Below are 57,671 nucleotides of genomic sequence, written 5' to 3'. Positions count from 1 at the left end.
TTTTGGAATAGCTAATAAGAGTGTTGATAATAAATAAGATGATTTTAATAAATTGAGTGTCTGGTATATATAGCATACACTTAATTTTTCTTTTGTCTAATTATGTTTTTAATTCGTTTTAAATAATAAAATCGCTCAATACTGGATCTATTTTATAAGAGTGGTATGGTGTTAAATAATTACTGAAAATTATAAATTTAAAATATTTATAATTAATTTAAAGAGGTTGAAAATTTAATTTAAATAAGGAAAATTGAAGTGGATAATAATCATAAATTTTTTTCTGACGATGTGTGCCCTAAAACTGCATTATATGGCCAATTTTATGGTGATAATCACTATGCTGGTCGAGATTATGAGCGGAAAATATATTTTGGGAATAAATTCCCAAAAACAAAGAAAGGTTTTTATTTTAAAAAATTAATGAATTTTAAATAATAAAAATAACAAGCAAATCTAATAGAGTCATTTTAAATAGAGATATCAATGTGACTTAAACTGATATATAAATTTAAAAATAAATTGATGATTGCGTAACTAATATAATTTACTACGCTGAAAAATAACAGCACAGTAAAATTTATTATTAAATCTTTTCAATACCAATAGGTTGATAACCTTGCCATAAAGGTTTGAAATGTTTATCTGAATTATTTGGTATTAGATGAATGTAAAAATCACCGATTTTGCTCAATAAAACGCAATCATCAACATCTTTCAGATTGTCTTTATGTGTTGTTGCTGACTATCTACTAAAAATGTTGCAATAGCTCTCTCTCTTTAGCTTCATTCGCTGATTTAGCAACAAATAAATCAAACTCATGTAATTGAGCTAGATTTGATGGGGGATAGCCGATAGCCTTCCACATTAACAAAATATAAGTTACAGCAACTATCGCTAGGTTTATCATTAAGAGTAATATTAAATCCATCAACCCAAGTGATTTCTGCATAACCATCAAGATGTATTTTGCCTTTATCTCCAAACCATGCTTCTCTTAATGCAGGTCAAGCATCTGTGGGTTTTTTCTGTTGTTATCGATATATTATTCATTATACAACCGTATTGAGAACAAGTATAAAAATGAAGATGATTAATTTTATGAACTAAATTATTTATTTTTACTCTAAATATATGTTATTAATTTAAAATATTATTTGGAGTAGATATGAGATTACTTATGCTTTTGAGTGTTTTTTTTATTTCTGCTTGCTCATCAACTGGAGTAATAGAATCTCAAGAAAGTAGAAGTCATAAAGAAGATCCATATTCTGATAGCACATTAAATAGTATTAAGGCTAATCAGAATATTTATATTGAGCAGCAACGTAGTAAAGGAAAGTTTTAATCTGTTAAAATAAATGATTACTTTTTGGGCCACCTAAGTGGCCTTTTTATATGCAGAAATATAAAATATGGCAATGTTAATCAGAATTTTTTCAATTTCCTGTGTAAGAATAAGGTACGTATTCTTATTGTAATTGAGGGTATTGAATAATAACTCTATAAAAAATAGTAAAAATAAAAAAGAGAAAACAAAAAATTAATAGAATCTTAAGGTATATGGAGCTATATTTATATTCAGATAATTTATGAGATGAGGCTGTAATGAATAGAAAAGAATTAATTAATTATATTAAAGAAAACTATAATGTAGAGCCGGAGTGTTTATGGACTAAATATCCAAATTATATAGTTTTTAGGCATAATGGTAATTCGAAGTGGTTCGCAGCTATAATGGATGTTCTAGAAAGTAAATTATCTGATATTGGTAGTAGCGATATAGTCGATATTATAAATTTAAAAGTTATGCCAAATCTAACGGGATCATTACGATTGAAAAAAGGAGTATACCCAGCTTACCATATGAATAAAGAGCATTGGGTTTCTATTAGCTTCTCATCTGAATTTGATGATAGCGAATTAAAATCTTTGATTGCTGAAAGCTATAATTTGACACAATAAATTAATAATTTTATTAATATAGTTTACTCAATTTTTAAACAGTTTCTAACTATATGAGTTAAGCTATTACCATAGCTTCTTTCATATATGTCTTTATTGATTTTTATCTGATATTAGTCATTTTAAATGTACTTACATTCTTTTTGAGTAAGCCTCTGAGAATGTAAAAATCGGTGAGTATATAAATTAGCTTGTTAAAAAACGACTTAATTATAATTAGAAAAAGCCTTTCTAATCATAATAATAGTTACTGCCCCCAAGAATATAATAAAGAAAATAAGTGAACTAAATATTAAAAAATTAATATCGTTTTTTTTAAATATCAACATTATCAATAATAAGAACAGAGAAAGTAAAAAGAATTTTTTATTACTATTAATCATGCAATATACGTAAGAAACTAAAATAGATACTAAGAGAAAAGTAAAATAGGCAATAAGTAAAGCAACGAATTCTAGGCTGTTAAAAAAATTAGAAGGTATTTCTTCTTCGTGGAATATTATTGTTAGCACGATAGCGGTTGCTATAAAACTCATTAAATTAAAGATTAAAATAACAAATTTATTAGTATATAAAAATGACAGTTGCTTAAAATAAATAACTTTTATAAAAATCTCTAAAGAAGATATCAATACGATAATACTGATAAAAAAAATAGCAGAAGAAGTTGCTAACCAAATAATATCATCATAGCCAAATGTAGATATACTGAGATAGAGCGATATCACCAAAGATAATACTGGGGATATAAATGTTAACAACTTCTTCTTTTCTTGTTTGTCATTCATATTCCTATCCATCATAAAAACAACCAGATATCAATTAGGCATTAGAGTTTGATAACCGAGTAATTGTACAAGTAGCTCGGTTCCATTGGATATCGACACTACTCTGTTTTCAAATACTGAGTGTAATTTGAGGCTGATACTTACTTTAAATTGATATTATTATTTTTTGCCCACTTTCTTAATCTTCCATTAGCGTTAGCATAAGGGGAAGATGTATTAAATGATATCATCCGACCCATTGTCCATTTTTTGTACCATGGTTTACCATACAAAATATCATCTGTTCGTTCATTAATAAGCTTCACAATTTTATTTTTTACAGTCTGAAGTTCTCAGTTACTAGCGAGTCATAATTTAGCTCTCTGTAATCTGAGTAAAATTTTTGAGCGAGAAGACCAAGTTGATTCCACTTATAACCCGTATCTGGAAAATCGATAGGTAGACCTTTGGCATCCGATGTGATCCATTTTACAACAAGAGCATTCCACCCGAGCAAATACGAAACAAGATCACGAACACTCATCTCTGTTCCTTTGGCGTGCCCATCCATTGAGTGTTCTGAAGTGATTTCTGCTGGGATTATATTAAGGTAACTAATTAATTTATTGAAATTTTTATCAATAGCCAAGAGTAATTCAACTTTTGTTTGTGGTACGCTCATAAGGAATTCCATCTCATTAAAATAGAGAAACCATAAGGGATGTATAGTGTTTGAAAACAAATTAATTATGTACTATCTACCACAATATGGGAAAGACTCTTTTATAAACAGTGTAACCGTTGATTTTTTAATAAAATTAGATCTCTATTTTTAAATAGTGGGTAAATAATAATCGGTATATAGCCGAAGAATGGATAAAGACTGTAATTAAAAGAGCAGAAATAAAAGAAAATTTTATAAATTCTCTATATTTAACTTATGTTGTGCGTAATTACTAAAATACACTCTAAATAGATAATTGTAGAAAATAAAAGGATTTGTAATGGAAAAAGTGAGTTGTACCAAGTTTTCCAAAAAATAGAAAATGACATTGATAACAATGCTGATTCAGGAAACGCTTTAAAGTTATTTGAAGTGTATAATGAAACGGCATTTTGGGTAGAAGTCGAAGCAAATGAATCCATAACATCAAAAATTAAGTTATCAATTTATGAGACTGAAGGTGAGAATAGACCATTTCTCAATGCCTATATAGCAGATCCTGATTCAGAATTTCCTCCTGAGGACATAAAAAATTTAAGAATAATGAATTAACCACGTTTCGTAAGCTCACTGGCTTTGACATTATGTTCTTTAGGGCATCATCTGTTCCATTTGATTTAATGGTAATAGAAAATGAAGATGAAATGTTTCCAATTACTGGGGAGATGTTTGATGCTTATGCAACTTACATTATGAATGCCAACTCTTCGGAACATAATGATAAGGTTAAAGCTATTTCTGCTAAGTCTAAATTAATTGAGAAAGGTGGGCCATCCATTCTTATTTGGCTTCTACTAGCTGTCATATTTCTATTGATAGTATTTTCTTTATTTGTTTTATAAACTTAGCTAATGATTTAAACAAATTTCTAGTATAGAAACAGGGCGAGAATTGAGCTTTAACTAGGGTAAATCTGATGGGGGTTTTACCAGAGTTTTACCCCAGTTTTACCCCTCGTAAATTTCAGACATAAAAAAAACCAACCGTAAGTGGTTGGTTTTTCTAAAGAATTTTGGTCGGCATGATAGGATTTGAACCTACGACCCCCGACACCCCATGACGGTGCGCTACCAGGCTGCGCTACATGCCGTTTGTGCCCTGTATATTACTGTTTTTGAGTGCTAAAGCAACCCTTAGCTGATTAAGTGACGTAATTTTGTGCGTCACTTAATAGCGTTAGCGTTCAATAAAACGCTTCTGTTCAGCCAGAACTTGCAGTAATAATTTTAAATCAGGTTTTGCAGAACTGATCTCTTGTCCTGATTTATCAAATAAAGCGTATCGACCATGCTTATCTATCAACAAAGTATTATCTTGTAAAAAGACTACGAATGCCTCTTCATCACCTGTGAAAATCCATGGATGATTACGAGTGCTTGCAAATAAATCTTCACCTTGTGAATAGTTGTCTGCTGGACTAATGACATGTAAAACATGCTGCATCAAGGTTGTCATAACATCTTGATGGCTTGTCATTCGATCAATAACCTGCGGCGTCATATTTGGCCAGTGTATCATTAATGGCACCTGTGACTGGCTTAAATTAAAGGTGGTCTTATCTGACAGCCATTGATTAATTTGCTTCTTATTATTGTCTTGATGATAGTTAGAAGTGACAACCACAACAGTATTATCTAGCACTTTGGTTTCTTGTAATGTCTTAAATATTGTCTCTAATTGATCATTTAATGTGGCACGTTGAGACGCATTATTGGTATGACCATTAATTTGTAAGAAGGAGAACCAAGGTGTTGTTTGGTTGTTTTTGACTAACCAATTACTCCAACTATCAATAGTGGCATTATTATTACCACTGCGTGACGTTGGGAGGGAGAAATCTGATAGCACAGCTTGTTTAAACAGTGGTGTTTGGAAACCATTCGTTGAAAACATGGCTAATTGATAGTTTCGATAACTTAACGCATCGAAAAGTGCAGAGTTCTTTCTGCTACTTAATACACTGTCTAAATAAGAAGGTGAAATACCATAAAATAGCCCAAATAATGCAGTATCATTATTAATACCTGATGAATAATGACGCGAAAAATAAAGGTTATTTTGTGCAAATTGTTGCAAGCTTGGCAATTCAGGCACTTCTTCAGTCCCTAAACCATCAACCACCACCACCAGCAAGTTATAAGAATAGGTATCCTTGGCATAGATTAACGGAGCAAGAGGATAGGTGATACCTTGTGCTGCTGGATTACCTTCACTGATAACACGTTGCTCATATTCTGATTGATTAATAAAACCGTGGCGCTCAAGGAATTTACGCGCTGTCATTGGATAGGATAACGGCAAATTAGCACGTTGCATGGTGATTGGGCGATAAAAGTTAGCGTCAGCCCAAATTGACATAGAGTGGGATACTATAAAGCAAGTAATAAAGACACCTGCTAATGGTTTACCCCAGCGTTGGCGGTTTAAACTGCGTAATTTTTGCCAACTCCATGTTGCAAAAAGCATTTCAATCAGAAAAATGATGGGGATGCCAATGAAAATAAGTTGCCATTCGCGCGCCATTTCACCTTCATCTGGGTTAATCACGAGATCCCAAACAAGTTGAGTCAAATGGAGTTGAAATTGCTGGTAAACGGCGATATCAAAAATAAGGATAGTTAATCCTGCACTGGCAAGGGCACAGGAAATAACTCTAAGTAGCCGTTGAGAAACAGCGACAAAGGTGAGAGGGAAAAGGATGAGTATATAGATAGCAAAGACAATAAAACTAAAATGTCCCATCCAACTCACAATAGCGTAAAAACGACCAGCAAAAGTTGCAGGCCAATCAGAAATAAACAGGTAACGGCTTCCAAGCAGTAAGCTTAGAATAATATTAAATAGCGCAAACCAGTGACCCCAACTGATCATTTGGGATACTTTTTCACGATAGGACTGAGGTCTCGTTACCATGTCTATAAATAATTTTTCTATGTTTATTAGTGAATATTGCCTTCATCAATTGAAGCACGCAATGCGTGAACAAAAGAGTCAGCAATCAGCATTCGTTGAGCAGGGGCAATACTTGTATTAATTAAGTTTGTCACCATGTTCCCCAACACCATCAAAGAAAGATCTGTAGGAGTATGATGTTTTTCAAGAACGCTGACAAGTTCTGCAAGTAATTGCTCAACTTGTTCATCACTATAACGGGATTTTTGTGGCATAAAATCTGAATTCCTACTAAATGAATAAAACGCTATATATTACCGTATTACTAGGGCTTTTTCCGCTATTAAATTAATTAATTTTCCCTTGATACTGAAAGTAGGGAGTGTTTGAATACGCGCACGAGAAAGAGACGCAATAGAAGAGGACGACCATGAGTCTAGATATTAACCAATTAGTTTTGCATCAACTTATTAAGCGAGATGAGCAGACATTAGAAGTTGTGCTACGTGATTCACTCTTAGAAATTGAACCTGTTGTTCAGGAAATGATTGAAGAGTTACATCGTGTATACAGTGCAAAAAGTAAAGCTTATGGTCTGTTTAATGAAGAAAGTGAATTAGCAGAAGCGCTGCGTTTACAACGTAAAGGTGAAGAGAACTTTTTAGGTTTTTCACGAGCAGCAACGGTGAGACTAAAAGATGAATTAGCAAAATACCCTTTTGCAGAAGGTGGTACCGTTCTATTTTGTCATTATCGCTATTTAGCGGTGGATTACCTTTTAATTGCTGTACTGAGTAGTTGTAACAGTATGTGGGTAAACGACAGTCTAGATGTGTCATCAACACGTTATTTAGATATTCCTCATGCAGATATTATTGCTCGTATCGATTTAACTGAGTGGGAAACCGCTCCCGACTCTTTACGTTATTTAACGTTTTTAAAAGGTCGAGTTGGACGTAAAGTCTCTGATTTCTTTATGGACTTTTTAGGTGCGCAAGAAGGTTTAAACGCCAAAGTTCAGAATAAAGGCTTATTACAAGCAGTTGATGATTTCTGCGAAGCTTCAGAAATGGGCAAACAAGAGCGTCAAACTTGTCGTGAGCAAGTATATAGCTACTGTAATGAGCAATTACAATCTGGCGAAGAAATTGCCTTAACGGAGCTTGCTGAAGAATTACCGTCTCTAGGCGACCAAAACTTCGCTCAATTTACTGAAGAAAAAGGCTATGAATTAGCTGAAACATTTCCAGCAGATCGCAGTACATTACGTCAACTGATGAAGTATTCAGGAAGTGGTGGTGGATTAACTGTGAATTTTGATGCGAAATTATTAGGGGAGAGAATATTCTGGGATCCAGCAACAGATACGCTCACCATTAAAGGAACACCACCTAATTTACGTGATCAGCTACAACGCAGAGCATCAGAAAAATAATTAAGTAGTAGAAACAAATAACGCCACATTAAGTGGCGTTATATGCTCGGCGTCCCGAAAAATAAAGCTCGAAGGGTGGCTTATTAAGCGCGCAGGAAGTCGATATGAGTAATTTTTGGCTTATACTCGTGACGTTGCACTGCTTTAACTTTAACTTTAGTTTCTTTGCCATCGATAACCAGGTTTACGAAATCTGAATAGAATTCTGATTTGTGTTCTTGGTTGATAACTTCGTTGTGATCTAAATCGATAGCGATTGGCTCTTCATTTCCGCCATAAACGATAGCAGGAAAACGGTTAGCCACACGCAGGCGGCGGCTCGCACCCTTACCCTGCTCTTTACGTACAGTTGCATTAATAGTTAACATCTTTTTTCTCTTATGAAAAAGAAAGAAAATACATACTTGTTACAGGCGACCCAGCAACAAGCTCGAGATTTGGTTTATCTAAAAATAGATAAAGCGGGGCGCATTTTAACGAAAAAGTCCTCTAACAGCAAATATAAATCCAGATTAATACAAGGTGTCTGCTTTTCGATAGCGGCCAGTATAGTCAAAAATCTTATTTCTTATCTTCCAGAAGCTCTCTTTTTTACCTTTATGAGCCACAATAAAGTCAGGGTGACGCAACAAATCAAATTGCTTAATAATATCGTTGGCATTATGCCAAACAAAAGGAACGCCTGGTGCGCGTTGATGTTCACGTAAAAATTTTAATTCAAATACTTTTCGTTGAGCGGGGGTTGTTAGTCGAAAACGTTCAGAGACGGAGGTGCCTTCTTCATCGTAATAATTAATTTCTAACCATTCACCTTTAACATCATTTCCCGATTTAAATTGCATTCCACCACAACGTAAGACTAATGCTCCTTTGAGTTTTAATGCTGCTTTGAGCATATCATCAGGATCAACTAAGATCTCATCACAATGAACACAGCGACGTGCTGCAATATCATTTTCCTCATTGCAATGAGGGCACAATTTAAAGCGAAAACGAAATTCACACTGTTGTTTTTGCCCTTGTTCATTGAGTTCCCAACCTTGGCAACGGCGACCATAATGTTCAATGATATCGCCATCAGCATCTACAATGCCCCAAAATGTGTTGGCAAATTGGCAAATAGGACAGAAAACTTGTACCGGCTTACTATTCGGATTGGGTTTTTTAGTACCGACTTCGGGTAGATAGAGATCGTGAGGGTTACCTGCATAATCTAAAATCAGGCATTCTGTTTTTCCTGCAAATAATCTTAATCCTCGTCCTACAATTTGCTGGTATAAACTAACAGACTCAGTGGGGCGTAAGATAGCGATTAAATCAACATGAGGTGCATCGAAACCTGTTGTTAGCACGGCAACATTAACCATATAACGTAATTGTTGCTGTTTAAAACGGGAAATAAGATAGTCACGTTCAGAAGAGGGGGTATCAGCACTGACTAATGCTGCTTCATCTTGTGGTAAAAGAGAAAGGATCTCTTTTGCATGTTCAACCGTTGCCGCAAATATCATTACACCTCGGCAACTTTGTGCATATTCAATAATTTGAGCAACAATATGAGGTGTGATGCGTTTTTGTCTCTTTATTTCTCGGTTTAGATCTTCTTCATTAAATATCCCATTTTGACTTGTTCTTACTTGGCTAAAGTCATATTGCAAAATAGGCATATCTAGGCGAGTTGGCGGAACTAAAAAATGATTGTTTATCATATAGCGTAAAGGCAATTCATAAATGCAATCACGAAAAAAGCAATCTTCATCACCTCTGATCATACCGTGATAATGATATTGATAAATCCAGCCTGTAGGTAAACGATAAGGTGTTGCAGTTAATCCTAAGATCCGTAATTGTGGATTAATGGATTGTAATTGTTTAATGACTTGCTGATATTGGCTATCTTCAGACAAACTAATGCGATGGCATTCATCAATAATAAGAAGAGAAAAAGTATCACTAAATTGCGATAAATTACGGGCAACAGATTGAACACTGCCGAAAACTACTTTTCCGCTACTCTCTTTTTGTTGTAAGCCCGCAGCAAAAATATCCGCAGATAGACCATAAGCCTCATATTTGCTATGGTTCTGCTCTACTAATTCTTTTACGTGTGCTAAAACCAAGACACGTCCGCGCGCTCTTTTAGCTAGTTCAGCAATCACTAAACTTTTTCCTGCGCCAGTAGGTAATACAATCACCGCAGGTGTATTGTGTTGGCGAAAATAAGAGATTGTCGCGTTAACAGCGTCAAGTTGATAAGGTCTGAGTGTAAAAGCCATAACTCTACATAAGAAATCAAACGGGGCGTCAGCGTAACATTTTTTTATAAGTAGCGCGAATAAGGGAGGAGTAAAGGGCGTGATAGTTTATTTATAAATTAATTAGTTGTTTTATTGTTAATATTCATTTTTAATAGATACCATCATATCAGATGGTATTCTTCCATTTTTCAGAGAAATTCATGCGATTAGATAAATTTTTGTCCCAGCAATTGGGTATTAGCCGTAGCTTGATCCTTCGTGAATTAAGAGCAGGGCTTGTAACAATTGATGGCGAAATGGTGAAAAGCGGTTCAACCAAAATTGCGCCAGAGCAAGAAGTAGCTTACGACGGTAATGTCTTAACTCAAATTTTAGGGCCTCGTTACTTTATGTTGAATAAGCCAATCGGCTATGTGTGTTCAACAGACGATCCTGTTAATCCAACTATTCTTTATTTTATTGATGAACCGTTGGCTCATAAGTTACATGCAGCTGGGCGTTTAGATATTGATACAACCGGGCTTGTTTTATTAACAGATAATGGTCAATGGTCACACCGTATTACAGCGCCAAAACATCACTGTGAGAAAACTTATTTGGTTACGCTAGAAGAGCCAATTGCAGAAGGTGTCGCTGAACAATTCCAAAAAGGTGTTCAACTTAACGGTGAAAAAGATCTAACAAAACCAGCCACGTTAGAAATTATTACACCAACAGAAGTCAAACTTACTATTAGTGAAGGTAAATACCACCAAGTAAAACGTATGTTTGCAGCAGTGGGTAATCATGTAAGTGCTTTACATCGTGAGCGTATTGGGGATATCTCATTAGATGAGACTTTAGCTGAGGGCGAATATCGTCCATTAACAGAAGAAGAGATCAACAGCATTCACCTACCTCAATAATTATTATTTATCCTGTCGTTTTTGGGAGTTTATCTGCGTGCAACAGCAACGTTCGTCGTACCTTAGTCTCATTTTAATACTGGGACTTATTTCCATGCTTATGCCATTGGCTATAGATATGTATTTGCCAAGTTTACCCACTATCGCGCAAGATTTTGGTGTGCCCAGTGGCAAAGTGCAAATGACATTAAGTATCTATATTTTTGGTTTTGCTATTGGGCAATTAGTCTATGGTCCTATGGCTGATAGTTTGGGACGTAAGCCTGTCATTTTGGGCGGCGTGATTGTTTTTGCTTTTGCCTCTAGTGCATGTGCATTATCTGAATCAATAGATATGCTAATTGGTATGCGTTTTTTACATGGTTTTGCAGCAGCTGCGGCAAGTGTTGTGATTAACGCATTGATGAGAGACATGTTCTCTAGAGATGATTTCTCTAGAAGTATGTCTTTTGTTGCACTTGTTATGACCATCGCACCTTTATTAGCGCCACTATTAGGTGCTTGGGTGATGAACTGGTTTTCATGGCATGCTATTTTTTGGAGTATTGCGATAGCTGCTGTGATTGCATCTGCATTAATTGCTTTTTATATTCCAGAAACCTTGCCAAAAGAGCGTCGTCAACGCTTTAGCTTAAGAGTGACATTTAGCCAATTTATTAGTCTGTTTAGAACACGTCGTGTCCTTTGTTATATTTTGGCTTCAGGATTTTCTTTTGCTGGCATGTTTTCATTCCTTAGTGCTGGCCCTTTTGTCTATATCGAATTACATGGCATTCCATTTGATCAGTTTGGATTATATTTTGGCTTTAATATCATCTTCTTAATTGTAATGACAAGCATCAATGGGCGATATGTTCGCCGATTTGGTGCATTGAAGATGTTGCGCCTAGGCTTAACGATTCAATGTGTTATGGGGATCTTTTTATTGCTGGTGGTCGCTCTTAATTTACATTTCTATTTCCTTGTTGTGGGTGTAGCAATGTATGTGGGTGGGATTGCGATGATAACATCGAATGCGATGGCTGTTATTCTTGATGACTATCCTCATATGGCGGGGACGGTTTCTTCTCTTGCTGGAACAGTTCGTTTTGGTGTAGGTGCTTTAGTAGGAACAGCTATTGCTATGTTACCAGCAAAATCAGAATGGCCAATGGTAAGCTCTATGGCATTTTGTGTATTGTTTGCTATGGGTTTCATCTTACTTGCACGTCGTTATAAATAAGAATATCACGCTATAAATAACAGAAATTTATAGCGTGCTCCTCTTTTTCTGCCTCTGTTTCCTCTAAAAACACCACATTTTCCTCTGCTGTATTTCATGAATCGTTTCAAATTAGTGTGATTTTTTGATTTGAATCAATACTTGATGTTGTTATTTTGTTAAATTGAGTAAAATTTATTTTAATAATCATCTATTATTGTTTTGTTGATATGAAGTATCGTGATAAAAATTGATGGATTGTTTTACTTGAATGCGTAATATTTTATACAATTATTTTATATGGTTGATAAAATGTTAAATAAATGAAAGAATAATTGAAGAGATTAAGCATCACAGGTATGAATACCTGTAAATACTAAACTAAATGAATGGTTTGATACGTCTCTTCGCTTTCTTGTAAAATAATTGTAACAATTGTATTCTATAGTTAACAAAGTTCTAATATGCGTGTGAGCAAGTCAGTTCAAACTCGTATTGATGATGTATTAAATTAACGTGTTGATGAAACAGGATTGATTTGTGGATAATGTACAACTTTCGGTAGTTCATAAGCTGCCGCTGAGTTATCGGTGGCTAGCAGGCTTTACGGGCACAAGAGTAGAAATACTGCCTGAAAATGATGCTGGAAAGCAAAATACGCTGATTGGCTTAAAGTTGTTAAGTCATGATGGTATGACACTGGGTGAAGCAATACAGAATTTGCGTCAGTATCTGAGTAATCTTCATATTGAGAGCGTTGTGATTGAATGGGATGGCGCTCCTTGCCTTTTCCTTCATAGTGACGATGAATGTGCTGCTTTATGTTGCTTAAAAAATGCTGGTGTCGCTATTGCTGAGCCATTTCCAACGGCATATTCTTATTTATAACACTTACTTAATGTTATAAAACCAACGAAGCCATTGTGTGGTTTAAGTATGATAAAGAATATAAAAAAAAGCCTCATTAATTAATGAGGCTTTTTTATTGCATTAAGATATAAGGGAATTAATTATCTTAATACATTTTGCGAAAGGTTGTTTTCAACAAGTGCGGCATCATTATTTTCTATAACACGTCTTGCTGCATAAAAACGTTTATTCCAGTAGGTATTAGACATTTCAGACACTGTTACACCATTGCTGGTGGATGCATGTACAAATTTATCATTACCGATGTAAATTCCAACATGGCGCATAGTACGGCCTGTTTTGAATAGAACGAGATCGCCTGCTTGTAATTTTGATTTATTAACCTGAGTACCAGAGAATTGTTGGTCTGAGGTTGAGCGAGGGAGTTCTACACCGAATTGGTCAATAAAGGTTCTTTGAACAAAGGCAGAACAATCGATGCCTTTTTTAGTGTCTCCACCTAAACGATAAGCGACGCCTTTCCAGTCTGCATATTGGTCAAGTATCTTAGATTTTATATCGAGATTCTTCACCAATGATTCAAATTCATCTTGTGATGCTTGGGAAATAGATGTGCTTGATGATGTATTAAGTGGGGTGGTGCTTGAATTCGCTAAGCGTGAATTTGCGTTCTGTGAGCTACATGCCGATAGCGTAGCTACAACAATGAACGCCGGTATGAGCTTAAGCATTCTCATATACGGTTTTGTTCTCATTGTGACAGATTTCCCTTACATCCTTACGTGCAGAAGTGCACCTGAATTATTCACCAAATAACCAGAGAATATAGTGTAATTTAACTCTGGCAACCTTATTTCGCGAAAAACGTGCTCTAAAGCACGTAAATATCCACATTAAACAATAAATAATGAGGAAACCACAAAAGTGTACAGAAATAGGGACTAAATGGCGAGAGAAAAGAAGCTTAATTTACAAAACATTAGATAATAAAGTGCTAATACTTAAAATAGATCTCATTTTGTCATAATAATATCATTTAACTGTCAAAAAATGACCAAAAGAATAAGTGCAAATATCACACTTATTCTCTTTTAATTAATTAGGTGAGTTTTCTTTTTTATTTTTAAAAGGAAGGGTCTTTTCCAGTTTCCTAATAATAGCATCAGATAATGGTGTTATTAATAACCAACTTGTGGCGATCAACGTTAAAGAAACAGAGCCCACTAAGATATCAGAAGCCCAGTGTGCCCCCGCCATAACACGCGGTAGTGAGAATACAACGGTAATAAGAAGTGCGCATAAAAAAGAGCGAAATGATAGATAACGTAATATAAAACTACAAAAGACAAGTAGCATTAAGCCGTGATCACCAGGAAAGCTGTCACCTGAGGCATCTTTTGTCGGAATACCGGTCACAATACCTACCCTATGTACATTTTCAAAATGAAGTGTCGGACTGGGTCTTTCAATTGGAATATTTTGTCCAATTTGATTGATGAGTACGGCACTAATTACCATCACTAATCCTACAATTATAAGATGGCGTTTGCCCCTATAATCTTTCTTACGAAATGTATGGTAATAAAGTGCACCCATTGCCAATAAAATAACTAAATCAAACTTTCTGTTATTGATATAAGCAACAAAAGTCGCAAAAAAACTATCAGGTAACAGGTGCTGATTAAAAAAATAAAAAATCTGAGTATCAATTGATAGCCAGATTCCATGCTGTGCAGGAAGATACCAAGAGAGAAAAATAATTAATCCTGTGAGATTAAGTAAAAAAATAACAAGTGCTTTTTGGCGAAAATTAGAAAGTTTCATAGTAATAAAATGGCAAGTTTTAAGTTTTTTTGTGATGCTTGTCACAAAAATTCAAAGTTTAATGATAGGACTATAGTCAAAATAAAAAAATATATCTTTGCAATTTATCGCTTAAGTGGATGTTATTTTTTTGTTTCTTTTTTGTTGTACCTAGTTAATCTCTACTTAACCTAAATTTTAGGTGTTTTTTTTCAATAGTCGTAATTTGAGTAATTTATAATTGTTTTCTATTCTTTAATTAAAGATAAAAGTTAAATAAAAAAAGTTACAGGCCGATATTAGTTATGTCTTTCATAACATATTGGCTTGTGACTCCTTACACTCCAATAACAAAGGAGATTCAAAATGAAAAAGATATATATTACAGCTATATGCTTATCTTTATTATTTAGCATTCCATCTTTTAGTAAAGAAAATAAAGTTATCGGCTCTGGAACTATCACTTTTGTTGGTGCAATTGTTGAGGGCAATTGTTTAATGGATACAGATAAAAACACTTTTAAAACAAGTTGTTGGAACGGTAGTGAAATGCAAGAATCTCAATATCAGTTAGAAAGGAATAAGCACTTTAGCTCTAAATTGATTAACAATAAAGGTTCTATGAATATTAAATGGATAAATGATCATTTAGCTATAATGAATGTTGTTTATAACTAAATTTTCATTTTTAAATAATAAAAATTATAGAGTTAATTAAATATTTTTTAATGCTTCTCTATAGTGTTATTTATTATTTTAAATATTTTGCTTAAGTTTAATCAACGTTGATTTCTTATTTATAAATATCGAGCGTTTATATTTGATAGACATCAAATATTCTTCTTATGTCTATATGAATGTCATATTTTATTGCTATGATGAAAATATGTCGGGTAGGTGTGATCCCCATACCTGCTAGCGCAAACAAGAAGTGAGGTCGTTATGAGAAAATATCTGACCGTAGTATGCAGTCTTCTCGTTTCCAGTTCGATATCATTGGCTTGGGCGTCTGATCCCATGCAAACAACAGGGCAGATTTATCTGCGGGGTGCGATTGTGGATCCTGCATGTGAAATGAATTTTACATTTGATAAAGCTGAATACCAATGTTACAAACACAACAAAGTGTTTACATCTACTCAACCCATCATTCCAGCGTCTTTTGATAAATCCCAACAAACTATTATTTTGCCTCAAGATATGGGTAAGGCTGAGATCCGTTGGATGGATGATACCCAAAAGAATGGTGTTATTGACGTTCAGTATTTTTAAGGCGTCTGTGGGGAAATAGAAGTAGGTAGTAAAGATAAACAAGTCAAATAATCGTTTGTCACATTGGGTTTCTTTACGATTATCTGACCTATTTAAAGCAACATTAGCTATGCGCTAATGAGTAGAGTTTTTGACTGTTGATTAGTCAGCACGGCTCATATAGCGACGTTCAGCAATATGAATGCGAATTTTATCGCCAGTAGAAAGATATTCAGGAACCTGAATAACTAACCCTGTTGGTAATGTCGCAGGTTTAGTACGAGCACTTGCAGATGCGCCTTTAATACCTGGAACAGTTTCAACAATTTCCATATCAACAGTTTGTGGCAGTTCTAATGCTAAAACTTGACCATCCATTGTTAATACTTGCATTCCCGCTAAGCCTTCCTCAGGAATAAACAGTAATTCATCTTCGATTTGATCTTTTTTGAAGGTATATGGTGTGTAATCTTCATTATCCATAAAGATATACTCATCACCATCGATGTAAGAAAAGCTAACAGCACGACGTGTTAAGCTGATGGTATCAATCATATCATCGCCTTTAAAACGCTCTTCTACTTTCTGGCCTGTACGGATATCCGTAAAACGCATTTTGTACAGCGTACTTGCGCCACGAGCACTTGGTGCTTGGATGTCGATATCTTTTACCAGTAATAATTTGTTGTTATAACTAACAGCCATACCACGTTTAATTTCATTGGCTTTTGCCATATAAAACCTTCCATTAAATAACATTGACGATAATGGCGACAAAATTACTCGCAGTGCAGAAACTTGGCAAGTTATTCGCTCATTTTTTTATAAGATTTGATGAAAAAATAAAGCCAGCTCAAGTATGGGCTGGCTTTAGATATTAACTTTTAGAAAAGAAATTAACGGTAGATAGGAAGAAGATTAAAGTTCGCTAAAATATGTGCACTGGCATTGATAACACCAAATAAAATAACAAAACCAATCATAAACATACCACCAGGAGCTTTAAAACTTTGACTTTGATTACGTTCACGACTTGCTTTTGCCATTAATGCAGGGATAATCGCAGCCCAAATCGTTGCTGCAAGTCCTGCAAAACCAATGGCATATAAGAAACCATCAGGAAAAATGATTGCTAAAATAGTCGGTGGTATAAATGTGACTAATGCAGATTTAAATCGACCGCTTCTTGTATTTGAAAACTTAAAGAAGTCCGCTAAGTAATCGAATAATCCTAATGACACGCCTAAGAATGAACTTGCTAATGCCATATAAGAGAACAAGTCTAATAACATTGATACAGTGGCATTGGCGGTTGTTGAACGCATTTGTGCTAATAAGTTACCAATATTTCCACCATCAGCAATTACCTGCTTGAAACCTTCGCGAGGAATATTACCTTGTACAACAAACTGCCATAAAATATAAATCGCCAGTGAAATCAATGTGCCAATAAGCAAGCTTTTCATGACGGCTTTGCCATCTTTACGATAGTACGTTACTAAACCTGGAATATTGCCGTGATAACCAAACGAGGTTAGTAAATAAGGTAACGCAGCTAAAGCATAAGGTAAGTAACTCGCATTGCTTTCATTGGTATTAAATAACACAGGCATTTTTACTTCCGTAAATAAGCCACCAATGGCTAACACAAAGGCGATTACCATACCGCCAATTAAAATAGTGCTTAGTCTATCTACTGAACGTGTTGATAACCAAACAAAGAAAGCAACAATTAAGGCAAAGACTAAGCCGGCAATGGCTTGTGGTACGCTGATCATACCTGCAAAGTTTTGCACGATAATGGAACTGCCAGCAGAAATATAAGCGTAAGTTAAAATATAAAGAACAAACGCAATCGATAGTCCATTAATCGTACTCCAGCCTTTTCCTAATAAGTCTTTGGTAATGGTATGAAAGCTTGATCCCAAAGGATAATGAAGGTTCACTTCTAAGATCATTAACCCAGACATAAATAAACAAAACCAGGTGTAGATCAGAAGAAAAATAGAACCGGTAAACCAGACACCGGAAGTCACAATAGGAATGGAAAACATGCCTGCACCCACAGCGGTACCTGCAATGATCATTGCGCCACCAAGTACGGATGGACGCTTTGTTATTGACGTGACTTCTGACATAAGATGTCCTTATAAAATTGACTCAATGTACTAGCTTGATGGTGTAAAGAATACACGTTTGCTATAAAGGTGTAAATAGAGGTTATTGTGCTTTATAAAAGAAAAAAGTGAGTAAAAATAATACAGTAGAAAAAGGGGGTTATATAAATCAATGGATTAGTGTGAGGATTATTAGAAATGATAAAGAAACACAGCGATAAATAAGTGAAAATTTGCGCAGAAATAGATAATTCGAACATTATTCTGAACAAAAAAGATCCAGAATAATGAACGTGATAGGGTGTTTTTAATTAACCTTGATAAAACTGCTTACTTTTCCATAATGCAATAGAATTGCGACTAGCTTCGAAGTGTGGCTCAGGTAAATCATCTGGAGAACACCAGCGGATTTCAGAGCATTTATCTGGTTCCATCAATTTAGGCTCATCACCTTGGTGTTGTGCGATCATACAAATAGAGACAGTGTGTTTACCTTCTAACTGGTAAGTTTCTAGATTATTGCTAATACCAATCACTTGTGGTGCAGTGATCACAATCCCAATTTCTTCTTCTATTTCGCGAATAGCACATTGCTCAAAAGTTTCCCCTTCATCAACATGTCCACCAAAAATTGACCAATAAGGGGCATGTTTTCCACAACGTTTTCCTAATAATACTTCACCATTTTCATTAGTGATAATTACGCCAACGCCAACTACGACAGACATTTAAGACTCCTTTTTTTCTTTTTTATATAGTTATAGTTAATGTATGAAATAAGTCGCTTTTTACGGTCAATATTCTCCTTTGCGGGGGGATCGAGTGCAAGGATAAAAAAACCAAATTCACTGAATAAAAGGTTAATTGATGCTATATATAGCACCCTAAATATTCATAATAAAAATGATTGGGGAGTGAAGGCATGAGTCGCCGTGTCGCTACGATCACCTTAAACCCTGCTTATGATCTTGTTGGCGCTTGTCCAGCTATTGATGTAGGTGGTGTTAATTTAGTCCAAACTGCTGGGCTTAATCCTGCGGGTAAAGGCAATAATGTCGCGAAAGTCTTACGTGATTTGGGCATTGATATTACTGTTAGCGGGTTTATGGGACGTGAAAATCAAGAAGAATTTCAGCACTTCTTTAGTGAAAATGGGATGGCTAACCGTTTTTATCTTGTGTCAGGACGAACACGTATTAATGTGAAGTTAACCGAAGGAAAAGGGCAAGTTACTGACTTTAATTTTTCAGGATTCACCGTATCAGAGCAAGATTGGCAGCGTTTTGCAACGGATTCACTTAATTGGCTTGGCCATTTCGATATGGTCGTTGTCAGTGGTAGTTTACCGAATGGCGTTGATCCTGAAGCCTTTACTCAATGGATGATTAAGCTAAGAAGATTATGTCCGTGCATTATTTTTGACAGCAGTCGTGATGCTTTAGTCGCAGGGCTAAAAGCAGCACCTTGGCTAATAAAACCTAACCATCGTGAATTAGAAGCGTGGGTAGGGCATTCATTAACTGAAATGGCAGATATTATTAAAGCCGCTCATCAACTACGCGATAAAGGTATAGCACATGTCGTTATTTCACTGGGTGAAAGAGGGGCTTTATGGGTAAATGCATCTGGCGCATGGCTGGCAAATCCACCACATTGTGATGTGATAAGTACCGTTGGTGCTGGGGATTCGATGGTTGCTGGATTAGTGTATGGTTTATTAATGAGTCAAACGAGTGAGCATACTTTGCGTCTTGCAACTGCGGTTTCTGCGTTATCAGTCAGTCAGCCTGATGTAGGAATAAAAGACAGGAGTCAACTTGCTGAAATGATGACTAAGATAGAGCTAACACCGATTAAATAAGATAATTTGCGGTTTATTACTATAATAAAAAAACAATATAAAACGAAAACTGTAAAAAATGAAAATTGTATAAACCGCAAATCTTATTAATGTTGCTACTGTTTCTAGTGTTGTTGTGACTTTAGCCAAGCAATTTCGTCAGGCCAAATATCTGGGTTGATGGTTTCTAAAATCAGCGGAATACCATCAAAACGCTTATCTTGCATTATATAGCTAAAAGGGACTTTACCAATATTCCCTTCACCTAAACTGTGGTGACGGTCTACTCGACTGGCTAATTCGCTTTTTGCATCATTAAGGTGCATCGCTTTTAGGTATTGAAAACCGACAATCTTTTCAAATTCAGCAAATGTTTTTTCGCAATCTTCAATTGTTCTTAGATCATAACCGGCGGCGAAAGTGTGGCAAGTATCAATACAAACGCCTACACGAGATTTATCTTCTACCCCATCAATAATGGTGGCTAGATGTTCGAAACGATAACCTAAATTTGTACCTTGGCCTGCGGTATTTTCAATCACGGCAGTGACATTTTTAGTTTTTTCTAAAGTGATGTTAATTGATTGTGCTATTTTTTGTAGGCACTTATCAACATCAATTTTATTTAAATGGCTTCCCGGATGGAAATTAAGTAACTCAATACCCAGTTGTTCACAACGCTGCATTTCATCTAGAAATGCGTCTCTTGATTTTTCAAGAGCATCTTCTTCAGGGTGACCTAAATTAATGAGATAACTGTCATGGGGTAAAATTTGGGAGGGGCCATAACCATAAAGTTCACAGTTCTTTTTGAATTTATCAATGACTTCTGCCGATAATGGTGCTGCTTTCCACTGGCGCTGATTCTTAGTAAAAAGGGCAAACGCAGTGGCTTTTATTTCATGTGCGCGTAATACCGCCTGATCGACGCCACCAGCAGCACTGACATGTGCGCCAACAAATTTCATTCTTTCTCTCCTTAGATTTATTTCACACCATGATAACAAACATACAGCGTATAACATCATATTGAGGTGATAAAAGCAAAAAAGCGCAACTAAAAATAGTTGCGCAATAATGAAAAGTACTTCTCAAGGCGAAATTTTAAGGGGGATTATTTATATCGATGTTCCTATTAAGACATCAACACAGTCTGAATAAAGATATTAATTATCGCACCACCAAGGGTTAACCAGAAAAATAAGAATAACGCTAATAATAATGGTTTGACGCCTGCTTGTCGGATAGCGCTAATATGTGTTGTTAAACCTAATGCCACCATTGCCATTGCTAAGAGAATGGTATCAATAGTCACAATGTAACTAACAATAGACGCTGGAATTAAATTTAAAGAGTTAAAACCCGCCATTAAAATAAAGAATACGGCAAACCAAGGAATAGTAATTGGGCTTTTCTCAGTCGCTTGTGCACCATTGTTTGCCTTACTTTTCTTCTTACTTAAATAAGTTGAAAGAATAATTAAGAATGGTGCTAGCATCATTACGCGGATCATTTTACTAATAACCGCAGCATTTTCAGCATCAGGGCTAATTGAGTGTCCTACAGCGACGACTTGAGCGACTTCGTGAATAGTTGAGCCGGAGAAAATACCAAAGGTTTCTTCTGTAAAGGGTAACCAGCCTGCAAATATATTTAAATGATAGAACCAAGGGTAAAGGAAAATACCGATAGTACCGAAAATCACAACAGTAGAAACCGCAACGGCAACTTGGCTTGCTTGTGCTTTAACAACAGGCTCTGTCGCCATAACAGCCGCAGCACCACAAATACTACTACCCGCACCAATCAAGATGACAGTTTGTTCATCTAAGCCGAAATATTTGCGTCCAATCCACATAGCGATAAGAAAAGTCGATGTCAGCATAATGGCATCTATAATTAAACCTGTTGCACCTACATCTGCAATTTGCTGAAAAGTCAGTCTAAAACCGTACAAAATAATACCTGTACGTAATAAATAGTGTTTAGCGAATTTGACTCCTTCATCACTATAAGGCTTTGCAACAGGATAAAAGGTATTACCTACAATAATACCGAATAGGATCGCCAGCGTTAATGCGCCTAAACCCATGCTCGAAAACCAAGGAATATCACCAATATAAATAGCAAGCGCAGTTAATACGCCTGTTAGTAATAAACCAGGAAGCCAGCGATAGACTGGAGTGAAATATTTTTTCGCCAATGTAATAGGTTGACTTTGCTCTGACATAGAAAAACCTTGCTTATATGAATTTTGCATAAGCATATAACAAGCAATCTTATTTATTAAACTCATTATTTTTATAATAATAACCAGTAAAATCAATATAGGTGTATTTTCTTAAATGTACTTGGTATGTTACTGGTTTGTGGATAGTATGTTATTACAATGACAGTTCAAAGGTGGAATGGATATGCGAATTACGTTGCGGCAACTGGAAGTCTTTACTGAAGTTCTCAAGAGTGGTTCTACAACGCAAGCATCACAACAGCTTGCTTTATCTCAATCTGCTGTCAGTGCTTCTTTAACTGATCTAGAAAGCCAACTCGGTGTGCAGCTTTTTGATAGAGTGGGAAAACGGCTTGTCACAAATGAGCATGGACGATTACTTTATCCCAGAGCATTATCTTTACTCGAACGAGCAACTGAAGTTGAGCAATTATTCCAAGCTGGGAATGGTGCTTTGCGCATCGCTGCAAGTACAACAATAGGTAATTATATTCTTCCTCAAATGCTGGGGAATTTTCATCGTAATTATCCTGATATTCCGCTAGAAATGAGTATTGGAAATACCGAAGAAGTCGTTAAGTTAGTGAGCGAATTCCGTGTTGATTTAGGGCTAATTGAAGGTGCTTGTCAAAGTTCCGAACTGATTAGCCAGAAATGGCTTTTAGATGAAATGGTTATTTTTTGTTCACCCGATCATCCGTTAGCTAAAGCATCAAAAGTGACTTTAACTGATTTGCAGTCAGCCCCTTGGATTTTACGAGAAAATGGTTCAGGAACTCGAGATGTGCTTAACCATCTTCTATTTGCTTCTTTACCAGGTTATCGCATTGAAATGGAATTAGGTAATTCAGAAGCAATAAAACATGCCGTTATGTATGAAATGGGGATCAGCTGTTTATCTCGCCGAGTGATTGAAGAGCAGATTAATAATGGCTCATTAAAAGAGATAAAAGTAGAAGGGTTGGCATTACAACGTACCCTATATCTGGTTTATCATCGCCAAAAACATGTCTCTGATGCACTGAAAAAACTCCTGACATATTGTAATGCTGAACACTTAATCGGCAATTTTTCATAAATTGCTAATAATTGGCGCCCGATCATGAAGGTATCTTATAATCCTAGATCCTTGCTATTCACGAACGACAGATTTGCTACAATCCTCGTTAGAAAAGTGAATATAAAAGTGGAATGTTATGTCAGAACAACAAAATAGTACTGCTGATTCGGGCGCAGTACGCACTTTGCGCCGAGAGTTAAAAGCGCGACATTTAGCGATGATCGCTATTGGTGGTTCAATTGGTACAGGACTTTTTGTCGCATCTGGTGCAACTGTTGCTCAAGCAGGGCCGGGTGGGGCATTACTCTCTTATGCATTAATTGGACTAATGGTCTATTTTCTAATGACAAGTCTTGGGGAATTAGCCGCATTTATGCCTGTTTCCGGCTCATTCTCAACATACGGCTCTAAGTATGTAGAAGAAGGTTTTGGCTTCGCATTAGGCTGGAACTATTGGTATAACTGGGCAGTTACAATTGCTGTTGACCTTGTTGCTGCACAATTAGTGATGCTCTATTGGTTCCCTGATGTTGATGGTTGGATCTGGAGTGCTTTATTCCTTGGTGTTATTTTCTTACTCAACTATATCTCTGTAAAAGGGTTTGGTGAGGCAGAATATTGGTTCTCTTTGATCAAAGTTTCCACAGTAATTATCTTTATTATTGTGGGTATTGCGATGATCACTGGCATTATGAAAGGTGCCGAAAACGCAGGTTGGCATAATTGGGAAATTGGTGATGCACCTTTTGCGGGTGGATTTGCTGCCATGATTGGTGTTGCCATGATTGTTGGTTTCTCATTCCAAGGTACAGAATTAATTGGTATTGCAGCGGGTGAATCTAAAGATCCAGCTAAAAATATTCCCAAAGCTGTACGTAAAGTGTTCTGGCGTATCTTACTGTTTTATATCTTCGCGATTTTAATTATTAGCTTAATTATCCCTTACACTGATCCTAATTTACTGCGTAATGATGTAGGTGATATTAGCGTTAGTCCATTTACACTAGTCTTTAAAAATGCGGGATTATTATCTGCAGCAGCTATCATGAATGCAGTTATCTTAACGGCAGTACTTTCTGCTGGTAACTCAGGCATGTATGCATCAACGCGTATGCTGTTTACATTAGCAAGAGAAGGCAAAGCACCAAAATGCTTTGGTAAATTGTCTAAAAATGGTGTGCCACGCAATGCGCTTTATGCGACAACGGTTGTTGCTGGCCTATGTTTCCTAAGTTCAATGTACGGAAACCAAACTGTTTACTTGTGGTTATTGAATACCTCAGGAATGACTGGTTTTATTGCATGGTTAGGTATTGCGATTAGCCACTATCGTTTCCGTAAAGGTTATGTTGCACAAGGTCATGATTTAAATGACTTACCTTATCGCTCCGGCTTCTTCCCAATTGGTCCTATTTTTGCCTTTATATTGTGTTTAATTATTACATTAGGTCAAAATTACCAAGCTTTCTTAGAAGATACGATTGATTGGTATGGTGCAATTGCAACCTATATTGGTATCCCATTATTCTTATTAATTTGGTTTACTTATAAGATTGTGAAGAAAACCCGCTTTATTCGTTATAACGAAATGGAATTTCCAACACATATTGCGAATAAAAAATAACCTATAAATCAAGCTATTAAAACGTCCGTTTTTGTGATTGAGATCACTGTAAAATGGGCGTTTTTTTATATTTTGACCTTTCAATTATAAAAAACATGCAAAAACTTTAATTATATCAGTAATCGCATTGATAATTATTATTATTTGCTTTATTGTTAGCACACGATTTATTTGCTGAAAAATAAAATAATGGCGCTATTAGTTGTAAATAATATGCTTAATGTAATGAGTCTGATAATAATTAGCCCTTCTAGTGCTCAATATAGCCAACCAACAGTTTATCGCAATATAATAAATTACACAGCGAATATGATTCACCGTATAATAATTTGGCGACTCACTTCTTTGTTGAATAATTTGTCTCAAATTAATTATTGGTTTTTTGTACATAAAAAACAGTTGATGGGTTGTACGGTATGTTTTTGCTTACTTAATGGGTTGGTAAGAACAGAACAACGCAGAAAAAAAACTAGGTACAACAATTGATATGAGCATTATGTCAGAGAGACTCGCCACACAAGAGCATGAAAAGAATGCATCAGATAATGTGAAAGCCCATTATCGAAGAATGATGAATAAACGCATGCTATGGTTAGGAGTTATCGTTTTAATTATTTGTGGTTCAGTGGTGTTAGATTTCACCATGGGGCCTTCTGGTTTATCGCTTGATAAACTATTAACAACCCTTTTTCAGCCTGAACTTGTTGATGCGGGTTCTCGAGTGATTGTATGGGATATCCGCTTACCTTATGCCTTAATGGCGGTTGTGGTAGGGATGTCGCTAGGATTAGCGGGTGCAGAAATGCAAACGATCTTAAACAACCCGTTAGCAAGTCCATTCACATTGGGGTTATCAAATGCCGCTTCATTTGGTGCTGCATTGGCGATTGTTTTAGGTATTGGTATTCCCGGCATTCCTGACCAATGGTTTATTTCGGCGAATGCGTTTCTCTTTGCATTATTATCAGCCTTATTATTAGACGGAATAACTCGCTGGACACGTGTTCCAACATCTGGCGTTGTACTGTTTGGTATAGCTATGGTATTTACCTTTAATGCATTAGTCTCAATGATGCAATTTATTGCGACAGAAGACACGCTCCAAGGTCTAGTTTTCTGGACTATGGGAAGTTTAGCGCGTGCAACATGGGTAAAACTCGGTGTTATGGCGGGTGCTTTTGTGGTCATTATGGTGATTTCATGGATGAGCTCATGGAAATTAACTGCATTGCGATTAGGTGAAGATAGAGCGATTAGCTTTGGTATTGATGTAAAGCGTTTAAGATTAGGTTCATTACTGCGTATTAGTATTTTAACAGCGCTTGCAGTTGCCTTTGTTGGGCCCATTGCCTTTATTGGTTTGGTTGCACCTCACATTGCTCGCATGATGTTTGGTGAAGATCATCGATTCTATTTACCAGCAAGTGCATTAATTGGCGCTTTAATTTTATCATTGGCATCAATTGCTTCTAAAAATTTAATACCGGGTGTCATTATTCCTGTAGGTATTGTGACATCGCTGGTGGGCGTGCCATTTTTCCTCAGTATGATTTTACGTCATAGGGGGAATATCTAATGATGGAAGGATTAAAGATCCAAGATTTTAGTGCTGGATATGCTAAACATCTTATCATTAAGGCACTGGATGTAGAGCCATTACCAAAAGGAAAGGTCACTGTATTATTGGGACCAAATGGTAGCGGAAAATCAACATTATTAAGGGCGCTGGCGGGATTAAATAAATCATCAGGTGTTGTCAGTTTAGATGGCAACGATCTTGCGTCGATGAATTTTGCACAACGTGCCCAAAATGTGGTCTATTTGCCACAAACATTACCGGCAGGTGTTCATTTACATGTTTTAGAATCCATTATTGTGGCGCAGCGAGCTTCAGGTGGATTACATAATGAACATAGTGAAGCTCAGGTAATGCACTTATTACGCCAATTAGGTATCGAGCATTTAGCATTACGATATTTAGATGAATTATCGGGTGGTCAAAAACAATTAGTTGGGCTTGCTCAATCATTAATTAGACAACCCTCTCTATTATTATTGGATGAGCCATTAAGTGCGCTGGATCTTAATTACCAATACCATGTAATGGATTTAGTCGCTAAAGAAACGCACCGTAGAAATATTATTACTGTTGTTGTTGTTCACGATATTAATATCGCCTTACGGCATGGCGAACATGTATTAATGTTAAAGCAAGGACAATTAATTGCACAGGGCGTGCCAGGTAAGGTTATCACGGCACAAAGCCTTGCTGATGTTTATGGTGTTCAAGGCAGATTGGAATATTGTTCACAAGGAATACCTCAAATTATTATTGATGGTTTAGTGGATAAAATATAGAGAAGTAAAATAGAAAGAGAAAAGAAATAAATATAGGGATGCAGTAAATAGGGATATTAAAATAACTAAGGGTAATTAAATTTATTTATTACCCTAATTTCTGAGCAATTGTCGATACATCCATCTATATAAAACTTAAAGAATATATGTTCTTGGAGAATCGGGAATGGTAGTGTTAAATAAAAATAAAATCGCACTTGGCGTTGTTGCTGCTATTGCATCAAGTTTTGTTATGACTGCATCAGCAGAAAATGTAGAAAAACTGCTTGTAACAACCGCTTCAGGGTTTAAACAAACCGTTGAAGATGCACCTGCATCGGTTTCTGTTCTCACTCGTGAACAATTAGAAACCAAATCTTACCGTGATGTGACTGACGCATTAAAAGATGTACCCGGCGTATTAGTAACAGGCGGTGGAAGTAGTTCTGATATCAGTATTCGTGGTATGGATCCAAAATATACCATGATCTTGGTTGATGGTAAGCGTGTTGCATCGCGTGAAACGCGTCCTAATAGTGATAACTCTGGTATTGAACAAGGTTGGTTACCGCCTTTACCTGCTATCGAACGTATTGAAGTTGTACGTGGACCAATGTCTTCTTTATATGGTTCAGATGCAATGGGGGGGGTTATCAATATTATTACTCGTAAAGCGCAAAAAGAGTGGAACTTTAGCTTACGTGGAGATAGTACTATCACAGAGCGTAAAGACTCAGGTAATACTAATCAAGGTAGTTTTTACGCCGCAGGTCCATTAATTGATAATGTCTTAGGCTTGAAAATTCAAGGTCAATATTCACATCGTAGTGAAGATAAAATTGTGAATGGTTATAACCGTCAAATTACGGCATCAGGCGGTGGTACATTAAGTTGGACACCTGATGAGCAAAATACGATTGATTTTGAATTTAAAAAAGATAACCAACATCGTGACTCACGAGTTTGGCATTCAAAATCAGGGTTACCTAGCCGAGGTAAAACACCTGAAAGCAGCTTTACTGATTATGAGCTAACCCATTATGCGTTAACTCATGATGGTGTTTATGATTTTGGTACGATGAATACGTATGTTCAGCGTGATGAAAGCCGTAACCCATCTCGTAAAATGGATTATGACGACACAACAGTGCGTAATCAAACCGTCTTTATGTTAGGTGACCATACATTAAGTGTGGGAGCGCAATATCGTTATGAAGAGCTAAAAGACGAAGGTAATAAGATTAAAGGTGGTAATAAGCTAGATCGTTATAGTTGGGCATTATTTGCTGAAGATGAATGGGCAATGACTAACGATTTTGCCTTAACGGGTGGCTTACGTATGGATAAAGATGAGAACTTTGGTACTCACTGGACACCTAGAGTATACGGTGTATGGCATCTTGCTGATGAGTGGACATTAAAAGGTGGAGTATCTACCGGTTATCGTTCACCAGATCTACGTCAAGCAACGGCATCATGGGGTCAAGGTACGGGTGGCGGTAATTATGATGCTGTTATTTATGGTAACCCAAGTTTGAAACCTGAAAAATCAGTCACTGAAGAAATTTCAATTATCTGGGATAACCGTGAAAATCTGACGGCAAGTTTAGGTCTTTTTAATACCGACTTTAAAGATAAGATTATGGAAGATCGCCGTTGTGACAGCCGTACAAATAAAGACGGTTCTAAAATGACGGATCTTCGTGACTGTACATTAGCAGACGGTGTTGGCAATAATGGGAAACCTTATGACTTTGTTAGTGATAGAACTAACGTAGATAAAGCGAATATGCGTGGTATTGAGGCGACCTTTAACTGGACAATATCACCAGAGTGGAATTTAGCGGCTAACTACACCTTTACGGACACTGAACAAAAAAGCGGTGATTTCAAAGGTAAGCCATTAAATAAACAACCACGTCATATGGCTAACGCGACCTTAAATTGGGAAACAATGCCAGAAATGGAAACGTGGGCACGTATTAACTTCCGTGGTAAAACCTCTGATTACTTATCACGTACTTCTATGTCACATGGCACGCCTTCTTATGCGTTTGTTGATATTGGTACCAGCTACAGTTTAACCAAGCAACTAAATGTTATTGGTGGTGTTTATAACGTGTTAGATCGCCGTATTGACCAAGAACATTTTAATACTACTTTAGAAGGCCGTCGTTACAACATTGGTTTGAACTATAACTTCTAATTTATTACCCTCAGTTTGTGTCATTAAGACTCCACTTGTGGAGTCTTTTTTTATCTCTAATTTTTTTGATTTGTTCAAAATTAGTACTGGAAAATTTAAATATTGAGATCTATATTTAGCTCAATAATTCATCTTATTCATCGTTTTATTCTGAGTATTAGATTGTTATTTCTACTTAGTATCTGCCGTTTTTTTCTTAATTTATTCTCTTACTTTTTATTTATATAGAACAGGCTGTTAAAAAATAGACATTTTTTATTAAAAGTCTACTTTTTAGAGTAAAAAAAAGTATGAGTTAACAATTTCTTAGCATTAATCTTATTAATATATTTTAAATGCTTTATTTTGATATTCTATTGATGATATAAATTTTGCTATAAGATTTAATTCTTATTTATCAATATATTATGCCTTTCTCCCTTTCAGTGTAGTAAAGGTTTTTGAAATGTTTAAAGCTTAAGAATTGTGATAAAAGCACAATTCTTGTTAATAAAATGTAGCGCTGAATGTTGACTTAGTTTACGAATTGAAAAGATCGTAAAAAAAGGGGGCTTTTTGATGAAAATGTATTGCTATTTAAGTCTGAGACGTGCAAAATGCGCCCACTAAAAATATGACTGATGCGTTTAAAGTGCATCGGTTTTTTTTTGCATTTTTACTTATTACTACACCAAGAGGTCAGATTCATTTGAGTCTGAATAGATAACATAATTTGATTAGCAGCCAGCCCCTTAGAGAAAGGGTTGTCATGATAGAGGAATGCTAATATGGTACATTTATTCTCTTTCGCAGTTGGGCCTAACGGCACTGCGGGCAATGATGACTACGGAGCACGGCGTCTCCTAAACACATACACATCCTTAAAAACTTCATTCTATTCTGTTTATAGGCAGATGCGAAGTCTTCCCAGTAACTGTCGGTTGAGTTTATCTAATACTCAAGCCGAGGTTATGGGAGGGTTCGCTAATGTCAGATAACGTCATCTCCTCTATCGGCACTAACCAAACTGGTGCTAACAATCGAGTTCAACTACGTAAAACCTTGACGCTAATGCAGGTAGTCATGATGGGGCTTGCTTTTTTACAGCCTATGACTATTTTCGATACATTTGGTATCGTTTCTGGCATTACCAATGGCCACGTAGCAACATCGTATGCGATTGCATTGATTGCAATTTTATTTACAGCTGTAAGCTATGGAAAATTAGTTAAGCGTTTTCCTTCAGCTGGCTCTGCGTATACTTATGCTCAAAAATCCATGAGCCCTCATGTTGGCTTTATGGTAGGTTGGTCATCTTTACTCGACTATTTATTTATGCCAATGATCAATATTTTATTGGCGAAAATCTATTTACAAGCAATATTCCCGGGCGTTGAACCGTGGATCTTTGTATTTGGCTTAGTGGCTTTAATGACGTTCTTTAACCTACGTGGTATTAACGTTGTTGCTAACTTAAATACAGCAATTGTTATTGTACAAGTTGCAGTAATGGTTGTGTTTGTTGGATTACTTATTCACGGTGTATATAACGGAGAAGGCGCAGGGGAGTTATGGACCTTTAGACCGTTTGTTTCTGTTGATGCTGAAGTTATACCGATGATAACTGGAGCGACAATACTCTGTTTCTCATTCTTAGGTTTTGACGGTATCAGTACATTATCAGAAGAGACACCAAATGCAGGTAAAGTTATCCCTAAAGCGATTTTCTTAACTGCGCTGATTGGTGGGATTATCTTTATTGCTGTTTCTTACTTTTTACAATTGTATTTCCCAGATATTTCACGATTCAAGAACCCAGAAGAGTCACAACCTGAAATAATGCTGTATGTTGCTGGTGCTTTATTCCAGTCGATTATTTTAGTGTTCTCATGTGTGACTGTATTAGCATCTGGTATGGCGGCTCACGCAGGTGTTGCGCGTTTACTTTATGTTATGGGTCGTGATGGCGTATTCCCAGAGAAGACATTTGGTTACGTACATCCTAAATGGCGTACACCAGCTTTTAACGTGCTATTGGTGGGTTTTTTAGCGTTAGGTGCCGTGTTCTTTGACTTAGTGACTGCAACTGCATTAATTAACTTTGGTGCGTTAGTTGCGTTTACTTTCGTGAATCTGTCTGTTATTTCACAGTTCTATATTCGCGAGCGCCGCAATAAAGGATTAATGGATCATATTAATTACCTGATATTACCTATCATTGGTGCTGCGACAATGGGTGTCTTGTGGATAAACCTTGAACCAGGTTCTATGGAATTAGGCCTTGTCTGGGGGGCAATTGGTATACTTTATATGGTGTGGATCACACGTCGATTCCGTCGTCCAATGCCACAGATGCCAGAGAAGTAATACCCTAAAAATTGTCATAATGATAAATAAAATGGCCTCAGCAATGAGGCCATTTTTTTACATTGAATAAACAGTATTAGAATCAAGCTGGATAATAAATAACCAACCAATTAATTGCACACAATAAAACTAAGGATATTTACTTGTTTAAATAAAAAATTAAAAATAATTTTATGTGGGATTTAGGTTTATACTTAAGTACTAACACTTAAGTTAATTTACCTACTTAAGTTAAATTAAATACTTTTTTATCTTGGTTTTAATTCATATATATATATGAAAAACAAAATTTATATATCAAAAATATATTTTTTTATTTTTTAAGTATTATATTGATGCTCAATTAAAGATTAGCAAAATATCCTAAAAATAAAGAAAACACTTTATAAATAAAGTGTTTTAAATAATTATCATTATGCAATTTAAACTTACTTTATGAGTAAATTTTTGATTGTTGTGCTACTCTTTAATTAGGATTAGAAAATATATTTTCTTAATTAACATCTAATTAAGATGATTAAGAGAATAATACTAATTCCAATAGGCGATTTATTTAAAAACGAAAGGTAACAATATGTCTTTAATTAAGAAAGTTGCTCCGTTTATCGTGTTATCTGGATTTATGGTTGCAGGTAATGCTTTTGCTGCAACACAGGGTACAACGGTGTCATTCGAAGCATTAATTCGTGCCGCAAGTTGTGATGTTTCTTCAACAACAGAAGGTTCTAGAATTGATTGGGGAACCTTCACAAGTGATGAAGTGACTGGCAAAAACGTCGGTGATCAATTAGGAGATAACAGACGTTTAATTTAGAGCTTTCTAATTGTACAGCAGCATTAGCAGCTGATGGAACAATCAATCTTTATGCTCGTGGTAATAAATCAAACTTTGATTCTGAAATGTTTGCTAACGCAACAGCAGCTTCTTTAGCTGTAAAATTGTCAGCAACAGCAAGTAATACTTTAGTTAAACCAAATGTTGAAACAGGTCTGACATTAGGACAAGAGATCATTAAAGACGGCACTGGTCGTATTCCGATGACTGCTGGTCTATATTTAACAAATGGTGCAGTAACAAGTGATGAATTAAAAGTACCAGTTACTTTTACTGTTGCTTATAACTAATATTACTTAATTTTTAGAGGCTCTACCTAATAGAGCCTCTCATTAAAGAAGAAATATAATGATTAAAATTACAAATAGAATAAGAAAATTTTTTGTTATTTTACTAATGATTATATCTCCATTTGCTTATTCTAAAGGAGTGGGTTTAAACGCTACACGTATTATTTATCCTGAGGGTGAGAATAGTGTAGGTGTTATCGTTCGTAATGAAGAACCAAAAATAAATTATTTGGTACAAGCCTATATTACTTCTGATGAAAACCCAATTGTATTTCAAGTCACTCCACCTCTTTTTAGAATTAATAATTTATCAAGGCATGAAGTGAAAATTTATGCCATGAGTAATTCTTTACCGAAAGATAGAGAAAGTATCTTTTATTTTCATGCAAAGATGATCCCTGGACAAAACAATAATTCTGACACAGCGGGCCTAAGTGTAGGATTTGATAATGTCATAAAGCTTTTCTACCGACCTAAAAACTTACCGATGACATCAGAGGATGCGCAAAAGAAATTAAGATTTAGTGTGGAAGGAAAACAATTAAAGGTAGTCAATAATTCCCCTTATTACATCAATTTTGCTGGATTCTCTGTCAACAATATAAAGCTAGATGTTAGTTTGGCCAATAACAATGCCATGATAGCGCCTTATAGTTCGATAAAATATGCCTTACCTACAGGCGTAACTAAAGGAAGTGTTCAATGGCGTACAATAGATGATTTAGGTGGATTTAATGAACATAAAGCCACATTTTAAACCAATTGTATTGGGCGCATTATTAACCTGTATCTCTTTTTATGGATATAGCGCTGTTGATGACTCTGCGGTTGTAATAGTAAAAGGCTCAGTAACAAAAGGAACGTGTGCTTTTACTTTATCAGACCAAGCGGTGAAATTTTCTCAATCAACATTAATGCAAAATGTTGATGAAATAGGTGTAAAAAAGGAAAACAAAATACCTTTTTCAGTTAATTATCTTTGCCAAGATTATGTTGATGAAACACCTGATATGGAAGTTGTTATAAAAGCGGGATCAGGAACACAAATTGCAAATAACAAAATATCGCCAGTGAATAATCCAACTAATGCGAGTTTTGCTCTATACGATTGTAAAGGTGATCATTGTTCTTTAGTTAATTTTAATGCTGGGACAAGTTCTGTTTATATCACAACAGGAAATGGTAATAAAAATAAAGACTTTGAAGTCGAGCTCGTTAAGAAAGACAGTTCGGCTGTTAATCCGGGTACGCTAAAAGCAATATTAGCATTAACACTTATACAACCTTGAGAAAGTAAATATGAATATATTTCTATTGAAAAGGAGTTTGTTAAGTTTATTTATTACACCAGCACTATTTATTAGTTTCAGTGCTCAAAGTGTTGAATTTGATTTTAAAGTGACGATTGATAAACAGACCTGTAAGCTCTCAGTTTCAGGAACAAGTAACAATGAAATTGATTTTGGTAGTATTCAATCGAATAAAATTAAAAATAATCTTATAGAACCTATTCCGATAAAGGTATTACTGAGTGACTGTAAAACGAATGACTTTTTTGATACTTATGTGACGATGAAGGCAAAAAGTACTTTAAATACAATTACTTTTAATGATGATCTCAATAAAAGTTTTGGTATCAGAGTATCAAGTAAAAATAATGTTGCTCAATCTAATACTAATACGGATTTTTTTAAATCTGAAGATACGGTTTGGAATAACATAAGTAAAGATAAATTAGAAAAAACACTCTATACCTATGTCAAATGCAAAGATCCCACAGCTTGTGATCCCGAATCTGGGGAGTTTTCGGCAACGTTAACTTTTTCGTATATCGTTGATTAAGATATTATATGAATAATTTTATTATAAAAGTTTCCATTATTTTAATATTAGTTTTTAGTTATTTTAATGCTAACGCTCAAGGGGTTAGTTTAGGCAAAACACGCGTTATTTTTTCTGAAGGTAGTTCAAGTGAAAGTGTATATATTTCTAATGATGATAATCAACCTTATTTAATACAAGCTGGCATTACTGAATATATTGATGGAAACTTGTCATCTAATTTTATCGTTACTCCTCCTGTGTTTCGTTTAGAAAACAAGAGCGTATCATCTTTACGTATTTTATTAAAAGATATTCAAGATTTACCCAATGACAAAGAATCACTCTTTTATTTGAATACAAAAATTATACCTTCTACTAAACGACCTAATGAAAGTGAATTACAGGAATCAAAATTAGTATTAATAACTAATTTTGTTATTAAAGTAATTTATCGACCTGAAAATATAGCAAGACCTTCAGAACAAGATTACAAAAAAATCCTTATTAAAGAACAGGAAGGAAAGTATTTTTTAGATAATCCAACTCCATATTATATGACATTAACATCAATTAAATTTAATAATGAAAAATATAATAAAACTTTATTGTTAGCACCTTATAGCAAAACTGAATTGATAGAAGTATCAATAAAAGAAGCTAGTTGGCATGTAATTAACGACTATGGTGAATTATCAAAAGAATTAAAATATAAGGACTAATGAAATGAACGTTTTAAATAGTCGTGCTTTTTCTATTACTACTTTTATATTAGGTTTTTTTTATTGCCAATTAGCATGGGCTGCTAATAATGCATTTGAATTTTCATTACAAAGAATGACATATAATGAAGGCAGTAAAAGCATTTCTATCGGTTTAAGAAATAATGAAAAAAAAGCGTATCTCGTTCAAGCGAGTATGAGATGGTTAGATGAATCTACGGGGTTACAATTAATTGATAAAAAAGAGAACCCTCCTTTTATTTTAACACCATTATTACAAAAAATAGAGCCTGAAGAATACTATGAGTGGGTGATTAAGTTTACTGGCTCAGAAAGTGCATTACCAACAGATAGAGAGAGTGTTTATATTTCTCAATTTCGATTAATACCATCTACATCTGAAGAAACTCCAAATGTGCAGATGAACTTTATTAGAGCATTAAACTTTAAAGTCTATTATCGGCCAAAATCTCTTGAAGGTATAAAAATAAAAGATGCAGAAAAAAAATTATCATTATCAATTGATGGTAATAAGATAATTGCTAAAAATGATTCACCTATTTATTTGGCTTTTAACACAATAAAAATAAATGGAAAAGAGATCGAGCTGCAAGAGTTATCGAAAAATGTACCTCCATTTGGTACACAAGAATACTTATTTTTTAATAAAAAAAATGTTACATCTATTCATTGGCAAGTATTAGATGAGTTTATGTTCCCATTAGATGAAAAAATGAAAACAGTAAATTAATAAATTTATAAAAATATATGTTTTTATAAAGCTAAAGGTTAAGAGTGTAAAAATGAATAAATCAATGACAATGTTTAGATACAGTTTTTTTACATCACTTATTTTGTTCTCATTTAATTCTTTTGCAGAGGATTATTTTGATCCTGCATTACTTGATGGGCAATTAGGTGCATCTGCAAATGAAATTGATTTAAGCCAATTTTCACAAAAAGATGCGTTACCTGAAGGTAAAATATCTTTGTTAGTTTATGTCAATACTAATAATAATGGTGAGTTCATTATTAATTTGGTAAAAGGGCCTAATAATAAAGTGGTGCCTGAAATAACACGAGAATTATTAGATAAATTAGGTGTTAATACGAAGGTGGTACCTAAGTTAAATATGTTAAAAAGCGATCAGGTGATTTATGATATTAATGAATATATTCCTGATGCATTAATAAAAGTAAAATTAGCAGAATTAAAACTAATCACTAGTTTTCCTCAAATTGTTATGTCCAATGATGTTGTTGGCTATATTGATCCCGCCTCTTTTGATAGTGGTGTTTCTGCCATGTTTATCAATTATATGTTTAGTGGAGGACATTCTTCTAACGATAGCCATTTTGATAAAGTTAATAATAATGGAAAACAAAAAAATGATAATTTCTTTGCTCAACTAAGAGCCGGTTTTAATCTTTATGATTGGCGTTTACGTTCGACAATGACACAGACGTATACCCGAAATTCAAATAATGTAGAGACTCAAAGTAATAATAGTAATAAATTTTCTAATACATATCTTTCTCGTAATCTTTATTCTTTACGATCGGAATTTATTATTGGTGAAACTACAACCGGAAATGATGTCTTTGATAGTATACCAATGAAAGGTATGCGTTTAGTTTCTAACGAACAGATGTTGCCAGCGAGTCAACAAGGTTTTGCGCCAGATGTGAGTGGGATTGCTCAATCTAATGCCCAAATTACTATCCGACAAAATGGGAATGTCATTTATCAAACTTATGTTGCACCCGGCGCATTTAAAATAACCGATCTTTACGCGAGTGGCTCAGGAGGGAACTTGGATGTCACAGTGAAAGAAGAAGATGGTTCAGAAAGGACATTTACAGTTGCTTTTTCATCATTACCCGTAATGTTAAGACCGGGGGGGTGGAAATATGAAATTAGTACTGGACGATTTGATGGTGGCACAACGGTTGGTTCTAAAAAAGCAGATTTTCTGCTTGCCAGTGGTATTTATGGTTTACCTCATGATGTCACTCTTTATGGTGGGTTATTAGGTGCGAAAGATTATTACGCTATTTCTTCTGGGATAGGAATTTCATTAGGTAATTGGGGGGCTCTGTCTACAGATATCACACATGCTCATGCTGACTTTAATACAATTGGCTCTCAAAATGGGCAATCTTATCGATTCCGTTATTCTAAGAATATGACCACTACAGGAACCTCTGTTGACTTAACGGCATTACGTTTTTCAACTAAAGATTATTACGATTTTAATCAATTTAATACTGAAGATTATCAGTTAAAAGATGGTACTTCACCGTGGTTAGGTGAACGAGAAAAAAGTCGTTTCACAACGTCATTATCACAATCATTAGGTCAGTACGGTAGCATTTATTTATCTGGTAGCCGTTATAATTATTGGGAACAAGATAAGAATGTTACTCAACTTACGACAGGATATAATGGCAATATTCGTGGTATTAACTTTGGCGTTAATTACAGTATTGATAGAATAAAATCAGATGATAGCTGGCCTGAAAATAGGCAAATTAGTTTTAATGTGAGCGTTCCATTTAGTGTGTTTAGTAATTCACCTGCGCTTAGCAACTTTAATAGTACTTACATGATAAACCATGATAATAATGGAAGAACTAACCAGCAAGTTGGATTATCTGGTAGTGCATTTAATAACTCCTTATCTTATGGTATTTCTCAATCTTGGGCTAACCAAGGCCAGTCTAATAATGGCTCAGTATATGCTAATTATTCAGGTAACTACGGTACATCCTCTCTAAATTATAATTATTCAAGTGACTATTATAATGTTAATGGCAGCATGAATGGTGGTTTACTTTTACATTCAGGTGGTTTATTGCTGGGTAGAAGTATGGGAAGTAGTATGGCCATTATTGAAGCACCTGGAGCAAAAGGTACTGAATTAAGTTCAGGAAATGGTGCAATTAATGGACAGGGATATGCGTTATCACCGTATCTTACAGAATATCGCCAAAACACGATTGCATTAAATGTTAATACATTGCCAGATAATACAACCCTACAATCCACTTCTCAAAATGTAGTTCCGACAAAAGGCGCTATTGTTAAGGTTGCCTTTAAAACAAAGATTGGCTTCCAAGCTATTTTAAATCTTTCTCAGAATAAAAGTGTTATTCCATTTGGCGCTATTGCTACATTAATTGATGCTGATAATCCTAATGATTTGAATACTGGTATTGTTGGTGAAAATGGTCAGCTTTATATGAGTGGGCTTCCTGATAATGGCAAGCTGTTAGTGAAATGGGGTAATAAAAACCAGCAAAGTTGCAACGTTTCATATAATGGCTTAAGCGATATTGAAGTCAATAGCAAGCAACCAATAAGAATTTTATCTCTTTCTTGCCAATAAAAAATAATCTTTATTTTATAGGTGGATGCATAACAATGAAAATGCGTAATTTAATGATGGCATCACTAACTTCAGTATTAATGACTTCGTCATTTAATGTTTTAGCTGGAACAGATAGGGGGGCTATGACATTAAGCTTAACTGGGGTGATTGATATGAATATTAGCCCTACACAAGTTCAATATATAAATGGTACATTGACTGGGAATAGTAGTTTTCCAGGGAGTCCTGTTTATGATAATAGCAGTAACTCTTCTTGGGATACTAAGTATGCGATTATTTCTTTAAGTCAGTCAAAAACAAGATGTGATGCTACATTTGTTTCTAAAATTCCAGGGCAAACTAATAAATACGGTCTAAAATTAACGCATTCCAATAATACAAGTACGGCAGTTTATGTAACACCACAATTTAACTTCAATGTCAGTTTATCTAATTTTAGTTCTAATTATCAAAGTGCTTATTCGGGGCAATTTTTTCGGGTGAATAGTAGTCTCGTTGATAAAGAATCATCTAGCATTAATGTATGTTTTGTGCCACATAATTATGCAACGACAACAGTTCCTGGTGGTGGCTCAAAAGTTGTTAGTGTCACAACTCCAAGTTCATTTCCTGTTTATATTGATGCTAATTTAACGCCAGGTAAGTTAACGTATAAAGGCACTCCTTTTTATGTAGGTAGTTTTGGTCGGAGTGCTAGTGGTGACTTTTTTGCACAAGTTAACGTAATTGCTGATGTAACAGTAAAACGTTCTTGTGCTGTTACTGGGGTATCTAATCAACAAATTAATGAAAATATGACATTTACAAATGAAGTCATTAAAGACTCTGTATTTACATTATCCTGTGGTGGTACAGGTAACCCTGTAAATATGTCAGCGGTGATTAAAGAGGGAAGTTTAGATCCAAGTAATGTAAATAAATTAGTCTTAGCTCCTATTAATGGTACTGTATCTAACAAAAAGCCTTGGGTTATAGGATTACCTTATAAGCAAACTTCAACACCGAACTTAAAATGTGCTGATGAAAATAATAACAACTTATTAAAGTTCAATAATACTGATATTGAGCTAAGTGGAACCAATATGGGGAATAATCAACCTGATATATTTGGTATCAAATGGGCTCTTTGCAAACCAGATGGGACAAAAGCAGGTGAATACCGTGGAAAAGTAGATGTGAATATTTTTGTCCGTGGATAAAAATCACAAAGTTAGAAAAGAAAAATAAAAGTGGACCTTAAGGTCCACTTTTTTATGGAAGATATTTTTATTTCTATTGATTTAAGCTAAGAGTTTATTTTAACTCGAATAGGCATTTCAATAATGAATAAATTATTTCAATTCAAGTTATTTAAACTAAATAAAAGGCTATGATTTAATTTAAAGTACAATTTATTTTAATTTTTATAATTAATTAAGATTAATATTAATTAATTTATTAAGTGATTTCTTTTGTTATATAAGGCTAATTTTTTAACATAAGTTGATTTTTTTAATCTTTATATTGTCAAAGTTGCGGTATTTTATTTGTTATTCGTTTTTTGATATTTACTTTATATATTTTAATATTAATAATGTTAAAGATTAGATGTATCTTAAATACAATTAAAATCACACACTCTATTTATTGCACAATATGAAAAAAATTATACTCTTTTTAAATTTATGGGTGTTTTTTACGCTATTTAATATTCCCATATCTTCAGCAGATGCTTCTGAAAAAGCGACTGAAATCTTTAATCAGCAACAACAGCATAATCAAAGCCAACAAGAAGCGCTTTACCAACAATTAACACCTGAAATACCTAATATATATTTTGATATTGGCAAATATGAAGAAACAGAGAATAAGACAGAAGAAAAGCTTTGCTTCCAAATAGAGCACATTGAAATAACAAATGCCGAAGTTATTCCCCATTGGGTTAATTTATCCCTTTTAAAAACTGAATTTATAGGACAATGTTTGGGGGTAAAAGGAATAAACGCTTTAGTGACCCGTATGCAAAATCGGCTATTAATGCATGGGTGGATCACCACGCGTATTGTTGTACCTGAACAAGATATTAGTCGCGGAACTTTATATCTAACAATAGTTCCCGGCATTATTCGCAATGTTAAGTTTACAGATGACTCTGATAAATACGCCTTGCTGTATACCAGTATGCCTGCACATAAAAAACAACTACTCGATTTACGAGATATTGAACAAGGGTTAGAAAATCTGCAACGATTACCGGTTGTTAGTGCAGAAATGGAAATTAAGCCAGGTGAAAATGCAGGCGAAAGCGACATTGTGATAAAGCGAAAACAATCTCGTTTCTGGCATACTTCATTGTGGATAAATGATGCCGGATCACCTGCAACAGGGCGTTATCAAGGTGGTTTAATGTTCGCACTAGATAATCCTTTAGCGCTGAGTGATTTGTTCTATTTATCAACAGAACGTGATTTAGACTTTGTTGGTAGTAAGAATAATCAAAATATTATGGCGCATTATTCAGTGCCTTTTGGCTATTGGTTATTCGATATTAACGCCTCTAAATATGATTACTCTCAGACAGTAGCAGGCCATATTAAAGATATCCTCTATTCAGGAGAAAGTGATAGCGTTAATGCAGGTGTGTCATACATTCTCTTTCGTAATCAAAATAGTAAAACAACATTACGTTATGGTGTTCAAGCAAAAGTATTACGAAATTATATTGATAATACCGAAATTGAAATACAACGCCGACGAGTGAGCCATTGGCTAGTGAATCTCTCGCATCGTCAATATTTTAGCTTTGGGACTTTGGACGGTAGTATAAATTACCAAAAAGGAACTCGCTGGTTTGGTTCAATGGCGGCTTACGAAGAAAAGTATTTTGATAATTACTATGCAACAGATAAAGCGAATATTTTAACGTGGCGAGCTGAATTAGATATTCCAATATCTATTGCCCAACAGCAATTTAAATACCAAGCAAGCTATCGCAAACAAATGACTCACGATGCATTAACCCCCATTGATCAATTTGCAATTGGTAATCGTTGGTCTATTCGTGGATTTGATGGTGAAAGAACGCTCAGTGCAAATGAAGGTTGGTTTTTACAAAATACATTGAGTTGGCGATATCCTGCAACAGAACAGTTTATTTACCTTGGTGCGGACTATGGTGAGTTAAAAACAAATACGGATAATCCTCGATTATTAGGTAAACATCTTGCTGGTGGTGTTGTGGGTATAAAAGGTTCGTTATTTTCATCCACAATAAAATATGATTCATTTATTGGCATACCATTATCTAAACCTGATAGCTTTAAAACGGATCATATTAATTTGGGGTTTAGTATTAATTTTAATTATTAAAATACAGAATTAACTCAAATATTAAATAAAAAATAATAATTAAATAAAATTTTGTTGTTTTGATGGCAAGGATCTAACACATGAATAAATTATGTTATCGCGTTATTTATAATCGTACACGACAGTTAATGGTTGTCGTTTCTGAATTAACTAAATCAAGTGGTGAAAATAATAAACGAAATAATATTATTTCATCGCCTATTCGTACATCACTTAATAGTGTGGCCTTTATTTTACTGCTAATGCAGGGATTAGTGAGTTTTTCAGCACAAGCAAGTCAAATTATTGCTGATCAACATGCGCCCCAAAATCAACAAGCAACGGTATTACAAACAAGTAATGGGCTTGCTCAAGTTAACATTCAGCAACCGAATCAACATGGTGTTTCTCGTAACCAATTTACACAATTTGATGTCGATAATAAGGGCGCAATTTTAAATAACAGCTTGCAAGATACGCAAACTCAGTTAGCAGGAATGATAACAGGCAATCCTTGGCTCGTTAATGGTGAAGCTAAAGTTATTTTAAATGAAATTAATAGCCAAAATCCGAGCCAGTTAAATGGTTTTATTGAGGTTGCAGGTCAACGTGCTGAAATTATTATTGCGAATCCAGCAGGGATCAGTTGCCAAGGTTGTGGCTTTATTAATGCAGTAAATACCACATTAGTTGCCGGTAATGCACTAACGCAAGATGGTGCAATTACTGGATATGAAATTAACAATGGTAAAATTGTTATTTCAGGAAATGGATTAAATGATACAGCGAGTGATTACACGCGTATTTTAGCGCGAGCGGTAGAAGTAAACTCACGTCTTCAAGCTAATAAATTAGAAATTACGACAGGGAAAAATATATTAGATAACGAAGGTAATATTGTAAATCAGGATGATAAAGCTGAAAAACAAACTGACTATGCAATCGATGTTGCACTGGTTGGTGGTATGTATGCTAATAAAATAAAGCTTGTTGGTACTGAGCATGGTGTAGGTGTACGTAATGCTGGAGAAATTGGTGCTGATATTGGTGGTTTAACTCTTAATGAAAATGGGCAGTTAGTTAATAGTGGTAAAATCCAATCTTATTCAGAATTAGATATAAAAACAACGAGCCTTAACAATCAGGGGTCTATCGTTGGTAAGCAAAACCTAAATGTTACTGTTGAAAACCATTTAGCAAATAGTGGTACGTTACAAGCTAAAAATAATATTCAAGTTGATGCAAAAGGAACTGTTTCTCAAGCGGAAGCAGGTAAATTTCTTGCACAAGAAAATATTCAGATTGATGCTAAAAACTATTTGGCAGAGAAAAAAAGCCAGTTAGGTGCTGGCGTTGATAATAAAGGTAATATCTCAAAACCTGCAACGTTGACATTAAATATAAAGGACGAATTAAATTCTGCGGGCCAACATTTAAGTAGTAGTAATATTGCTTTTAATGCTAAGAGTATTGATCTTTCAAATAGTCATACTCAGGGTAAATCACTGCAAGTAAAAGCGGCAGAAGGCCACGTAACTTCTGACTCAGCTCAGGTTAATGCTGAAAATATAGTGCTTGATGCGGGTACTTATATCTCAAATCGTCACGGTGAAATTAAAGGTGAGACGGTTTCACTTATGGCACCTCAATTGATTGATAATACCAAGGGGAAAATTACACAAACAGGCTCTCGTGAGTTATCTTTCAATGCAAATGAGTTAAATAATCAACAAGGTGAAATTAACGCACGAGGTGTGCTGACTTTTAACAACCAAATATTAAAAAACCAAAAAGGAAATATTCAAAGTTTAGGTAATCAATTAATTGTAAAAACAACCGAACTGAATAACCAGCAAGGTATTATTTCTTTACCCAAACAAGGATTATTAGCTATAGAAACCCAGCATCTTTCTGGAAGAGAAGGAACATTATTATCAGCAGGAGACTTATCTTTACAAGGTCAACTGCTTGATTTAGAAAATGCAACAACGCAGGCTGATAATATAACTATTACTGCAACTAATCTGAATCATGATAATGCGACCTTAAAGCAAACAGGAGATAAGACAACATTTATTACAGTTAAACAAACACTCAGTAATCAACAAGGTAAAATCCAGACTCAAGATCAGTTAACGCTTAAAGCAAGTATAATTAATAATAATCAAGGCGAAATCAGAACATTAAATAATGATCTTGCTATAACAACGCAACAAGACTTGATCAATACTGAAGGTAAATTAATTGCAACTGCTCAGAATAAAATCGATGCAGGTCAATTAGATAATTCAAAAGGTCTTGTACAGGCTGAAAAAAATATTTCACTTACCTTAATGAATGAGCTGAATAATCATTCAGGTAAGATTATTACGTCTGAAGATAGTCAAATCCAAGCAGATCGATTGAACAATCAGCAAGGTGAAATTGGTGCGAATACATTAAATATAATGTTGAGTAACGAGGCGAATAATAAGAAAGGCATTATTCTTGCTCAAGATACGCTCCATTTTACAGCAAAAGGTATCGATAATAGTGAAGGTAGTATCCAATCTGAAAGTAACATGTGGATTGATACCAAAGGATATACATTAAATAATCAAAATACCCAGCATTCAGGCGGCATAATTAGCCGTATCGCATTAAATTTACTAACAGGAAATATTAATAATATTCAAGGCGTTATTAATGCCAGAAAAACAATTGACTTACAAGGAAAAACAGTCAATAACTTAAAAGGTCAAATAGTAACTAAGGCGAATTTTACTGCTGAGACTCAAGGCTGGAATAATACTTCAGGATTAATACACGCATTAAATATTACAATAAATACTAATAAACAAAAGCTTATTAATCGGGATACACAAGATAATCAAGGTATTCAGGCCAGTCAAAAACTACAATTAAATACGGGTGTTTTAGATAACTATAAAGGTGATATTGGCGGAAAAACCGTATTGTTAACAACAGAAGGGCTAGATAACGGGCAAGGTATTATTGATGGAAAAACGTTAGATCTGAACACAGGTAAATTTACCTTGATTAACCAATTAGGGAAAATAAGTTTAACTGAAGGTGCAGATTTAAAAACGGGTGAAATTAATAATCAACAAGGGTTAATTATTACAGGTAAAGATTTAACAATTAATAGCCATCAGCAAATAATCAATAATCGTGAGACAAAAAAGAGTGGTGGTATTGTTAGTCAAGGAAAATTAACACTAGAGAGTGGAGAGCTTGATAATCAAAAAGGACAAATGCTTGCTAAGCAAGCTATAAATTTAACCACCCAAACTGTAAAAAACAATACAGGTAAAATTGTTAGTGAATTATCAAGTTTAACATTTAAAGGATTATCGTTAGATAATACTCAAGGCCATCTCTTTTCTTCTAAAAATTTGCTATTAACGTTAAGTGATAAATTGACCAATCACTTTACGAAAGAGAACGACCAAGGTATTGAAGCACAAGGGTTATTAACTATTACTAGTGGAAATATTGATAGCACCAAAGGGCGTATTGTTTCTGGTGAAAAATTAATATTAGAAAGTAGTGATCTTATTAATAAACAAGGAATTTTAGGTAGTCTAAATAATAATTTATCTATTACTAGTAAAGCAATAAATAATGATGATGGCTCAATCAGTGCTTATGATATTACTATTAATACACAAGGTGAACATTTAAGTAATCAAAGCCAACAAAATAGTAGCCAAATTTTTAGTAAGCATAACCTTACGATTGAAAGCGGTGCAATAGATAATACTAAAGGTAAATTAGTTGGTAAAAATACAATTAATATTACGAGTGATGGAGATTTAAATAACCAACAAGGTCAAATATCCAGCACTCATTCTTTAGATATAACGACAAACAGCTTAAATAATGCTCGAGGGCAGATTTCCTCAAATAAAGCTATCACGGTAACCTCCGATAATAATATAGATAATACAGAAGGAAAAATAGAAGGACGTGGTAGTATTAGGATTGAAAATAATGGCCAATTTAATAATACATTAGGCGAAATTATTGGGAAAAATAGTGTCGGTATTTTATCTCAGGGTGATTTAATTAACTACAAAGGGCGTTTAGGGAGTGAAAAATCATCAGTAACACTAAATACCTATAAAATTGATAACCGTTATGGTGTTATATCAGCACAAAGTACTTTAGAGTTAGATTCCAATAAATATACTATTAATAATACTGATACTAGCCAAAGTGGTGGTATTGTTAGTCAAAAAAATATTATCTTAAAAAGTGGTGAATTAAATAATGAAAAAGGTCATTTAATTGCTAAAACTGACCTGAATATTGATACTCATCAGCAAAAAATAATTAATAATAATGGAATTATATCTGCTGATAATGGCATGTTAACGGTAGACTCAACGGCTATAAATAATATATCTGGGTTGATTTATTCTCTTAAAAACATGCTTGTTAATACTCAAGATCATGATATTGATAACAGCGATACTAAGAATAATAAGGGGATCTTGACCAAAGGAAATTTATTATTAAATGCAGGTAATATTTTTAATGTGCAAGGTAACTTAAGTGCTGAAGGCTTAGCAAAGATAACTTTTAATATATTAAATAGTGAACAAGGAAGACTAGCTAGTTTACAAAATAATCTAACCTTAACAGGAAATCAGCTTAATAATAACAAAGGATTAGTTTACGCATCAGAAGAACTCAAAATAATACTAAAAGAGTCACTCAGTAATAATGAAACAGTTGATGAGCTAGGTATTATTAGCCATGGTAATATTGAAATTACAGCGAAAAATTTTGATAACCAACAGGGGCGTTTGATTGCCAAAAAAGATAATCAGCTATCTTTGAATGAAATTAATAATCAGCAAGGCACAATAGCAAGCCAAGCTGAAAAATTAATAGTAAACAGTCAATCATTATTTAATTCTTCAGGATTAATAAGTGCTTTTTCCTTATTGGATATTAATACCCACAAACAGAAAATAGATAATCAGCAGGGTGTAATAGTTAGCCAGTCTGACAATATCACTATCAATAGTGGTGAAATAATTAATAATTCAGGCTTAATCAGGGGGATAAAAAATGTAGAAATTAACACTCATGATCAACATTTTGATAATAGTCACACAAAAGAGAGTGGCGGTATTATTAGCAAAGGAGAGTTAACGATCCATGTAGGTGATTTTATTAATGAAGATGGAAAAATAATATCGACAGCAAAGCAATCCCTTTTTACTCAAGATATTAATAATAAAAAAGGAAAAATAGGGAGCTTGCAAGAGAGTGTTTCTATTGAAAGTCTGGCTATTAATAATCAAAATGGATTAATTAGTGCTAATAATAATCTAACTATTACCACTCATGATAATGAATTTGATAATAGTAACTCTTTATCTAATGCAGGTGTGATTAGCCAAGGTACACTTAATTTATATACGGGAAAATTAAATAACCAGTCTGGATATCTATTTTCTGCAAAATCACTATTACTTAATAGTTTTGGATTAAATAATCAAAATGGCGAAATTGCCAGTCAATCTAATGGCCTTAAATTAGTAACACAAGCACTAAATAATCAAAAAGGGACACTTTATTCGGCAGGCTATTTCTCATTAGATACTCAAAGTAATCAATTAGATAATAGCCAAACCTTGACTAAAGGTATTATTAGTAAAGGTCCGTTGATACTAAAAACGGGTGATATAATTAATACTCAAGGACGATTAGTTTCGGACGATAACGTTAATATCACAAGTGGTAAATTGATTAATAACCAAGCACAGCTTGGTAGTCAATATGGTAAGTTAAATCTGACCACAGCAGAAATTGAAAACAAGAAAGGTGTAATTACTGCGAAAAATGACTTAATCATTAAAGCACAACAACAAAAAATTAATAACCAAAATGGAACAATAAGTACCTTAGCTAAACTGGTTATAAATAGTGGTGATTTGATTAATCACTTTGGAAAGATTGCATCTAATCAATATGCTGATATTACAGCAAAACAACTCGATAACACAAAAGGCACTATTGCAAGTAATAGTGATAAGCTGAAATTACAAACAAAAGATGTTAATAATAATCAAGGTCTGATTTATGCGGAAAAAGCATTAACAATTTATGCTGATGGCGAATTAAAGAATACTGATAATAAAGCAACTTCAGGTATTGTTGCTAAAGATGATCTTAACCTGAAAGTTAAACAACTTAATAATCAGGAAGGATTAATTTCAGTAGTCGGAAATTTAGATCTAACTAGCCTTGAAAAAATCAATAACCAACAGGGGTTAGTCACTGTTGGGGGAAAAACAGATTTAACAACTTCCCAACTAAATAATTTTCAAGGAAAAGTCTCATCTTTGGGTTTATTAAAAATAAATCATGGTGATTCTCTATTCAATAATCGTGAAGGTAATTTAGTTTCTTCTAATAATATTTGGCTAAAAAGCGGCATATTAGATAATCAATACGGTAGCATTACTGCAAATAATTCGGTAACGATTAATAGTGCTGATTTACAGAATAATCAAGGTACATTATATGCAAAATCGACTTTAAAAATTAGTGCTCAAAAATTAGATAATACAGAAGGATTATTACAGTCCGATAATCAGCTATCAGTAAATACAAATAAAAAAATACTAATTAATACTAAAGGTAACGTAATTAGTGGTACGGAAACACAATTAAATATTGGCACCTTAAACAATCAAAAAGGCTATATTCAAGCAATTGAAAAGCTTAATATTCAATTAAATGGACAAGCATTAGATAATCAACAAGGAACATTGTTATCTAAAAAAGATTTTGTTATTCAAGGAAATAGTGTAAATAACAAAAACGGAAGTATTGTTAGCGGAAATAATACCAATATTACGTTGGAGCAAGGTTTTAATAACCAATTAGGGCAAGTTCAATCTCAAGGCTTGTTAGTCCTCAATGCTCAGAAATTAGATAACCAACAAACTCAAAATGATGAATTAGGACTAAAGGCAAGTAATATTCATATTTCAACTAATGAACTCCTTAACCATCAAGGTGTTATTCAGGCGAGTGAATTATTAAAATTAATACCAGCAGAAAAACTAAATAATCAAAGTGGTTTGATTTCTGCAAATGAATTAACTATAGGTGGATCACCAAAAAATAACTTAGCCATTGATAATAAAAAAGGGCTGTTAGCTACAACGTCACAGCTTCGCTTATGGGCTGAAAATTTAACCGGCGATGGTGACGTTATCTCGGGAGGTAACAGTGAAATTCAGCTCAAGAATGCTTTTGTATTAGATGAAAATGCCACAATTAAAGCTCAAGACTCATTAATATTTTCTTCAGAACAAAGAATTGATAATCGTGGATTTATTTATGCAGGTGAGCAACTTTCACTGAAAGCAACAAGCTTTACTAATTATGAACCTGTAAAAAATAATGAGATCATTACAGCACGTATTGCAAGAAGTGCTGATGAGTATGAAAAACGTAATGGTGAAGTGAGTGCTAAAAATCTAGCGATTACAGTATCAGATAATCTGCACAATACAGGATTGATTGATGCCTTTGGAGGAAAACTTTCCTTAATTGCAACGACAATCTATAACCAAGTTGGTGGTCGTATATATGGCGATAATATTTATATAAAAAGTCAGCAATTTGATAATAGTGCGAAACTTGATGAGATTGCGCCAGTATTAGCATCTCGTGAAAATTTACAACTTTTCAGTAATACGATAAATAATCGTAATCATGCCCTGATTTATAGTGGCGATGATATGGCAATTGCTGGTTTTGATACCGAAAATCTGCCAGAAAGTATCGCTGCTGATGTCCTTAATAATGAAAGTGCATCAATTGAAGCAAATGGGAATTTGTTTGCCCATATTTCAGAAATTAATAATCGTGATCTCTATTTAAAAATAAGTGATCCTGAAAAAGTGTCTGAAATTCCAATGTATCAATTTGGTGTTGATTACAGTAGTGATAAATTTGACGCTGATGATGAAAAAATTTGGTACAACATCAATACGCGTGAACATTTATTACATGTTAATGGTAGACAATATAAAGATTTTTATGAATTTAAATATAATATCGTTACAGAAGAATCTAAATTATTACACCGTGATCCCGCATTAATATTAGCGGGCAAAGATATCACTCTAAAAGGTGATAATTTAAATAATATAGATAGCCATATTATTGCTGGCGGAAAACTGATTATTGATGGAATGCATATTAATAATCAGGAAACTGCTGGGCAACATATTGAATACCATGAAGGTACAGCAATAAAGCATAAACGCCCAGGTAAGCGTAGAGGAGGTAAGAAAAAAAGTAGCTCTACTTCACATTCTCAATATGGGCCGTTTGAAGTGGTTACTGATTTGCCATTGGGCTTATTAGAATATAAAGAAAACAGTAATCAAACGTCAGATAAACGTCCAGAAGCAAGTAAAACTGATGAAGTTATTATATCGGCTAAGCCAAGATTTGGTCTTCTAACTATTAAAGAAAAGAGTATTGATGTTCATACTGAAAATATTGCTTCTATTACCTTAGATAAAAGTACCGAGAAATTAGCTAATGAATTGTCGTTAACACAACATCAAGATAATTTATTGACTGAACAAAATGATTTTATCTTATCAGGGAAGATAGAGACAAAAAAACTTGATGGAACTATTGAGCAAAAAACGGCTGAAAATAAAGCTTTAAAAGTAGGTGATGAAGTTTCTATTACTGAAATTAAACAAACTGAAATTAATCAGCCAAATTTAACCCTACCTGAAATAAAACATGTAGATAAACAGCCTTTAGTGCAACAACCTATTGGTAAAATTATTACAGTACCTCAATTAGATAAACCAACAGAAAATAAAACTATTGAGGTTAATATTCAAACAGTAGCACCAATATTGAAATTACCTGAGAATCGTTTATTTAACTTAAATAAAGGAACAGATAGCCAATATATTGTTGAAACAGACTCTCGTTTTACCAATAAAAGAGAGTGGTTAAGCTCAGATTATATGCAGAATGCATTATCTGTTGATCACAATAATACACATAAACGTATTGGTGATGGTTTCTATGAACAACGCATAGTACGCGATCAAATTATCCAATTAACGGGTAATCAATATTTAGATGGGCATAATGATAATGAGCAGCAATATCATGCATTGATGGATGCAGGTATTCGTTTTAGTGAAGAGTTTGGTATTAAACCGGGTGTAACACTAACACCAGAACAAATGGCAATGATCACGGCTGATATGGTGCTATTAACCAGCAGGGAAATCACTTTACCTAATGGCTCCGTTGAAAAAGTGTTGGTGCCACAAGTTTATGCCAGAGTATTACCTGGTGATTTGCAAAATAGTGGCGCATTGCTTTCAGGTAGTGAAGTTATTTTAAATAATATTCCAGAGCTGAAAAACCAAGGTACTATTTTAAGTAAAAATGGATTACAAGTATCAACAGATAATTTAATAAACCAAGGTCTTATAAAAGGAAAGACCGTTGATTTAACAGCGTTGCATGATATTAAAAATGAGGGTGGCCAAATTGCAGGGCAGAGTCGCGTTAATTTGCAAGCCGGTGATTCTCTTATTAGTACTGCAACAACAAAGGGTGACGAGACTAATCAATGGATAAATCGTGGCGCTGCCATTTATTTAACTGAGCCTGATGGTGAAATTGCATTAAAGGCAACACGTAATTTAGAACTGACGGCAACAGATATTTTAGCCGGTGGTAATAGCCGAGTTTTATTAAATGCAGGTGAAAATATTGAGTTAGGAACTATCAATACGGTTCGCCAAGAAAATATAGATTGGGATAGTAAAAACTATCTGCATAAAACGACGCAAGAAGAGATAGGCTCTCGCCTTTATGCGGGTGATATTACATTGCAATCAGGTGAGGATATTCATCTTACAGCAACAGATATTCAAGCCACGGGACTGTTAGGATTACATGCAGGTAATGATATTTCGCTAAATAGTGGTTACTCCTCAATTGATCAAATTGCCCATGGTGTCACAAAAGACAAATCGTTTGGTTCATCGGAAACACGCACTACGCATGCTGAAATTCATAATAAACAGGCAACAGGCTCTCTATTAAAAGGGAATGAAATTTCGGTTTCTGCAGGCAATAATTTAACGGCACAAGGCAGTGAAATTATTGCAACACAAGATATTAATCTTGATGCAGGTAATCAATTATCACTAACAACGGCACAAGAATTAGAGTTCCAATCTTATGAAGAAAAGATCAAAAAATCAGGCATTGGCGGTACCGGCGGTATTGGTTTTACCGTCGGAAAATCAACTTTTGAACAGCTGAATAACAGTGGTGCTATTACTTATAAAGGCAGTGTAATCGGCAGTACTGAAGGTAATATTCGCATAAATTCGGGTGATAATCTCACTATAGATGGCAGCGAAATGATTGCCAAAAAGGAGATATCTCTTACTGGGGATTCTGTTGATATTTCTTCTTCTGAAAATAGCTATACCGAATTAAGTCGAACCAAAAGTAAACAAAGTGGTGTGACGGTTGCCCTAAGCGGTACGGCAGGAAGTGCTATCAATGGCGCTATTGCGGGATACAAAGCCGCCAAAGAAACTGACGATAGCCAAATTAGTACCTTACAAAGTATCAAAGCTGGGCTTTCGGGGGCTCAAGCAGTGGGTGCTGTGGCGTTAGATAATGCCCAATCAGGTACAGATAATGAAAGCACAACGTTAATTGGCGCTAATGTTTCTTATGGTAAAAGCTCGTCTGAATCAGAAACCATACACCAACGAAATATTGCTCAAGGCAGTAGTTTAAGTGCAGGTGAAAACCTCTCTATCACCGCAACAGGTAAAGAAACAGGCGATATCACTGTTACGGGCAGTGAACTGCAAGCTGGCAACGATCTCTCGTTGATAGCTACCCGCGATATCAATTTACAGTCAGCACAAAACCAAGAAACAACAGACAGCAAAAACGAAAGTAAAAGTGCTTCTGTTGGCGTTGGTGTGACGGTGGGCTCTGGCGGTGTTGGCGTTAACATTAATGCCAATGGTAGTCGAGGTAAGGGATTTGAGGAGGGCGATCACACCTATTACACCAATACGACGCTAAATGCAGGGCAAACTCTCACCTTACAAAGCGGTCAAGATACAACACTAAAAGGCGCGCAAGCTCAAGGTGATAAAGTTATTGCGAAAGTGGGTGGAGATTTACACCTTGAAAGCCAGCAATCCATTGATGACTACAAATCGAAGCAATCGAGTGAAAGTGTGGGTGGTAGTGTCAATGTGATGGGCACACCGGGAGGTTCAGCCAATATCTCGTTTAGTCGCGATAAAATGGACAGTAAATACCGTTCAGTGGAAGAACAAACCGGCTTATTTGCAGGCAATCAAGGATTTGATCTTACTGTGGGTAAACATACCCAACTTGATGGCGCGGTGATCAGCAGTAAAGCTGATGCAAAAAATAATCAGTTAGATACAGGTACATTAGGCTTTAGTGATATCCATAATTACGCAGAATATAAAGTTGAGCATCAATCTGGTGGTGTAAGTACTTCAGGTGGCGTTGAAGGGAATATGCTGGCGAATATGGGCCATGCATTAGCTATGGCAGGCAACCATAGTGATAGCGCTGAAAACACCACTCAATCTGCGGTATCACAAGGGACATGGACAGTGCGTGATAGCGATAATCAACAGCAAGATATCGCACAATTAAGCCAAGATACCGATAATGCTCACAGCACGTTAAATAAAATCTTCGACAAAGAAAAAGAGCAAAACCGTCAACAAAAACAACAGTTGGTGGGCGAAATTGGGGCGCAGGTTATCGACTTAGCCACCACGGTGGACACTATTCGTGGTACGAACCAAGCGAAAGCTGATTCAAAACTCGATAATCTTTCTGATACCGCTTACGACAATCTCTATCAAGCCCTTTCAGAAACTAACGATAACGTTACTGAACGTGATATTCAGAATCACCTCTTCCAGCAAGCCTTACAGGATTATACTAACCAATCCGACTTTGGTTCGGGGGGTAAATACACCCGCGCAATCCAAGCCATTACCGCATTTACGCAAGGTGTAATGGGCAACAATATTGTTACCGCGATTGCTAATGGTTCCGCCCCTTATCTTGCTAATGAAGTGAAAAACCAAATTCAAGGTAACAGTGTTGAAAGTGATATTCAGCGCACGATAGCGCACGGATTACTCAATGCAGGCCTTGCGTTAGCAAAAGGTGAGAATGCAGTAGTGCAAGCCTCTGGCGCAATGACAGGGGAAACAGTGGGTATTTTATCGCACTCACTTTATGGCAAAACCCCCGAAGAGCTGACTGAGACTGAAAAGCAGAATATAAGTGCATGGGCAACGTTAACTTCTGGGATTGTCGGCGGTTTAATCAGCGATAATAGTACAGGCGTTGCCAATGCCGCCCAAGCAGGGAAAGTGGTGGTTGAGAATAATGTATTTGGTCCTAAAGATCTACCTTCAGGAATGGCCGATTATGGGCAAGCCATGTCATCACTGGCTATTTCGATGGCACAAAATGATAATAGTATAGAGGACATCAATACTGCGTTAACAAGAGCGACGAAAGGAGTCCACCCAGAGGGGCAAGATCCGGCTTTAGGGATAATGATTGCATGGGGAAATATTACGGGTATACCGCTTGATGTGTTTTTAACACAACAAGAGATGACACTAGAAAAAGCAGCTGAAATAGTGGGAAGTACTCCACCGACTACAACAGCGAAAGCTCTTCAATTTATAGCAGCAAAAACCTATTTGGCATTTGTTAAAGGAGGGCAGTCAATTCCGAAGTGGGAAGGCGGTGAATATCTATATGATTTTAAACCATCATCTACGCCTTTAGAATTAATTCAGGAGCAAGGTGGCAATGACTTCAAAACAGCCTATATACGAATGGATCATATTCTTAATGGAGAAGTAAAAGTATATAAAAATGGTTTTCAAAAAGCAGGTGGAGGCCATTATTTAAGAGATCCAAATGTAAGGGTTGATAAATGGACAGCTATACCAGATATAAATGGTGTCTCAAAAGGGTATATATCAGTAAGAAATGAAGTAACAGGAAAATGGATAAAAAAGCAAAGTGAAACAACATTTTTCCCTGAACATTGGTCTAAGCGACAAACCGCTCAGGAAATAGAGAGTGCATTTAAAAATTCATCACCAGATTCTCTTAGAAAGGAAGTATGGCAAGGGGTATCGTCCTCGGGAGTTAAAATTGAAGGGTATTATGGAAAACCCGATGGAACAGGTGCAACTGCTTGGCCAGTATATAATGGTAGGAAACAATGATATGTATAGCAGAAAAATATACTTAAGATGGAGCCAATTCCATCAACATTATGCTCCATCTGGTATGAACACTAATGAAGATATTAGAAGAATACCAAAACAAGGTTATGGAGTTTGTGAAATAGCTGCTTGGTTGTCCGATGATATCCAATATTCTATTAACTCAATTGATATTTGGATAAGAAATTTTTCTGATTTTATTGAAGGAAAATTAGCAGATGGTTGCTTCGGTATGGGGAACGCCCATTGGGTTTTAGCTGTACAAGATAAAGTTTTTATCGGTTGTGAGTATGTAATTGAACAGCAGGTTATACTCACAATTGAACAAATTCTTTATGTGCTGGAACAGTATCGTCAATTTTTAGAAGCAGATTATACTAATCCTCAAATTCAGCTAGAACCCATTGATGTTGAATATATTGCGGAAGGTGACGTGGCGGTAAAGTTATATGAATCACTAGAAGGTTCGTATGGAATGCCTTATTGATGAGTTTTAAAGAAAATCCCAACGGTGGAAAGTATTTCAAAGTGTTGGGATTTCTTTTTTAATCGTCAACTTACAGGTGTTGTAAATAATTCGGTGTATTTACCTTACACACTTTCTGATGCCCAGATTTAGTTGACCACTTCACAACGGTCCAGTTTTGTAAGAGAGGGTGTAGTGTGTTCTAACCTATAACCCTAACCTATTCATACTCTTATCACTGATAGTCAGTTATGGACTAAGTTGGATTTATATTCATTTGTAATAAATACATTAACCGCATTATCTGCTAATAACCTTTCTGATGCACTGGCAACATGGATAGTGCGTGATACCGATAATCAACAGCAAGATATCGCGCAATTAAGCCAAGATACCGATAATGCTCACAGCACGTTAAATAAAATCTTCGACAAAGAAAAAGAGCAAAACCGCCAACAAAAACAACAGTTGGTGGGCGAAATTGGGGCGCAAGTTATCGACTTAGCCACCACGGTGGACACTATTCGTGGTACGAACCAAGCGAAAGCTGATTCAACACTCGATAATCTTTCTGATACGGCTTACGACAATCTCTATCAAGCCCTTTCAGAAACCAACGATAACGTTACTGAGCGTGATATTCAGAATCACCTCTTCCAGCAAGCCTTACAGGATTATACTAACCAATCCGACTTTGGTACGGGCGGTAAATATACCCGTGCAATTCAAGCTATTACCGCATTTACGCAAGGTGTAATGGGCAACAATATTGTTATCGCGATTGCTAATGGTTCCGCCCCTTATTTTGCTAATGAAGTGAAAAACCAAATTCAAGGTAATAGTGTTGAAAGTGATATTCAGCGCACGATAACGCACGGATTACTCAATGCAGGCCTTGCGTTGGCAAACGGTGAGAATGCAGTAGTGCAAGCTTCTGGCGCAATGACAGGGGAAATAGTGGGTATTTTATCGCACTCACTTTATGGCAAAACCCCCGAAGAGCTGACTGAGACTGAAAAGCAGAATATAAGTGCATGGGCAACGTTAACTTCAGGGATTGTCGGCGGTTTAATCAGCGATAATAGCACAGGCGTTGCTAATGCCGCTCAAGCCGGGAAAGTGGTGGTTGAGAATAATTATTTAACAGCCAAACAAATAACTTCATGGCTTGAAAAGTATTATCTTGCTTCTACAGATGAGGAAAAGAAACATTTAGTTGAATTAGGAAATAATGTCGATGCAGAACAACAGCAAAAAGCGATAGAAACTAGGATCACTAAAGAACATTTGGTTCAACAACAAGATGAATTAATTTTACTTATTCAATCAGCAGATTGTAATGCTCATTGCAAATCAATTGCTGAATATAGTATCAAAAAACTGGATCCTATCATTGAAAATTATAGTGAATTACAGCGTGGTAATAATATTCCACGAGCCGTTGTTGCAACGACAGCATTAGGTTTACCAATAATGAGTAAGGCTATTAGCCCTTATGTAGCGAGTTGGTTGGGTAGCACTACTGTTGCTAGCCGTGTGGTAGGTGTAACAACTACGGGCACAGCAAATTTAGCCATGCAGGTGCATAATATTAACACAGACCCAAAAGCGAGCTTTAGTTATGCAAGCTT

At 35.1% G+C, this 57,671-nt stretch carries 45 protein-coding genes, 1 tRNA gene and 2 pseudogenes (1 of these 48 running past the window's edge); 33 read left to right on the top strand and 15 right to left on the bottom strand.

The features are described from left to right. Positions 1 to 37: the end of a 5'-nucleotidase gene (locus DK857_RS16350; protein WP_109393676.1), read on the top strand. 899 nt of this gene lie to the left of the window's left edge; 37 of the gene's 936 nt are visible here — the last part of the coding sequence; the start codon falls outside the window, past its left edge; its stop codon occupies positions 35 to 37. Between the two features lie 221 nt (positions 38 to 258). Next, complete coding sequence (locus DK857_RS16345) at positions 259 to 438, top strand: hypothetical protein (RefSeq protein WP_109393677.1); 180 nt, start codon at positions 259 to 261, stop codon at positions 436 to 438. Between the two features lie 148 nt (positions 439 to 586). Here DK857_RS16345 and DK857_RS16340 read toward each other — a convergent pair. Further along, positions 587 to 1,008 (bottom strand): annotated as a pseudogene (locus DK857_RS16340) (DUF1543 domain-containing protein); the annotation flags it as partial. A gap of 161 nt (positions 1,009 to 1,169) precedes the next feature. On the opposite strand from DK857_RS16340, the gene DK857_RS16335 reads away from it, so the two are divergent. Both DK857_RS16335 and DK857_RS16330 read left to right on the top strand, forming a co-directional pair. Further along, positions 1,170 to 1,349 (top strand): hypothetical protein, encoded by a 180-nt coding sequence (locus DK857_RS16335; RefSeq protein ID WP_109402734.1) that lies wholly within the window; start codon positions 1,170 to 1,172, stop codon positions 1,347 to 1,349. A gap of 260 nt (positions 1,350 to 1,609) precedes the next feature. Continuing rightward, positions 1,610 to 1,966 (top strand): MmcQ/YjbR family DNA-binding protein, encoded by a 357-nt coding sequence (locus DK857_RS16330; RefSeq protein ID WP_109402733.1) that lies wholly within the window; start codon positions 1,610 to 1,612, stop codon positions 1,964 to 1,966. Positions 1,967 to 2,172: 206 nt separating this feature from the next. Here DK857_RS16330 and DK857_RS16325 read toward each other — a convergent pair whose 3' ends face one another. After that, positions 2,173 to 2,754, bottom strand: coding sequence for a hypothetical protein (locus DK857_RS16325; RefSeq protein WP_109402732.1), 582 nt, complete (start codon positions 2,752 to 2,754; stop codon positions 2,173 to 2,175). A 140-nt stretch (positions 2,755 to 2,894) separates the two neighbouring features. Further along, positions 2,895 to 3,415 (bottom strand): annotated as a pseudogene (locus DK857_RS16320) (ClbS/DfsB family four-helix bundle protein). A gap of 336 nt (positions 3,416 to 3,751) precedes the next feature. On the opposite strand from DK857_RS16320, the gene DK857_RS16315 reads away from it, so the two are divergent. Next, entirely contained in the window at positions 3,752 to 4,009 is a 258-nt protein-coding gene (locus DK857_RS16315; protein ID WP_109402731.1) for a hypothetical protein, read from the top strand. A 32-nt stretch (positions 4,010 to 4,041) separates the two neighbouring features. After that, a complete protein-coding gene (locus DK857_RS16310) occupies positions 4,042 to 4,299 on the top strand; it encodes a hypothetical protein (protein ID WP_109402730.1) in 258 nt (85 codons plus the stop codon). Between the two features lie 171 nt (positions 4,300 to 4,470). Here the strand turns inward: DK857_RS16310 and DK857_RS16305 are convergent. The 3 genes from DK857_RS16305 to DK857_RS16295 form a co-directional block, all read right to left on the bottom strand. Then, a tRNA-Pro gene (locus DK857_RS16305) sits at positions 4,471 to 4,547 on the bottom strand. A gap of 86 nt (positions 4,548 to 4,633) precedes the next feature. Next, the gene (gene yejM / locus DK857_RS16300) at positions 4,634 to 6,370 is read right to left on the bottom strand and encodes an LPS biosynthesis-modulating metalloenzyme YejM (RefSeq protein WP_109393683.1); all 1,737 of its coding nucleotides are present in this window, start codon (positions 6,368 to 6,370) and stop codon (positions 4,634 to 4,636) included. 26 nt (positions 6,371 to 6,396) lie between these two features. Continuing rightward, the gene (locus tag DK857_RS16295; RefSeq protein ID WP_004247042.1) at positions 6,397 to 6,624 is read right to left on the bottom strand and encodes a YejL family protein; all 228 of its coding nucleotides are present in this window, start codon (positions 6,622 to 6,624) and stop codon (positions 6,397 to 6,399) included. A 155-nt stretch (positions 6,625 to 6,779) separates the two neighbouring features. On the opposite strand from DK857_RS16295, the gene yejK reads away from it, so the two are divergent. After that, the gene (gene yejK, locus DK857_RS16290; protein ID WP_099074944.1) at positions 6,780 to 7,784 is read left to right on the top strand and encodes a nucleoid-associated protein YejK; all 1,005 of its coding nucleotides are present in this window, start codon (positions 6,780 to 6,782) and stop codon (positions 7,782 to 7,784) included. A gap of 83 nt (positions 7,785 to 7,867) precedes the next feature. On the opposite strand, the gene rplY is transcribed toward yejK, so the two are convergent. Together rplY and DK857_RS16280 are read right to left on the bottom strand one after the other, a co-directional pair. Continuing rightward, entirely contained in the window at positions 7,868 to 8,152 is a 285-nt protein-coding gene (rplY, locus tag DK857_RS16285) for a 50S ribosomal protein L25 (RefSeq protein WP_006537318.1), read from the bottom strand. A 144-nt stretch (positions 8,153 to 8,296) separates the two neighbouring features. Beyond that, complete coding sequence (locus DK857_RS16280; protein ID WP_109402729.1) at positions 8,297 to 10,060, bottom strand: DEAD/DEAH box helicase; 1,764 nt, start codon at positions 10,058 to 10,060, stop codon at positions 8,297 to 8,299. A 182-nt stretch (positions 10,061 to 10,242) separates the two neighbouring features. Between DK857_RS16280 and rsuA the strand changes: the two genes are divergently transcribed. The 3 genes from rsuA to DK857_RS16265 all read left to right on the top strand — a co-directional run bounded on the left by rsuA (position 10,243) and on the right by DK857_RS16265 (position 13,036). After that, on the top strand, positions 10,243 to 10,947 hold the full coding sequence (gene rsuA / locus DK857_RS16275) for a 16S rRNA pseudouridine(516) synthase RsuA (protein ID WP_109402728.1): 705 nt from the start codon (positions 10,243 to 10,245) through the stop codon (positions 10,945 to 10,947). 37 nt (positions 10,948 to 10,984) lie between these two features. Next, entirely contained in the window at positions 10,985 to 12,169 is a 1,185-nt protein-coding gene (locus DK857_RS16270) for a Bcr/CflA family multidrug efflux MFS transporter (RefSeq protein WP_228766740.1), read from the top strand. A gap of 519 nt (positions 12,170 to 12,688) precedes the next feature. Continuing rightward, on the top strand, positions 12,689 to 13,036 hold the full coding sequence (locus DK857_RS16265) for a YejG family protein (RefSeq protein ID WP_109402727.1): 348 nt from the start codon (positions 12,689 to 12,691) through the stop codon (positions 13,034 to 13,036). A 122-nt stretch (positions 13,037 to 13,158) separates the two neighbouring features. Here the strand turns inward: DK857_RS16265 and mepS are convergent, their stop codons facing one another. Together mepS and DK857_RS16255 are read right to left on the bottom strand one after the other, a co-directional pair. Next, positions 13,159 to 13,773: a bifunctional murein DD-endopeptidase/murein LD-carboxypeptidase gene (mepS, locus tag DK857_RS16260; protein WP_098943463.1), complete on the bottom strand. Its 615-nt coding sequence runs from the start codon at positions 13,771 to 13,773 to the stop codon at positions 13,159 to 13,161. Between the two features lie 340 nt (positions 13,774 to 14,113). Further along, on the bottom strand, positions 14,114 to 14,842 hold the full coding sequence (locus DK857_RS16255) for a phosphatase PAP2 family protein (RefSeq protein ID WP_109402750.1): 729 nt from the start codon (positions 14,840 to 14,842) through the stop codon (positions 14,114 to 14,116). A gap of 345 nt (positions 14,843 to 15,187) precedes the next feature. Here DK857_RS16255 and DK857_RS16250 point away from each other — a divergent pair, with 345 nt between their 5' ends. Together DK857_RS16250 and DK857_RS16245 are read left to right on the top strand one after the other, a co-directional pair. Next, the gene (locus DK857_RS16250) at positions 15,188 to 15,499 is read left to right on the top strand and encodes a hypothetical protein (RefSeq protein ID WP_109393687.1); all 312 of its coding nucleotides are present in this window, start codon (positions 15,188 to 15,190) and stop codon (positions 15,497 to 15,499) included. Between the two features lie 339 nt (positions 15,500 to 15,838). Beyond that, entirely contained in the window at positions 15,839 to 16,093 is a 255-nt protein-coding gene (locus tag DK857_RS16245) for a hypothetical protein (RefSeq protein ID WP_226892311.1), read from the top strand. A 141-nt stretch (positions 16,094 to 16,234) separates the two neighbouring features. Here the strand turns inward: DK857_RS16245 and yeiP are convergent, their stop codons facing one another. The 3 genes from yeiP to DK857_RS16230 all read right to left on the bottom strand — a co-directional run bounded on the left by yeiP (position 16,235) and on the right by DK857_RS16230 (position 18,917). Continuing rightward, positions 16,235 to 16,807 (bottom strand): elongation factor P-like protein YeiP, encoded by a 573-nt coding sequence (yeiP, locus tag DK857_RS16240; protein ID WP_109402726.1) that lies wholly within the window; start codon positions 16,805 to 16,807, stop codon positions 16,235 to 16,237. 161 nt (positions 16,808 to 16,968) lie between these two features. Beyond that, complete coding sequence (gene mtr / locus DK857_RS16235; protein WP_109402725.1) at positions 16,969 to 18,210, bottom strand: tryptophan permease; 1,242 nt, start codon at positions 18,208 to 18,210, stop codon at positions 16,969 to 16,971. Positions 18,211 to 18,500: 290 nt separating this feature from the next. Beyond that, positions 18,501 to 18,917: a nucleotide triphosphate diphosphatase NUDT15 gene (locus tag DK857_RS16230; RefSeq protein WP_109393689.1), complete on the bottom strand. Its 417-nt coding sequence runs from the start codon at positions 18,915 to 18,917 to the stop codon at positions 18,501 to 18,503. Positions 18,918 to 19,111: 194 nt separating this feature from the next. Between DK857_RS16230 and fruK the strand changes: the two genes are divergently transcribed. Next, the gene (gene fruK / locus DK857_RS16225; protein WP_109393690.1) at positions 19,112 to 20,050 is read left to right on the top strand and encodes a 1-phosphofructokinase; all 939 of its coding nucleotides are present in this window, start codon (positions 19,112 to 19,114) and stop codon (positions 20,048 to 20,050) included. Between the two features lie 104 nt (positions 20,051 to 20,154). Here fruK and nfo read toward each other — a convergent pair whose 3' ends face one another. Together nfo and DK857_RS16215 are read right to left on the bottom strand one after the other, a co-directional pair. Continuing rightward, positions 20,155 to 20,997, bottom strand: a complete 843-nt coding sequence (gene nfo, locus DK857_RS16220; protein ID WP_109393691.1) for a deoxyribonuclease IV — start codon at positions 20,995 to 20,997, stop codon at positions 20,155 to 20,157. A 167-nt stretch (positions 20,998 to 21,164) separates the two neighbouring features. Continuing rightward, positions 21,165 to 22,259: a YeiH family protein gene (locus tag DK857_RS16215; protein WP_167394848.1), complete on the bottom strand. Its 1,095-nt coding sequence runs from the start codon at positions 22,257 to 22,259 to the stop codon at positions 21,165 to 21,167. Positions 22,260 to 22,443: 184 nt separating this feature from the next. Here DK857_RS16215 and yieE point away from each other — a divergent pair, with 184 nt between their 5' ends. The 20 genes from yieE to DK857_RS16120 all read left to right on the top strand — a co-directional run. Next, entirely contained in the window at positions 22,444 to 23,337 is an 894-nt protein-coding gene (gene yieE, locus DK857_RS16210) for a DNA-binding transcriptional regulator YeiE (protein ID WP_075673572.1), read from the top strand. Between the two features lie 118 nt (positions 23,338 to 23,455). Continuing rightward, positions 23,456 to 24,943 carry an amino acid permease gene (locus DK857_RS16205; protein ID WP_109393693.1) on the top strand — a complete coding sequence of 496 codons (1,488 nt, stop codon included), beginning with the start codon at positions 23,456 to 23,458 and terminating at the stop codon, positions 24,941 to 24,943. A 487-nt stretch (positions 24,944 to 25,430) separates the two neighbouring features. Then, the gene (locus tag DK857_RS16200; RefSeq protein WP_109393694.1) at positions 25,431 to 26,519 is read left to right on the top strand and encodes a FecCD family ABC transporter permease; all 1,089 of its coding nucleotides are present in this window, start codon (positions 25,431 to 25,433) and stop codon (positions 26,517 to 26,519) included. Continuing rightward, positions 26,519 to 27,301 carry an ABC transporter ATP-binding protein gene (locus tag DK857_RS16195; protein ID WP_109393695.1) on the top strand — a complete coding sequence of 261 codons (783 nt, stop codon included), beginning with the start codon at positions 26,519 to 26,521 and terminating at the stop codon, positions 27,299 to 27,301. Before DK857_RS16200 ends, DK857_RS16195 begins: the two co-directional genes overlap by 1 nt. A gap of 166 nt (positions 27,302 to 27,467) precedes the next feature. After that, positions 27,468 to 29,486, top strand: a complete 2,019-nt coding sequence (locus tag DK857_RS16190) for a ligand-gated channel protein (protein WP_109393696.1) — start codon at positions 27,468 to 27,470, stop codon at positions 29,484 to 29,486. Between the two features lie 767 nt (positions 29,487 to 30,253). Beyond that, the gene (locus DK857_RS19615) at positions 30,254 to 30,463 is read left to right on the top strand and encodes a hypothetical protein (RefSeq protein ID WP_098943434.1); all 210 of its coding nucleotides are present in this window, start codon (positions 30,254 to 30,256) and stop codon (positions 30,461 to 30,463) included. After that, positions 30,453 to 31,832 (top strand): APC family permease, encoded by a 1,380-nt coding sequence (locus DK857_RS16180; protein WP_109393697.1) that lies wholly within the window; start codon positions 30,453 to 30,455, stop codon positions 31,830 to 31,832. The genes DK857_RS19615 and DK857_RS16180 overlap by 11 nt, the downstream gene beginning before the upstream one ends. Before the next feature lie 574 nt (positions 31,833 to 32,406). After that, positions 32,407 to 32,646 carry a hypothetical protein gene (locus tag DK857_RS19405; RefSeq protein ID WP_227003194.1) on the top strand — a complete coding sequence of 80 codons (240 nt, stop codon included), beginning with the start codon at positions 32,407 to 32,409 and terminating at the stop codon, positions 32,644 to 32,646. Between the two features lie 86 nt (positions 32,647 to 32,732). Next, complete coding sequence (locus DK857_RS19400; protein ID WP_227003193.1) at positions 32,733 to 32,957, top strand: hypothetical protein; 225 nt, start codon at positions 32,733 to 32,735, stop codon at positions 32,955 to 32,957. A gap of 58 nt (positions 32,958 to 33,015) precedes the next feature. Then, complete coding sequence (locus DK857_RS16170) at positions 33,016 to 33,714, top strand: fimbrial biogenesis chaperone (protein WP_109393698.1); 699 nt, start codon at positions 33,016 to 33,018, stop codon at positions 33,712 to 33,714. Then, the gene (locus tag DK857_RS16165) at positions 33,692 to 34,246 is read left to right on the top strand and encodes a fimbrial protein (protein WP_109402723.1); all 555 of its coding nucleotides are present in this window, start codon (positions 33,692 to 33,694) and stop codon (positions 34,244 to 34,246) included. The genes DK857_RS16170 and DK857_RS16165 overlap by 23 nt, the downstream gene beginning before the upstream one ends. A gap of 10 nt (positions 34,247 to 34,256) precedes the next feature. After that, the gene (locus DK857_RS16160; RefSeq protein WP_109402722.1) at positions 34,257 to 34,799 is read left to right on the top strand and encodes a fimbrial protein; all 543 of its coding nucleotides are present in this window, start codon (positions 34,257 to 34,259) and stop codon (positions 34,797 to 34,799) included. An 8-nt stretch (positions 34,800 to 34,807) separates the two neighbouring features. Then, positions 34,808 to 35,500, top strand: a complete 693-nt coding sequence (locus DK857_RS16155) for a fimbrial biogenesis chaperone (RefSeq protein ID WP_109393701.1) — start codon at positions 34,808 to 34,810, stop codon at positions 35,498 to 35,500. 4 nt (positions 35,501 to 35,504) lie between these two features. Further along, entirely contained in the window at positions 35,505 to 36,251 is a 747-nt protein-coding gene (locus DK857_RS16150; protein WP_109393702.1) for a fimbrial biogenesis chaperone, read from the top strand. A 52-nt stretch (positions 36,252 to 36,303) separates the two neighbouring features. Further along, complete coding sequence (locus DK857_RS16145) at positions 36,304 to 38,889, top strand: fimbria/pilus outer membrane usher protein (RefSeq protein WP_227003192.1); 2,586 nt, start codon at positions 36,304 to 36,306, stop codon at positions 38,887 to 38,889. 35 nt (positions 38,890 to 38,924) lie between these two features. After that, the gene (locus DK857_RS16140; protein WP_109393703.1) at positions 38,925 to 40,091 is read left to right on the top strand and encodes a hypothetical protein; all 1,167 of its coding nucleotides are present in this window, start codon (positions 38,925 to 38,927) and stop codon (positions 40,089 to 40,091) included. Between the two features lie 436 nt (positions 40,092 to 40,527). Beyond that, a complete protein-coding gene (locus DK857_RS16135; protein WP_109402721.1) occupies positions 40,528 to 42,240 on the top strand; it encodes a ShlB/FhaC/HecB family hemolysin secretion/activation protein in 1,713 nt (570 codons plus the stop codon). Positions 42,241 to 42,320: 80 nt separating this feature from the next. Beyond that, on the top strand, positions 42,321 to 55,574 hold the full coding sequence (locus DK857_RS16130; protein ID WP_109402720.1) for a hemagglutinin repeat-containing protein: 13,254 nt from the start codon (positions 42,321 to 42,323) through the stop codon (positions 55,572 to 55,574). Continuing rightward, the gene (locus tag DK857_RS16125) at positions 55,525 to 56,061 is read left to right on the top strand and encodes a hypothetical protein (RefSeq protein WP_226893907.1); all 537 of its coding nucleotides are present in this window, start codon (positions 55,525 to 55,527) and stop codon (positions 56,059 to 56,061) included. The genes DK857_RS16130 and DK857_RS16125 overlap by 50 nt, the downstream gene beginning before the upstream one ends. Positions 56,062 to 56,301: 240 nt before the next feature. Then, positions 56,302 to 57,671, top strand: a 1,370-nt coding sequence (locus tag DK857_RS16120; RefSeq protein WP_167394847.1) for a VENN motif pre-toxin domain-containing protein, incomplete at its 3' end; no start/stop codon positions are given.

It is taken from the genome of Proteus terrae (genome assembly GCF_003144325.1).
Lineage (GTDB): Bacteria > Pseudomonadota > Gammaproteobacteria > Enterobacterales > Enterobacteriaceae > Proteus > Proteus terrae.
The sequence above is the reverse complement of the archived record's forward strand: the minus strand, read 5'-3'. Positions and strand labels throughout refer to the sequence as shown.

Excerpts from the sequence above, each read along its gene's own strand:
- DK857_RS16150 (WP_109393702.1), top strand. The coding sequence starts at position 35,505 with ATGAACGTTTTAAATAGTCGTGCTTTTTCTATTACTACTTTTATATTA.
- DK857_RS16195 (WP_109393695.1), top strand. The coding sequence starts at position 26,519 with ATGATGGAAGGATTAAAGATCCAAGATTTTAGTGCTGGATATGCTAAA.
- yeiP (WP_109402726.1), bottom strand. The coding sequence starts at position 16,807 with ATGGCAAAAGCCAATGAAATTAAACGTGGTATGGCTGTTAGTTATAAC.
- DK857_RS16335 (WP_109402734.1), top strand. The coding sequence starts at position 1,170 with ATGAGATTACTTATGCTTTTGAGTGTTTTTTTTATTTCTGCTTGCTCA.
- DK857_RS16130 (WP_109402720.1), top strand. The coding sequence starts at position 42,321 with ATGAATAAATTATGTTATCGCGTTATTTATAATCGTACACGACAGTTA.
- mepS (WP_098943463.1), bottom strand. The coding sequence starts at position 13,773 with ATGAGAACAAAACCGTATATGAGAATGCTTAAGCTCATACCGGCGTTC.
- DK857_RS16140 (WP_109393703.1), top strand. The coding sequence starts at position 38,925 with ATGAAAATGCGTAATTTAATGATGGCATCACTAACTTCAGTATTAATG.
- DK857_RS16280 (WP_109402729.1), bottom strand. The coding sequence starts at position 10,060 with ATGGCTTTTACACTCAGACCTTATCAACTTGACGCTGTTAACGCGACA.
- rsuA (WP_109402728.1), top strand. The coding sequence starts at position 10,243 with ATGCGATTAGATAAATTTTTGTCCCAGCAATTGGGTATTAGCCGTAGC.
- DK857_RS16170 (WP_109393698.1), top strand. The coding sequence starts at position 33,016 with ATGATTAAAATTACAAATAGAATAAGAAAATTTTTTGTTATTTTACTA.
- DK857_RS16180 (WP_109393697.1), top strand. The coding sequence starts at position 30,453 with ATGTCAGATAACGTCATCTCCTCTATCGGCACTAACCAAACTGGTGCT.
- DK857_RS16200 (WP_109393694.1), top strand. The coding sequence starts at position 25,431 with ATGAGCATTATGTCAGAGAGACTCGCCACACAAGAGCATGAAAAGAAT.
- DK857_RS16165 (WP_109402723.1), top strand. The coding sequence starts at position 33,692 with ATGAACATAAAGCCACATTTTAAACCAATTGTATTGGGCGCATTATTA.
- nfo (WP_109393691.1), bottom strand. The coding sequence starts at position 20,997 with ATGAAATTTGTTGGCGCACATGTCAGTGCTGCTGGTGGCGTCGATCAG.
- DK857_RS16310 (WP_109402730.1), top strand. The coding sequence starts at position 4,042 with ATGTTCTTTAGGGCATCATCTGTTCCATTTGATTTAATGGTAATAGAA.
- yejK (WP_099074944.1), top strand. The coding sequence starts at position 6,780 with ATGAGTCTAGATATTAACCAATTAGTTTTGCATCAACTTATTAAGCGA.
- DK857_RS16325 (WP_109402732.1), bottom strand. The coding sequence starts at position 2,754 with ATGAATGACAAACAAGAAAAGAAGAAGTTGTTAACATTTATATCCCCA.
- DK857_RS16145 (WP_227003192.1), top strand. The coding sequence starts at position 36,304 with ATGAATAAATCAATGACAATGTTTAGATACAGTTTTTTTACATCACTT.
- yieE (WP_075673572.1), top strand. The coding sequence starts at position 22,444 with ATGCGAATTACGTTGCGGCAACTGGAAGTCTTTACTGAAGTTCTCAAG.
- fruK (WP_109393690.1), top strand. The coding sequence starts at position 19,112 with ATGAGTCGCCGTGTCGCTACGATCACCTTAAACCCTGCTTATGATCTT.
- DK857_RS16295 (WP_004247042.1), bottom strand. The coding sequence starts at position 6,624 with ATGCCACAAAAATCCCGTTATAGTGATGAACAAGTTGAGCAATTACTT.
- DK857_RS16330 (WP_109402733.1), top strand. The coding sequence starts at position 1,610 with ATGAATAGAAAAGAATTAATTAATTATATTAAAGAAAACTATAATGTA.
- DK857_RS16250 (WP_109393687.1), top strand. The coding sequence starts at position 15,188 with ATGAAAAAGATATATATTACAGCTATATGCTTATCTTTATTATTTAGC.
- DK857_RS16190 (WP_109393696.1), top strand. The coding sequence starts at position 27,468 with ATGGTAGTGTTAAATAAAAATAAAATCGCACTTGGCGTTGTTGCTGCT.
- DK857_RS16215 (WP_167394848.1), bottom strand. The coding sequence starts at position 22,259 with ATGTCAGAGCAAAGTCAACCTATTACATTGGCGAAAAAATATTTCACT.
- DK857_RS16245 (WP_226892311.1), top strand. The coding sequence starts at position 15,839 with ATGCAAACAACAGGGCAGATTTATCTGCGGGGTGCGATTGTGGATCCT.
- DK857_RS16155 (WP_109393701.1), top strand. The coding sequence starts at position 34,808 with ATGAATAATTTTATTATAAAAGTTTCCATTATTTTAATATTAGTTTTT.
- DK857_RS16125 (WP_226893907.1), top strand. The coding sequence starts at position 55,525 with ATGGAACAGGTGCAACTGCTTGGCCAGTATATAATGGTAGGAAACAAT.
- DK857_RS19405 (WP_227003194.1), top strand. The coding sequence starts at position 32,407 with ATGTCTTTAATTAAGAAAGTTGCTCCGTTTATCGTGTTATCTGGATTT.
- rplY (WP_006537318.1), bottom strand. The coding sequence starts at position 8,152 with ATGTTAACTATTAATGCAACTGTACGTAAAGAGCAGGGTAAGGGTGCG.
- DK857_RS19615 (WP_098943434.1), top strand. The coding sequence starts at position 30,254 with ATGGTACATTTATTCTCTTTCGCAGTTGGGCCTAACGGCACTGCGGGC.
- mtr (WP_109402725.1), bottom strand. The coding sequence starts at position 18,210 with ATGTCAGAAGTCACGTCAATAACAAAGCGTCCATCCGTACTTGGTGGC.
- DK857_RS19400 (WP_227003193.1), top strand. The coding sequence starts at position 32,733 with ATGTTTGCTAACGCAACAGCAGCTTCTTTAGCTGTAAAATTGTCAGCA.
- DK857_RS16205 (WP_109393693.1), top strand. The coding sequence starts at position 23,456 with ATGTCAGAACAACAAAATAGTACTGCTGATTCGGGCGCAGTACGCACT.
- yejM (WP_109393683.1), bottom strand. The coding sequence starts at position 6,370 with ATGGTAACGAGACCTCAGTCCTATCGTGAAAAAGTATCCCAAATGATC.
- DK857_RS16255 (WP_109402750.1), bottom strand. The coding sequence starts at position 14,842 with ATGAAACTTTCTAATTTTCGCCAAAAAGCACTTGTTATTTTTTTACTT.
- DK857_RS16230 (WP_109393689.1), bottom strand. The coding sequence starts at position 18,917 with ATGTCTGTCGTAGTTGGCGTTGGCGTAATTATCACTAATGAAAATGGT.
- DK857_RS16135 (WP_109402721.1), top strand. The coding sequence starts at position 40,528 with ATGAAAAAAATTATACTCTTTTTAAATTTATGGGTGTTTTTTACGCTA.
- DK857_RS16160 (WP_109402722.1), top strand. The coding sequence starts at position 34,257 with ATGAATATATTTCTATTGAAAAGGAGTTTGTTAAGTTTATTTATTACA.